General features: G+C 62.0%; 52 protein-coding genes (1 of these 52 only partly in view). 26 read left to right on the top strand and 26 right to left on the bottom strand.

Annotation, left to right across the window (positions count from 1 at the left end):
• The 3 genes from DWV00_RS12235 to DWV00_RS12225 form a co-directional block, all read right to left on the bottom strand.
• Positions 1-341 carry the 5' portion of an STAS domain-containing protein gene (locus DWV00_RS12235; RefSeq protein WP_115533817.1) on the bottom strand. Its footprint begins 34 nt before the window's first position, so only the first 341 of its 375 coding nucleotides appear in the window; the start codon lies at positions 339-341; its stop codon lies beyond the left edge, outside the window.
• Between the two features lie 4 nt (positions 342-345).
• A complete protein-coding gene (locus tag DWV00_RS34345) occupies positions 346-1317 on the bottom strand; it encodes a protoglobin domain-containing protein (protein WP_220274683.1) in 972 nt (323 codons plus the stop codon).
• A gap of 314 nt (positions 1318-1631) precedes the next feature.
• Positions 1632-2654 carry a LacI family DNA-binding transcriptional regulator gene (locus DWV00_RS12225; RefSeq protein WP_115533815.1) on the bottom strand — a complete coding sequence of 341 codons (1023 nt, stop codon included), beginning with the start codon at positions 2652-2654 and terminating at the stop codon, positions 1632-1634.
• A gap of 255 nt (positions 2655-2909) precedes the next feature.
• Here DWV00_RS12225 and DWV00_RS12220 point away from each other — a divergent pair, with 255 nt between their 5' ends.
• From DWV00_RS12220 to DWV00_RS12195, 6 genes are all read left to right on the top strand, one after another.
• Entirely contained in the window at positions 2910-4085 is a 1176-nt protein-coding gene (locus tag DWV00_RS12220) for an ABC transporter ATP-binding protein (protein WP_115533910.1), read from the top strand.
• A 71-nt stretch (positions 4086-4156) separates the two neighbouring features.
• Positions 4157-5398 carry an ABC transporter substrate-binding protein gene (locus DWV00_RS12215; protein WP_115533814.1) on the top strand — a complete coding sequence of 414 codons (1242 nt, stop codon included), beginning with the start codon at positions 4157-4159 and terminating at the stop codon, positions 5396-5398.
• A 124-nt stretch (positions 5399-5522) separates the two neighbouring features.
• The gene (locus DWV00_RS12210) at positions 5523-6377 is read left to right on the top strand and encodes a carbohydrate ABC transporter permease (RefSeq protein ID WP_425452758.1); all 855 of its coding nucleotides are present in this window, start codon (positions 5523-5525) and stop codon (positions 6375-6377) included.
• A 10-nt stretch (positions 6378-6387) separates the two neighbouring features.
• Positions 6388-7239 (top strand): carbohydrate ABC transporter permease, encoded by an 852-nt coding sequence (locus tag DWV00_RS12205; RefSeq protein ID WP_115533812.1) that lies wholly within the window; start codon positions 6388-6390, stop codon positions 7237-7239.
• A 76-nt stretch (positions 7240-7315) separates the two neighbouring features.
• The gene (locus DWV00_RS12200) at positions 7316-9280 is read left to right on the top strand and encodes a beta-galactosidase (RefSeq protein WP_115533811.1); all 1965 of its coding nucleotides are present in this window, start codon (positions 7316-7318) and stop codon (positions 9278-9280) included.
• 3 nt (positions 9281-9283) lie between these two features.
• Positions 9284-10603 carry an MFS transporter gene (locus DWV00_RS12195; RefSeq protein WP_245964839.1) on the top strand — a complete coding sequence of 440 codons (1320 nt, stop codon included), beginning with the start codon at positions 9284-9286 and terminating at the stop codon, positions 10601-10603.
• An 84-nt stretch (positions 10604-10687) separates the two neighbouring features.
• On the opposite strand, the gene DWV00_RS12190 is transcribed toward DWV00_RS12195, so the two are convergent.
• Positions 10688-11587, bottom strand: coding sequence for an NmrA family NAD(P)-binding protein (locus DWV00_RS12190; protein WP_115533810.1), 900 nt, complete (start codon positions 11585-11587; stop codon positions 10688-10690).
• Between the two features lie 182 nt (positions 11588-11769).
• On the opposite strand from DWV00_RS12190, the gene DWV00_RS12185 reads away from it, so the two are divergent.
• The 3 genes from DWV00_RS12185 (at position 11770) to ppk2 (ending at position 15042) form a co-directional block, all read left to right on the top strand.
• Positions 11770-12633, top strand: a complete 864-nt coding sequence (locus DWV00_RS12185) for a helix-turn-helix transcriptional regulator (protein ID WP_115533809.1) — start codon at positions 11770-11772, stop codon at positions 12631-12633.
• 562 nt (positions 12634-13195) lie between these two features.
• A complete protein-coding gene (locus DWV00_RS12180; protein ID WP_245964838.1) occupies positions 13196-13954 on the top strand; it encodes a hypothetical protein in 759 nt (252 codons plus the stop codon).
• Positions 13955-14115: 161 nt separating this feature from the next.
• A complete protein-coding gene (ppk2, locus tag DWV00_RS12175) occupies positions 14116-15042 on the top strand; it encodes a polyphosphate kinase 2 (RefSeq protein WP_115533807.1) in 927 nt (308 codons plus the stop codon).
• On the opposite strand, the gene DWV00_RS12170 is transcribed toward ppk2, so the two are convergent.
• The 8 genes from DWV00_RS12170 to DWV00_RS12135 all read right to left on the bottom strand — a co-directional run bounded on the left by DWV00_RS12170 (position 15023) and on the right by DWV00_RS12135 (position 22979).
• Positions 15023-15376: a hypothetical protein gene (locus tag DWV00_RS12170; protein WP_115533806.1), complete on the bottom strand. Its 354-nt coding sequence runs from the start codon at positions 15374-15376 to the stop codon at positions 15023-15025. The genes ppk2 and DWV00_RS12170 overlap by 20 nt on opposite strands.
• Positions 15377-15391: 15 nt before the next feature.
• A complete protein-coding gene (locus tag DWV00_RS12165; protein ID WP_115533805.1) occupies positions 15392-16117 on the bottom strand; it encodes a DUF1266 domain-containing protein in 726 nt (241 codons plus the stop codon).
• A 22-nt stretch (positions 16118-16139) separates the two neighbouring features.
• Positions 16140-17354: a hypothetical protein gene (locus DWV00_RS12160; RefSeq protein WP_115533804.1), complete on the bottom strand. Its 1215-nt coding sequence runs from the start codon at positions 17352-17354 to the stop codon at positions 16140-16142.
• Complete coding sequence (locus DWV00_RS12155) at positions 17351-19711, bottom strand: hypothetical protein (RefSeq protein WP_115533803.1); 2361 nt, start codon at positions 19709-19711, stop codon at positions 17351-17353. Before DWV00_RS12155 ends, DWV00_RS12160 begins: the two co-directional genes overlap by 4 nt.
• Positions 19712-19913: 202 nt before the next feature.
• The gene (locus DWV00_RS12150) at positions 19914-20726 is read right to left on the bottom strand and encodes an ornithine carbamoyltransferase (RefSeq protein ID WP_115533802.1); all 813 of its coding nucleotides are present in this window, start codon (positions 20724-20726) and stop codon (positions 19914-19916) included.
• Between the two features lie 122 nt (positions 20727-20848).
• Entirely contained in the window at positions 20849-21523 is a 675-nt protein-coding gene (locus DWV00_RS12145; protein WP_115533801.1) for an HAD family hydrolase, read from the bottom strand.
• Between the two features lie 333 nt (positions 21524-21856).
• Positions 21857-22414 (bottom strand): hypothetical protein, encoded by a 558-nt coding sequence (locus tag DWV00_RS12140; protein WP_115533800.1) that lies wholly within the window; start codon positions 22412-22414, stop codon positions 21857-21859.
• Positions 22415-22511: 97 nt separating this feature from the next.
• On the bottom strand, positions 22512-22979 hold the full coding sequence (locus DWV00_RS12135) for a YaiI/YqxD family protein (RefSeq protein ID WP_115533799.1): 468 nt from the start codon (positions 22977-22979) through the stop codon (positions 22512-22514).
• Between the two features lie 177 nt (positions 22980-23156).
• On the opposite strand from DWV00_RS12135, the gene bla reads away from it, so the two are divergent.
• Both bla and DWV00_RS12125 read left to right on the top strand, forming a co-directional pair.
• Complete coding sequence (gene bla, locus DWV00_RS12130) at positions 23157-24029, top strand: class A beta-lactamase (protein WP_115533798.1); 873 nt, start codon at positions 23157-23159, stop codon at positions 24027-24029.
• Complete coding sequence (locus DWV00_RS12125) at positions 24026-25216, top strand: acyltransferase family protein (protein ID WP_245964837.1); 1191 nt, start codon at positions 24026-24028, stop codon at positions 25214-25216. The genes bla and DWV00_RS12125 overlap by 4 nt, the downstream gene beginning before the upstream one ends.
• Before the next feature lie 26 nt (positions 25217-25242).
• Here DWV00_RS12125 and DWV00_RS12120 read toward each other — a convergent pair whose 3' ends face one another.
• Entirely contained in the window at positions 25243-26607 is a 1365-nt protein-coding gene (locus DWV00_RS12120) for a serine hydrolase domain-containing protein (protein ID WP_115533797.1), read from the bottom strand.
• Between the two features lie 168 nt (positions 26608-26775).
• Here DWV00_RS12120 and DWV00_RS12115 point away from each other — a divergent pair, with 168 nt between their 5' ends.
• A complete protein-coding gene (locus DWV00_RS12115; protein WP_115533796.1) occupies positions 26776-27324 on the top strand; it encodes a putative glycolipid-binding domain-containing protein in 549 nt (182 codons plus the stop codon).
• A gap of 74 nt (positions 27325-27398) precedes the next feature.
• Here the strand turns inward: DWV00_RS12115 and DWV00_RS12110 are convergent, their stop codons facing one another.
• Positions 27399-27872, bottom strand: coding sequence for a VOC family protein (locus DWV00_RS12110; RefSeq protein WP_115533795.1), 474 nt, complete (start codon positions 27870-27872; stop codon positions 27399-27401).
• A 303-nt stretch (positions 27873-28175) separates the two neighbouring features.
• On the opposite strand from DWV00_RS12110, the gene DWV00_RS12105 reads away from it, so the two are divergent.
• Positions 28176-28835 carry a hypothetical protein gene (locus DWV00_RS12105; protein ID WP_115533794.1) on the top strand — a complete coding sequence of 220 codons (660 nt, stop codon included), beginning with the start codon at positions 28176-28178 and terminating at the stop codon, positions 28833-28835.
• Between the two features lie 14 nt (positions 28836-28849).
• On the opposite strand, the gene DWV00_RS12100 is transcribed toward DWV00_RS12105, so the two are convergent.
• Positions 28850-29101, bottom strand: a complete 252-nt coding sequence (locus DWV00_RS12100; protein WP_115533793.1) for a hypothetical protein — start codon at positions 29099-29101, stop codon at positions 28850-28852.
• A 113-nt stretch (positions 29102-29214) separates the two neighbouring features.
• On the opposite strand from DWV00_RS12100, the gene DWV00_RS12095 reads away from it, so the two are divergent.
• On the top strand, positions 29215-30249 hold the full coding sequence (locus DWV00_RS12095) for a histone deacetylase family protein (protein ID WP_115533792.1): 1035 nt from the start codon (positions 29215-29217) through the stop codon (positions 30247-30249).
• 108 nt (positions 30250-30357) lie between these two features.
• Complete coding sequence (locus DWV00_RS12090; protein ID WP_115533791.1) at positions 30358-31659, top strand: aspartate aminotransferase family protein; 1302 nt, start codon at positions 30358-30360, stop codon at positions 31657-31659.
• A 48-nt stretch (positions 31660-31707) separates the two neighbouring features.
• Here the strand turns inward: DWV00_RS12090 and DWV00_RS12085 are convergent, their stop codons facing one another.
• The 5 genes from DWV00_RS12085 to DWV00_RS12065 form a co-directional block, all read right to left on the bottom strand.
• Positions 31708-32559, bottom strand: coding sequence for a carbohydrate ABC transporter permease (locus tag DWV00_RS12085; protein ID WP_115533790.1), 852 nt, complete (start codon positions 32557-32559; stop codon positions 31708-31710).
• 17 nt (positions 32560-32576) lie between these two features.
• On the bottom strand, positions 32577-33545 hold the full coding sequence (locus DWV00_RS12080) for a carbohydrate ABC transporter permease (RefSeq protein ID WP_245964836.1): 969 nt from the start codon (positions 33543-33545) through the stop codon (positions 32577-32579).
• Between the two features lie 74 nt (positions 33546-33619).
• Positions 33620-34873 carry an ABC transporter substrate-binding protein gene (locus DWV00_RS12075; RefSeq protein WP_115533788.1) on the bottom strand — a complete coding sequence of 418 codons (1254 nt, stop codon included), beginning with the start codon at positions 34871-34873 and terminating at the stop codon, positions 33620-33622.
• A gap of 63 nt (positions 34874-34936) precedes the next feature.
• On the bottom strand, positions 34937-36946 hold the full coding sequence (locus DWV00_RS12070; RefSeq protein ID WP_115533907.1) for a beta-galactosidase: 2010 nt from the start codon (positions 36944-36946) through the stop codon (positions 34937-34939).
• A gap of 52 nt (positions 36947-36998) precedes the next feature.
• Positions 36999-38162, bottom strand: coding sequence for an ABC transporter ATP-binding protein (locus tag DWV00_RS12065; protein WP_115533787.1), 1164 nt, complete (start codon positions 38160-38162; stop codon positions 36999-37001).
• Positions 38163-38353: 191 nt separating this feature from the next.
• Between DWV00_RS12065 and DWV00_RS12060 the strand changes: the two genes are divergently transcribed.
• Complete coding sequence (locus DWV00_RS12060) at positions 38354-39397, top strand: LacI family DNA-binding transcriptional regulator (RefSeq protein ID WP_115533786.1); 1044 nt, start codon at positions 38354-38356, stop codon at positions 39395-39397.
• Positions 39398-39413: 16 nt separating this feature from the next.
• Here DWV00_RS12060 and DWV00_RS34000 read toward each other — a convergent pair whose 3' ends face one another.
• On the bottom strand, positions 39414-39830 hold the full coding sequence (locus tag DWV00_RS34000) for a hypothetical protein (protein WP_181885438.1): 417 nt from the start codon (positions 39828-39830) through the stop codon (positions 39414-39416).
• Between DWV00_RS34000 and DWV00_RS12055 the strand changes: the two genes are divergently transcribed.
• Positions 39809-41254, top strand: a complete 1446-nt coding sequence (locus tag DWV00_RS12055; RefSeq protein ID WP_115533785.1) for a sensor histidine kinase — start codon at positions 39809-39811, stop codon at positions 41252-41254. The genes DWV00_RS34000 and DWV00_RS12055 overlap by 22 nt on opposite strands.
• Positions 41255-41263: 9 nt before the next feature.
• Here DWV00_RS12055 and DWV00_RS12050 read toward each other — a convergent pair whose 3' ends face one another.
• Positions 41264-41758, bottom strand: a complete 495-nt coding sequence (locus tag DWV00_RS12050) for an acyl-CoA thioesterase (protein ID WP_115533784.1) — start codon at positions 41756-41758, stop codon at positions 41264-41266.
• Positions 41759-42058: 300 nt separating this feature from the next.
• On the opposite strand from DWV00_RS12050, the gene DWV00_RS12045 reads away from it, so the two are divergent.
• Positions 42059-42991 carry a response regulator gene (locus DWV00_RS12045; protein ID WP_245964835.1) on the top strand — a complete coding sequence of 311 codons (933 nt, stop codon included), beginning with the start codon at positions 42059-42061 and terminating at the stop codon, positions 42989-42991.
• A gap of 155 nt (positions 42992-43146) precedes the next feature.
• Here DWV00_RS12045 and DWV00_RS12040 read toward each other — a convergent pair whose 3' ends face one another.
• A complete protein-coding gene (locus tag DWV00_RS12040; RefSeq protein ID WP_115533782.1) occupies positions 43147-43890 on the bottom strand; it encodes an LOG family protein in 744 nt (247 codons plus the stop codon).
• A gap of 1 nt (position 43891) precedes the next feature.
• Between DWV00_RS12040 and polA the strand changes: the two genes are divergently transcribed.
• Both polA and DWV00_RS12030 read left to right on the top strand, forming a co-directional pair.
• The gene (gene polA, locus DWV00_RS12035; protein ID WP_115533781.1) at positions 43892-46669 is read left to right on the top strand and encodes a DNA polymerase I; all 2778 of its coding nucleotides are present in this window, start codon (positions 43892-43894) and stop codon (positions 46667-46669) included.
• Between the two features lie 169 nt (positions 46670-46838).
• Positions 46839-48185: an NAD(P)/FAD-dependent oxidoreductase gene (locus tag DWV00_RS12030; RefSeq protein WP_115533780.1), complete on the top strand. Its 1347-nt coding sequence runs from the start codon at positions 46839-46841 to the stop codon at positions 48183-48185.
• Positions 48186-48284: 99 nt separating this feature from the next.
• Here the strand turns inward: DWV00_RS12030 and DWV00_RS12025 are convergent, their stop codons facing one another.
• The gene (locus DWV00_RS12025) at positions 48285-49157 is read right to left on the bottom strand and encodes a sulfurtransferase (protein WP_115533779.1); all 873 of its coding nucleotides are present in this window, start codon (positions 49155-49157) and stop codon (positions 48285-48287) included.
• A 180-nt stretch (positions 49158-49337) separates the two neighbouring features.
• Entirely contained in the window at positions 49338-50444 is a 1107-nt protein-coding gene (locus DWV00_RS12020; protein WP_115533778.1) for an aromatic ring-hydroxylating oxygenase subunit alpha, read from the bottom strand.
• 280 nt (positions 50445-50724) lie between these two features.
• Here DWV00_RS12020 and DWV00_RS12015 point away from each other — a divergent pair, with 280 nt between their 5' ends.
• The 4 genes from DWV00_RS12015 to folE2 all read left to right on the top strand — a co-directional run bounded on the left by DWV00_RS12015 (position 50725) and on the right by folE2 (position 54858).
• Complete coding sequence (locus tag DWV00_RS12015) at positions 50725-51027, top strand: exodeoxyribonuclease VII small subunit (RefSeq protein ID WP_115533777.1); 303 nt, start codon at positions 50725-50727, stop codon at positions 51025-51027.
• Positions 51024-51908, top strand: coding sequence for a polyprenyl synthetase family protein (locus tag DWV00_RS12010; protein ID WP_115533776.1), 885 nt, complete (start codon positions 51024-51026; stop codon positions 51906-51908). Before DWV00_RS12015 ends, DWV00_RS12010 begins: the two co-directional genes overlap by 4 nt.
• An 83-nt stretch (positions 51909-51991) precedes the next feature.
• Positions 51992-53890, top strand: coding sequence for a 1-deoxy-D-xylulose-5-phosphate synthase (gene dxs / locus DWV00_RS12005; protein ID WP_115533775.1), 1899 nt, complete (start codon positions 51992-51994; stop codon positions 53888-53890).
• Between the two features lie 149 nt (positions 53891-54039).
• Complete coding sequence (gene folE2 / locus DWV00_RS12000; protein ID WP_115533774.1) at positions 54040-54858, top strand: GTP cyclohydrolase FolE2; 819 nt, start codon at positions 54040-54042, stop codon at positions 54856-54858.
• Between the two features lie 33 nt (positions 54859-54891).
• Here folE2 and tsaD read toward each other — a convergent pair whose 3' ends face one another.
• Positions 54892-55917 carry a tRNA (adenosine(37)-N6)-threonylcarbamoyltransferase complex transferase subunit TsaD gene (gene tsaD, locus DWV00_RS11995; RefSeq protein ID WP_115533773.1) on the bottom strand — a complete coding sequence of 342 codons (1026 nt, stop codon included), beginning with the start codon at positions 55915-55917 and terminating at the stop codon, positions 54892-54894.
• Positions 55918-56031: 114 nt separating this feature from the next.
• On the opposite strand from tsaD, the gene DWV00_RS11990 reads away from it, so the two are divergent.
• The gene (locus tag DWV00_RS11990; protein ID WP_115533906.1) at positions 56032-57252 is read left to right on the top strand and encodes a BaiN/RdsA family NAD(P)/FAD-dependent oxidoreductase; all 1221 of its coding nucleotides are present in this window, start codon (positions 56032-56034) and stop codon (positions 57250-57252) included.
• A 68-nt stretch (positions 57253-57320) separates the two neighbouring features.
• Positions 57321-57533 carry a 30S ribosomal protein S21 gene (rpsU, locus tag DWV00_RS11985; RefSeq protein WP_115533772.1) on the top strand — a complete coding sequence of 71 codons (213 nt, stop codon included), beginning with the start codon at positions 57321-57323 and terminating at the stop codon, positions 57531-57533.
• Positions 57534-57671: the final 138 nt, after the last annotated feature.

The raw sequence follows: 57671 nt of genomic DNA, 5'->3' as shown, positions 1-57671 counted from the left end.
TTGCGCAGGTAATCCATGCCTTCTTCGAGATCGAGCGCGGTCGCCACGCCGTCGAGCGTCAGACCGAGCTGCACCATGGCGAAGGCCACTTCGGGCTGAATGCCGACGACGACGGTCGTTGCCCCTCGCAGCTTGGCGACATAGGCGATGCCGCGCAGCGTCCGCGTGGCGAAGGAATCGAGCACGTCGAGCGCCGTGACGTCGATGACGACGCCCTTGGTCCTGTATCGTCCAACCTTGTCGGCGAAGTCCTCGCGTAGTTGTACGAGGTCTTGATCCGAGAGGGCCGATTGGATCGATGCGATGAGCACATCGCTTAGCTTGAGGATGGGAACGGCCACGGTCTCAATTCACTCCGTTGATGCGAGCTTCGTTCGGCTCGCCTTGCACGACGCGATAGCCGAGATTGCGCTCGGCCAGTTCGATGCCGCCTTGCAGATCGCTCACGGTATCGAGGCCGCCGAGTTCGATGCCGAGCGAAACGAGCGACTGCGCAACCGGCGCCGTAATCCCGGTCACGATGACCTTCGCGCCCATCAGGCGTGCGGCGGTGACCGTCTGCAGGATGTGGTTGGCGACGCGGGAGTCGATCGTCGCGACGCCCGTGATGTCCATCACGACCATTCTTGCCCGATTCGCTCGTATCGCTTCCAGCAGGCTTTCGGTGATGAGGCGCGCGCGGTAGGTATCGATGACGCCGATGATCGGCAACAGAAGCAGACGGTCGCGCAATTGCAGCACGGGTGTCGACAGTTCCCTGATCGATTCCTGCTGTTGCCGAATGACGCGCTCGCGCTCGAAGACGAGCACTTCGACGATCAGCCCGAGATCGAAGAACGCGACCTTCTTCAACGACATGAATGCGTCGAAGGCATCGGTCGGCGAACGATCGGCGTGCCGCATGACCTGCGTGCCGATGTGCTTGAGCAGATTGAGGAACGCGCCTAGGAAGATGCGCATGTCGAGTCCCGCGGCGGCATAGAGCAAGCCCAGCTCGATGCGCTGCTCGACGTAGTGCGTGCCGTAGTCGCCCGAGACTAGGCCGCGCAGGTGTTCGATCTTGAGGTGTCGCGCCTTTTCGGCAAGCGCACGATTTTCGACGAGCGCGCGCGCTTCGTCCAGGCTTGCCAGATGATCGAAGAAGGCATTCGCGTAATCGTCGATCCGATGCAGCACCACGTCTCTGATCGTCGCGATTCGCGTCAAGTCGGCCGGCGTTAGGCCGACAATTTGCTTACGGCGCTCGATTGCCCCGCCGTTGAGTCCCATCTGATGCATCAACGCCAGCGATTCGCGTTGCTCAAACTGCTCTGCCATGCGCGCCTCCTCGGTTGCTGTCCGGTCGACTGGACCCGACACCGGACATCGGATTCGGGAATACGACACGGCAGTCCGGCGCTGGTCAGCGTGTCGGCAGGTCACCGCGGCACCGCATCGCGGCGGCACCGTGTGCATCGCAAGTTCGTCTCGTCTTATTGCGGCAATGACTGTGGCATCTGACTATGTTCTAGCGCATCGAGCCTATTGAAGACCGATAATAGAACGGCATTTGTCTAAAGTATAAGACGCGCTCGGCGAACTGGCAAAGCCATGCGGGCAATCGAAACGTCGTGCGCGGGCTGCATGCGAGTTCAGCGCTGCCGTGAAGGCGCGGGTGCCGTCGATTCGCGCACGACGAGCTCCGGCGCGCGCACGACATAGACATCTTGCGCCGGCGTGCCGCCTTCCACCATCTCCAGCGCGAGCGCGACCGAGCGCGCGGCGATGTCCGCGGTCGGAAGCCGCACCGTTGTCAATGCCGGGCGGAATTGATGGGCAAGAGCGATATCGGTCAAACCCATCACCGACAAATCGTCGGGCACACGCTTGCCCAGGTCGGCGGCCGCTTGCATGGCGCCAATTGCCATCAAGTCGTTCGTCGCGAAGATCGACGTCATTGCAGGCTTGGCCCGCAGCAGGCCCGCCGCGGCCTCATATCCGCTTTCGATCGAATCGTGTGCTCGGACGATGAAGAGCGATTTCTCCGAATGGCCGTGGGCGGCGAGCGCCGCGGCGAAGCCGTCGAGGCGGATCGTTTGCGGTCCACCCGAACCGCCACCGAAAATCACGCCGAACTTGCGGTGGCCGAGGCCCGACAGATGCGCCGCCGCGAGCGCACCCGCTGCCGCGAAGTCGGTCGTCACGCAGGGCAGGGCGCGCGACGCCTGCACGTGTTCCCACATGCACAGCACGACTGCGACGCCCTTGCTCGCGATGCCCGCCAATTCGCCTTCGCCGAGGTCGGTATTCATCACGATGACACCCGATGCCAGCGAACCGGCAATTTGTTCGAGGTAAGCGCGCGTGATGGCGGGATCGTCGTCGGTATTGCAGACGAGCAGGAAATACCCGCGCTTGCGCGCTTCGCGCTCGGCCGCGAGCACGAACTCGGGATAGAACGGGTTCGCGATGTTCGAGAGCAGCAGTGCAAGCGTCGACGTGCGCCCCCGCGCGAGCGCGCGCGCCGTCAAGTTCGGCCGATAGCCGAGTTCGCGAATGGCCGCCATCACCCGTTCGACGGTTTCCGGCTTCACCTTCTGCGGATTGCGCAGCACGTTCGATACGGTCGCGCCCGTGACATTCGCGCGGCGCGCGACTTCGGCAAGTGTCACCACAAACGATTTCCCCTCCGACTTCCAAAGCGCGCCGACGCGGCAAGCGCATAGAACTGATGTTGATATTGTTCAAATGCTGGGATGGCTTCCCAGAAGTTGCACAACCCCGATCGGGCGCGCTAAGTTTCATCCCATCACGACATTGCATAAGACCGGAGACGACATGGTACGAGCATATCCCCTGTTTTGGCGACAGAAATTTAAGCGCTTAAATTCCGAGATGCATCGCACGATCCATGTGCAAGGGAGGGCATGATGGTGGCCATTTCGCTACGTCATGTTTCGAAGCAATACGGTCAGCACGCGCCCGTCCTGCGGGACGTGAACCTCGACATCGCCGAGCACGAGTTCTGTGTTTTCCTCGGGCCATCGGGTTGCGGCAAGTCGACCTTGCTGCGCATGATCGCCGGCCTCGAGGATTTGACCACGGGCGAACTCGATATAGGCGGCCAGCGAATGAACGAAACGCCGCCGGCGGAGCGCGGTGTCGCAATGGTGTTTCAGAGCTACGCGCTGTTTCCGCACATGTCGGTATTCGAGAACATGGGCTTCGGATTGCGCATCGCGGGCGTGCCGAAGGACGAAATACGCCGTCGCGTGACCGAGGCGGCGCGCGTGCTGCAACTCGATGCGCTGCTCGAGCGCAAGCCGCGACAGCTATCGGGCGGACAGCGTCAGCGTGTCGCGATCGGGCGCGCGATTGTGCGCGAACCGAAAGTGTTTCTGTTCGACGAGCCGCTCTCGAACCTCGATGCGGCGTTGCGCGGACAAACCCGCATCGAGATCGCTCGGCTGCACAGCCGCTTCCGTGAAGCCAGTTCGGTCTACGTGACGCACGACCAAGTCGAGGCGATGACGTTGGCCGACAAGATCGTGCTGCTGCGTTCAGGCGACGACGTCGCAAGCATGGGCAGCATTGCACAGGTCGGTGCTCCGCTCGATCTTTACCATCGGCCCGCGAGTTTGTTCGTCGCCGGGTTCATCGGCTCGCCGCGGATGAATTTTCTGCCGGCGACGATCGAATCGATCCGTGACGGCTCGATCGGATTGCGATTGACCGACAGCGGCGAGCAACTCGTCCTGCCCGGACGCTCGTTGAAACAACGTCTTCCGGCGATCGGCGAGCACGTCACGCTCGGGATTCGCCCCGAGCATCTTTCGGCCACTGCCGAAGGTGACCCAGGGAAAGCCGCATCCTCGATCGTGCGGACGGTGCAGCTCGTCGAGCAACTGGGCGAAGCCGCCTACGTTCACCTTGAACAGCCGGGCGGCGCGCCGCTTTTGGCCAAGGCACAGGGCACTTCGCCGCTGCGCCCAGGCGATCGACAGGCATTCCGTTTATCCGACGATGCGTGGCACTTGTTCGACGAGCGAGGCAACGCCGTTGCATTCGATCGAGATCGAGAAGCGGAAATATTCGTGGCGGCGTAAGCGGTCGATCGACAACCCACGCAGTAGACAGTCGGCATGCCGACAACCAAGACCAACGAAAGGAGACAGAGATGAAACTACCCGTTCGCATGCTCGCGCTGACTTGCATGACTTGTGCGACATTTGCCGCGGCGTCGCCGGCGCTGGCCGGAACGCTGAACATCACGGTATCCGCGCGCGGCAATCAGCGCGCCACGTGGCAAAACGCATTCGACGAATTCAAGAAAGCCAATCCGGACGTCGACCTAAAAATCAGCTACGTCGGGGAAGAGGCCTACAAGGTGCAGATGTCAGGCTGGCTCGCGACCGATCCACCTGACATCCTGAGCTGGCACAACGGCGAGCGCATGGCGTATTTCGCGAAGCGCGGCTTGCTCGCGGATTTGACTAGCGATTGGCAAAAGAACGGCTGGAATCAGACGTTTGCTTCGGTGAAAACGTCGTCCACCTATGCGGGCAAGCAATACAGTTTGCCGCTCGGCACCGACGCCTATGGCTTCTTCTATCGTAAGGATCTGTTTCAGAAGGTGGGGATCGCGTCGGAGCCGACGAGCTGGACGCAATTTCTCGACGACTGCAAGAAGCTGAAAGCGGCCGGCATCGCGCCGATCGCGGTTCCCGCACGCGATGCGTGGACGTTGGCGGCATGGTTCGACTATTTCGACTTGCGCATCAACGGCTATCAATTTCATCAGCAGTTGATGGCCGGTGACATCGCCTATACGGATCCGCGCGTGAAGCGCGTGTACGAAGCGTGGAAGACGCTGATCGACGATAAATACTTCGTCGACAACGCACTGTCCTACGACGTCGATTCGATCAGCCCGCTGCTCGTGAACGGGCAGGCCGCGATGATGTTGATGGGCACGTTCTTTTCGGCGGGGCTGCCGTCGGCCACGCGCAACGAAATGGGCTACTTCCGCTTCCCGATCATCGACGCTTCGATCCCGGTTGCCGAGGACGGCCCCGTCAACGTGTTGATCATGCCGGCCAAGGCCAAGAACAAGGCCGACGCGCGGCGCTTGCTCGCCTTCATGGGCACGCCGGAGATCAACGGCGAATTGGCGAAGGGCTGGGGCACGCTGCCTTCGAACAATAAGGCGGCCGAGCCGCAAGACCCGATCTCGAAGGTCGGCTTCCATACGCTTTCGAGCACGACCGGCGGGATCGCGCAGTTCTACGACCGCGACATGACCAAGGAAATGGCCGACGAGGGCATGAAGGCGATGCAGCAGTTCTACTCCGATCCGACGCAGCTCGATTCGATCCTGCAACACCTCGAAGCCACGCGTAAACGCATCTACAAGAAGTAAGCGCGTCTGATGGGCGGGGGGCTTGGCCGCTCCCCGCCGAACTATGCCGGAGTGCCAATCCATGTCGATTTCCGTTACCCAGCGATCGTTGCGGCGTGCCTCGCGGCCGGCGGCAAAGAGGCCGATGCCGCTCGGTCAACGGCGCACGCGGGCCGCGTTGCTGTTTCTGCTGCCGGGCCTTGCGCTGTTCTCTGTCTTCGTCATTTATCCGATCGTCAGCAGCATTTGGCTCAGCTTCCATCATTGGGACGGAATGACGGCAAAGACGTTTGCCGGTCTAGCCAACTATCGTGAATTGTTCGCTTCCGATACTTTTTACGTCGCGCTGAAGAACAACCTGATCTGGCTCGTGCTGTTCTTGCTCGCGCCGCCGGCCGGCCTCGCGCTCGCGTTGTATCTGAATCAGAACGTGTTCGGCATTCGGCTCGTGAAGTCGTTATTTTTTGCGCCGTTCGTACTGCCCGGTGTTGTCGTGGGGCTCGTTTTCTCGTGGTTTTACGATCCGACGTTCGGCTTGCTGAAACTCATCGTCGGCCATGGCATTCCGGTACTCGGCGATCCTCACTATGTAACGTACGGGATCATCTTCGCTGCGCTGTGGCCGCAAATTCCGTTTTGCATGATCCTGTACTTGACCGGGCTCACGGGCATCAACCCCGAGATCATCGAGGCGGCGCGCATGGAAGGCGCGCGCGGCACGAAGCTGCTCTGGCACGTGATCCTCCCGCAACTGCGCCCGGCCACCTTCATGGCCGTCGTGCTGACCGTCATCGGCGCGCTTCGCAGCTTCGATCTCATTTCGGTGATGAGCGGAGGCGGCCCGTTCGACAGCTCGACCGTGCTCGCCTATTTCATGTACGACCAAGCGATCAAGTACTACCGCGAGGGGTATTCGGCTGCGATCGCCGTGGTGCTGTTCGCGATCATGCTCGTCTACATCGCCTGGCAACTGCGCCGCCTCGTGCGCAGCGAATCATAAGGAGTGCGAAATGTATCCGATGCCCGTTCAGCGGTGGCGGCCCGTGCCGAGAGCCCTCTACCGCCTGTCTTTGCCGATCGCGCTTTTTCTTTGGCTCGTGCCGCTGCTGGCCGTGCTCGTCACGTCGGTGCGCTCGAGCGACGAGCTTGCGGCGGGAGATTATTGGGGATGGCCCAAGCACTTCGCGCTCATCGAGAACTACGGCACGGCGCTCACGCAAACGCCGATGCTCCATTATTTTTGGAACAGTTGCCTGATCACGTTGCCGGCGGTGGCGATTTCGATTTTTCTCGCGTCGATGGCAGGACATGCGCTGGCGAACTACCGGTTTCGCGGCAACGCGGTGCTGCTCGGCTTATTCGTCGCCGGCAACTTCGTGCCGATTCAGATTCTGATGATTCCCGTGCGCGAACTGATGGCGAGTCTGAATCTCTATAACACTGTCTGGGCGCTGGTCGTGTTTCATGCGGCGTTTCAAACCGGCTTCTGCACGCTGTTCCTGCGTAACTTCATCCGCGAGCTGCCTTATGAGCTTATCGAGGCGGCGCGTATCGAAGGCGCGAGCGAATGGAAAATCTACCTGCGCGTGGTGCTGCCGCTCGTCAGGCCTGCATTGGCCGCGCTGGCCATTCTCGTCTTCACGTTCGTTTGGAACGACTACTTCTGGGCATTGTGTCTCACGCAAGGCGACGATGCGGCACCGATCACGGTTGGCGTGGCGGCACTGAGAGGGCAGTGGACGACGGCTTGGAATCTCGTTGCCGCCGGCTCGGTGTTGGCGGCGCTGCCGTCCGTGGCGATGTTCTTCGCCATGCAAAAGCATTTCGTCGCCGGGCTGACGTTCGGGGCAACGAAGGGCTGACCTCGAACCCGAGCGCATACGCAAACCTACAACCTTGAATCGCGCAATGTCATTTACTGAATCGAGACAATCTTCAATGCAGCTTGGCGTTTGTTATTACCCGGAGCATTGGCCCGAAAGCCAGTGGGAGAGCGATGCCCGGCGCATGGCTGAAATGGGCATCAAGCGCGTGCGCATTGCCGAATTCGCCTGGTCGCGCATCGAGCCCGAGCCGGGCCGCTACGATTGGGCTTGGCTCGACCGTGCAATCTCGACGTTGGGCCGTCACGAGCTCGAAGTCGTCCTCGGTACGCCGACGGCCTCCCCGCCGAAATGGCTCGTCGACGCGCACCCCGACATCCTCCCCGTCGCGAGAGACGGCAGTGTGATGCAGTTCGGCTCCCGCCGTCACTACGATATTTCGAGCCCGGTCTATAGAGAGCACTGTGTGCGCATCGTCGACGAGATGACACGACGATACGGGACGCATCCGGCGGTCGTGGCATGGCAGACCGACAACGAATTCGGCTGTCACAACACGTTGCCGAGCTACACGCAGGCCGCGCTGCTTCGCTTCCGGCGGTGGCTTGCCCGGCGTTATGAAACGATCGGCGTGCTCAATGCGGCGTGGGGCAATGTATTTTGGAGCATGGAGTACCGCAGTTTCGACGAGATCGAACTGCCGTATCGAACGCCGACCGACGCCAATCCGTCGCATGTCCTCGACTATCGGCGCTTTCAATCCGACGAGGTCGCGAGCTTCCATGCGTTGCAGGCCGATTCGATTCGACGGCACTCGCCGGAGCGCGACGTGCTGCACAACTTCATGGGCTTTTACGCGGCGTTCGATCATTACGCGTTCGCTCGGCATGGTCTCGACGTGGCGGCTTGGGACAGCTATCCCGTGCCGCGCACCGAAGTGCTGCCGCTGCCGGAAGCGGAAAAGCATCGCTGGGCCCGCACCGGGCATCCCGACGTGTCGGCGTTTAGCCACGATCTCTATCGCGGAGTCGGAAACGGGCGCATGTGGGTGATGGAACAGCAAGCGGGGCCGGTGAATTGGGCGCCGTGGAATCCTGTGCCGCTGCCGGGCATGGTTCGGCTCTGGACGTGGGAGGCGTTTGCGCACGGCGCCGAACTCGTTTCGTTTTTCCGTTGGCGCCAATGCCCCTATGCCCAGGAGCAAATGCATTCGGGCCTCAATACGCCCGACGACGAACTCTCGCCGGGCGGCGGCGAAGTCGTGCTGGTGGGCCGAGAGTTGCGGGCACTCGGGGCGTCCGCGAGTGCTGTGAGAAGCGAGCCCGCGTCAGTCGCGCTGTTGTTCGACTACGAGGCGGATTGGGTCATCGAAACGCAGCGGCATGGCGCGGATTTCGACTATCAGCACGTCGTATTCGAGTGGTACAGCAGTTTGCGTGAGCTTGGGCTCGAGGTCGACATCGTTAGCTCGCGAGGCGATGTCAGTGCCTATCGTCTCGTTTTGGCGCCGACCCTGCCGATCTTGCCGGATAGCCTGATCGAGCAGATCGAGCGCGGTGCGAATCATTGGGTGTTCGGCCCGCGCACCGGTTCGAAGTCGGAAACGCTTGCGATCGTGCCGCAGTTGCCGCCGGGCAAGCTCAAGACAGTGCTGCCGGCTCGTGTCGTCGAAGTCGAATCGCTGCGCCCGTCCATCCGGCCCACGCTGCGGATCGGCGAGGTCGAAGGTGCCGCACTGCGCTGGCGCGAACACGTGCAGCCGGGTGTCGAGACCGAGGTGACGGCCCGATTCGACGACGGCCTGCCGGCGCTGCTGCAGCGGGGGCGTGTGACGTACATGACGGCTTGCTTCGATCGTGCGCTGTTGCGGGCCGCGATTGCGAAGTGCGTTCGCGATGCCGGTATCGACTGCGCGCCGTTGCCCGAAGGCCTTCGGCTGAGCCGGCGCGGCGCGTTGCGATTCGCCATCAACTACGGCGATCGTTCGCAGAGCGTGCCGGCGCCGGCCGGCGCGCGATTCGTGCTGGGCGGTTCGGTGGTGGGGCCCATCGACGTCGCCGCGTGGATCGAGGAAGGCTGAACGGTGAATCCGCGCTTCGTCGGCCTCCTGAGAACGCCGCATTTCGTGCCGCTTGCGGTGACGACACTGATGTTGGGCGTCGCGCTGTCGTTCACGATGCCGTACCTGTCGTTGTTCGGGGTCGAGGAAGCGTCGATGTCGCCGTGGCGGCTCGGCGTCTTCATGACGGTCATCTCGGCGAGCGGCGTGTTCGCGAGTGCGGCCGTGGGGCGCTGGTCGGATCGGACGGGGCGTCCCAGGGCGTTTCTCGTCGCTTCGCTCGTTGTGGCCGTGCTGGGCTACGCGAGCTTGAGCTTTGTGCGGGGCTACGTCGAACTCTTGCTGGTCGGCGTGGCGTTGCTGGGCCCGGGCGGCGCATCGTTGTCGCAGATATTTACGTTCGGCCGCGCGGCGTTGCCCGCCGAAGACACCGCGCAGGCCGAATTCGCGTCGGCGACGCTGCGCACGCTGCTGTCCGCGGCTTGGGTGTTCGGTCCCGCCGTGGGGGCGTTGGTCTTGGCTCAAGCGGGGTTCAAGGGGCTGTTTGCATTTGCGGCCGTGAGCTTTGCCGCCAGCGCGGTGATTGCGCTGCTGATCTCGGATGCGAAAAAGGGTAGCCGCCATTCGACCTTGGCCGGGGGTGACTGCGAAACGTCGACGAAAGGCGGTGCCGATTCCGTGTCCGCTTCCGCTTCGGTGGTCGACCCGATGTCGATGACGGCGGCCCACAACGGCGCATCGAATACGGGCGCGACGCCGCAAGAAAGGCGTGCAATCCCGCGCATCTTGCTCGCGCTGACGTTGATCGGGCTCGCGGCCAACGCGACGATGATCCTGCTGCCGCTCTATCTCGTCCACGCGTTGCACGGCACCCGCTTGACCGTATCGGCAGCGCTCGGCGCCGGTGCGTTGCTCGAAATACCGATGATGCTTTGGCTCGGGGCGAAGTCGTCGCGGTTGCGTAAGCAGAATTGGCTGACCGCGTCGGCGGCGGTGCACGTGGTGTATTTCGTCGCGCTGGCGATGATCGAGCAGCCGTGGGCCGTCGTTCCGCTTCAAGTGCTTCCGGCCACGGTCATTGCGATTACGTCGTGCCTTGGCATGACTTACATCCAGGATCTTATGCCTGGGGAGACCGGCGCCGCAACTGCGCTCTTCTTCAACGCTTGGCGTATGGGGTCGATTCTCTCCGGTGTCTTGTCGGGCGTGATCGTGGGCGCATTCGGGTACCGCGTGGCGTTCTTGCTCTGTGCCGCGCTTGCCGCTTGCGCATTCGCGTTGCTTTCGTTCGACACGATGCGGATGCAACGAAGAGGACTGCGCGCCGCGGTGCGGCGCGCATAGATCCGCTTAACGTTGGCGGAATCCGTCGAGGAATGGCACCTGACTCGGCGATGGACGGCTCGTGATAAATTTAATCGCTTAAATTCAGACCGCCTGCGCGTGACCGTGTGCTGACAGCAGCGACGCGATGACCTCGGGCAACGTCGTCGTGCCGAAGCGGCGCTCGGTCATGCCGGCCTCTATGTCGATCTTGCCGGCGTTGTGCGCGTCATGGAGTTCGGTAATCAACCGCGCGTGGCTTTCGGTCAGTCCCGCCGCGCGCATCGCCGTGGCCCACTCGCCGCGGGGCAACTCGAATGCCTTCACGTTCTTTCCGGCGACATCGCTCAGGGCGCGAGCGACATCGAGCACAGTGACCCGCCGCGGACCTTCGACGCTGACGATGCGTGGCTGATTCGATCGTTGAGCGGCGTCGAGTAGAAGCTCAGCGGCGATCGAACCGACGTCATGCGCGGAGACCGTCGGAAACACCTTGGATAGCGGCTGATGCAAGCTCGGGAAGGCGCCGTTTTGCAAGGCGACGGGGATCACGCGTGCCCAGTTCTGCATGTGCTCCGCGGATCGAAGCAGCGTTAGGCGTCCTGCTAACGGGGCAAGCCGCGTCTCCAAGTAGTGAAAGAGCAGCGTGATTCCGGTGCCGGCTTCCAATTGGGCACCGTAGTCGGATATCGCCAGCACGTGAGCGGGCGGCGCGGCGCACAATGCGTCGGCCGCGACATCGATCATTTTTCGCATTGCCGATTCGGGATCGGGCACCCCGGTAGGTACCGGACAGAGAACCTGAACGGTATGCGCGCCCTCTATTGCCGCCCTGACCGAACCCGGATCGGTCAAATCGGCCGTCACCGTTTCGCAGCCGATTGCGGCGAGAGGCTCGGCTTGCCGTGTATTTCGTACCACTGCGCGAACGCTCTGCCCGGCTTTGCGTAGAATCGCCGCCGTTACGCCGCCTGCCTTGCCTGATGCTCCGAAAATCACGAACATGAATTGCTCCTCGTTTGAGCGAACGAGGTCATGCTATGCAGCGGCCGGCCGGACGGCGATCAGAAATGGATTGGATGCGCAGAAACGGATGATGCACCGAGCCCTGCGCTGCGCCGGCAAGTCGGCTAAATTAGACTCATTGATCGCAGCGATACGAAGCGAACCGCCAAGGATCGAACGCCATGAATGCTTCAACCGCACGTTCCGCTTTAGTCGACGGTACCCGCACCAGCCTGCTTTCGAGCAGCGGAAGGGGGTGGAACGGGTTCGGCGCCGAACTACTGGGTATTTCCGCGGGCACGCATCGGATTGCCGGCGGGGAACAACACCGCATCGGTGTTCATGTAGGCAAGCCCGTGCGGGCCAACTGCGTCTGCGACGGCAAGCGGCTCGCGCGGATTCAAGCTCATGGCGACGCCGATGTCATACCCGCGGGGATGGACGGCGTATGGGCAGACGATTCCGACTGCACCATTTTGCGGATTTGGATCGACGATGCTTTCGTCAAGACCCTCCATGAACAGTTGGAGCTGAAGCCGTCTCGTGCTCGTTTTTCGATGCATCTGCAATTGCGCGATTCGCGGCTTCAGCATCTGGCCTGGGCGTTGCATGCGGAACTGCAAGCCGAGGAAGCCTCCGATGCACTGTTTGCCGAAAGCCTCTGTACCGCGATGCTCGTTCGATTGCTTGGACGCGTGCCGTCGCTCGAGGCTAGGGCTAAAACATTTGCCCCGAAGGCCGCGGCGCGTTTGACCGACTATATCGAAGGCAGCTTGGACCAGCGGCTGACGCTTTCCGAATTGGCTGCGCTGCTCGATATCAGCGTCCCGCATTTCAAAGTGCTGTTCCGCGAGACGTTCGGGGTGCCGGTGCATCGGTATATCGTGCAGCGGCGCGTCGAGCGTGCAAAATCGCTGCTTTTGACCGGTCGCATCAGTGCCGCGCAAGTCGCGCTCGAGGCCGGTTTCGCTCATCAAAGCCATATGGCGCATTGGATGAACCGGCTTCTCGGTGTCGGTCCGAGCGAGTTGATGAAAGCGAAATAAGAAAGGATTTTGTAATATAATTAATCAAATTATTGAAACGGGGACGTATGCCCGGCATTACGCAAACGTTTTACGTCGGTAAGCCGGGCGGTCATAGTGGAAGTTGAAATAATTTGTCAATGTCGGTGTGTTGCAGGTGCGCGGTATAGCGCGATCTGGCTTGATATTGCGGCGCGGCCTGCGTTATGCTGCGGAGCCGATCGTGCCGGGGTTTGGGGTCGGCTGCTGCAACACGATTGACGACAAACGATAAACGAGAAAATCTCTCTCCATGACTCAGCACGATTATATGAAACGGGCCGCCTATATCGCCGCATTCACGGCGATATTTCAACTTTCGGCATGCGGGGGCGGAGGTGGGGGAAGCAGTGCTTCGAGCACACCCGCGCCTACTCTCAGCGCTGCTCAGCAAAACTATGAAAATGTCGTGCTATCCGGCAATGGTGGAGCGCATTACGTCTTGGGGGCGCTGTCGTTTACGACGAATAACTCTGGCGGATTCACTATCAATGCCGGCAGCTATTTTTACACTCAAGATGCCAGCCTCAGTGCGAGTCCGGCCGTGGCGGGAACGCAGCGGCTGACGACGGGCACTTCGATGCTTTCGGCTTCGTTGGCCGTGCCGACTGTGAGCCCGCAACGCTACGTCGTCAACGGAGCGATCGTGGCCGGCACGATCCCGGCGACGGTGCAGATCAGCTACAGCGGCGCGAACGTCGTGGAGACCTACCTCGCTAGCGATGGCCAAACTCCTGTGGAGACCTTCCAAGGGACGAGCTATACGAGCGTGCCGCTGGCGGGTGCGATCGCGAATTCGCCAGCCGAGTTGCTGACGGACACCGCGTTGAGCGTGATCACGAATACGATCAACGGACAGTCGCTGTACAACAAACAGTCGACATGGCAACCGAACGCCGCATACATCAAGGAGACTCGGAACTACGTCGGGGACACGGCATTTACCGGCGATTGCACAGCGCCTGCCACGACCGGAACGAGTGTAACGCCCTGCAATTCGACGGCCTCGACGCTGGAAGGCTTCTTTCCATTTGCGATGGACAACAAGACGTATAACCTGACCGATGGCCAGATCGTTACGCTCGCCGGCGCACGGGCTTGGGTTTCGAACGCGGCGCTCAGCACCGCGACGACCGAATACCGCGTTTTCTATCAGATGAACGGGCACATCAATTCAGGCGCCCTCGTTCGCAATGGGACGCCGATTGCCATCTTGCCGGCTGGCGGAACGACGCCGCAGAACTTCCAGATCTTCTTGAACGGCGCCGCGGCCCAATCGATCAAGGCGGCGGTTACGTTCTGATGCACCGCATACAGCCCTGAGGCTAGCCGAAACGCTAACCGAAACGAAGGATGCTCCGCGGCAGTAATATGGCTGACACTGCCCGTCGGCGATAATTGCCTTATATGCGACCGCAGAATTGCCGCGGTCCGCGGAGCACCTTCATCTTCAGGGAGTTTGCGATGGATAAGCAGGATCCGACGGCCGAAGCCGAGTTCTTCGCGGAACGGCAACGCCGCTTCGAGGAAGATCTCGTCGACGCGTACGACGAAGAGCTCGAAATGGAAGTGGACGATCGCATCCTCGATGGCGCCGACGCCTTCACGCCGGAAGCGCGCGAGCTGCGCCGGCAGTACTTTCGCGAGCTGTTTCGCCTGCAAGGCGAACTCGTGAAACTGCAGGACTGGATCGTGCAGACGGGCCATCGGCTCGTCGTCATCTTCGAAGGCCGCGATGCCGCGGGCAAGGGCGGCGCGATCAAGCGGATTACGCAACGGCTCAATCCGCGCGTCTGCCGTGTCGCCGCGCTGCCGGCACCGAGTAACCGCGAACGCACGCAATGGTATTTTCAGCGCTACGTCGCCCATCTTCCGGCCGGCGGCGAAATGGTGCTGTTCGATCGCAGCTGGTACAACCGGGCGGGCGTCGAGCACGTCATGGGCTTTTGTTCCGATGCCGAGTACGAGGAATTCTTCCGCTCGGTGCCCGAATTCGAAAAGATGCTCGTGAGAAGCGGCGTCCAGATCCTCAAGTACTGGTTCTCGATTACGGACGAAGAGCAGGAGATTCGCTTCCAAGCGCGCATCCACGATCCCCTCAAGCAGTGGAAGCTGAGCCCCATGGATCTCGAGAGCCGCCGCCGCTGGGAAACCTATACAGCAGCCAAGGAAGTGATGCTGCAGCGCTCGCACCACGAAGATGCACCGTGGTGGGTGGTGCAAGCGGTCGATAAGAAACGGGCACGGCTGAATTGCATCCACCACCTGCTGAGCCAGGTGCCGTACGGCGAAGTCGAACATCAGGCCATTACGTTGCCGGAGCGCGTGCACAACGAAGACTATATTCGTCAGCCCGTGCCGGCGGATATGATCATCCCCGAGATCTACTGAAGCGACCTTGGGGCGGTTCTTTGTCGGCGGACCGAATCCCCAAATGCCCGCTCGCATTCGTGACATTGAGATCGCGGACCACGCCGCCCCTACCGATGAGCGCAAAGAGCCCACGTAGGGGGTCTGCATTGCTGATCGTATGTCCCATGCCATCGAATTGGCCTGTGAATGCATACGCCTGGGTGTCCAAGTAGCCGCTGTAGCCGATGGCGGCGAGATTGCCCTGCGCGTCGATGTCTTTTCCCAATGCGTAGTTCTTTGCATAGATCGACGTATTGTCGCCTTCGATACTATTCAAGTCGTTCAGCGAGTTGAGCAGTTGATCGAAATGCACGTCAAACCTCGTCCTTCAGGGCGGGGAGGATGTCAAAGCATATTTGCTCTTTTTGCCGGCCTTTTTGGCGGCGGCCTCGGCTATCGTCGTGGCTGGAGCGGGACTGAACGCCGCAGGTCCGGGCCAAGGCAAGCGTCGCCAACCGTTTCGTCCCGATCCGAGCCAAGCGGAAAGCGCTGCTTCATCGAACGTCTTGCCGAAGGGATCGGCGCGGAATGCCCCGACCCATTGGCGGCGTCCCTCGAGGAAAGCCCGCCCGAAGTCCTCCCAACTCGCGAAGCAATCCTGGGCACGTTGCGCGTTGAGCAGCAGCACGCGCCATGCAGCCTGCGGTTCCACCCATTCCATCATCATCGCCGCCCGTACGAGGAAGGCCGTGCGCGCGCAGGCAAAAGCGAGCGCGGCGCGCGGATCGTCAGTGGGCAGCAAGTCGTGCAAGTCGGCGCGGAACCAGTGCGATTCGAGCGTACTCGCGAGGTGCGCGCGAGCTTCGTCTCCGCTCGCATCGGTGGGCAGGCCCATTTGATGGAGTAGTTGAGGGCGAAATTGGGCGCGCTTCGTATCCGACAGCCGCCAATCGGCGATGGCATAAAAAGTCCGGAGCCTGACGGCGCTCGCGAACGGGTGCGCTAAAGCAAGCGCCCAATGCTTGCGCTGCGGCAGCGACGGGGGCCGCGATTTCTTATAGACGCGATAAACCCACCGCAGAAAAAACACCGCCAAAAGGATCTTGAACCACATGTGCCGAATGTTCCTCTACGAATTACGTGGCGGATGGCGACGCGTTTGTCGTATCGAGTTCCGAGGCATCGAAGCCCGGCCATTCGACATCGTCGGTCACGAACGTGGCTTTGCTTTCGTTTTCACGCTGGGCGTCGCGCGTCCGTACGGCGTAGCGGACGGCCGATGCGCGCGGCGTGCGTTCCCGAAACGATTGCGGTTGACGCGCGGCCATCAGCCATTCGAGCATGGGGGGCGGTGCGGTGACACGCTCGAACAACCTCGGATAGCGGACGACCAGGCGAGCCTGTGTGGCTTCGTCTTCGACGTTTTCGATCCGGGTCCATCCCGCCTCGGTGCGGACGACGCCGATCGCGATGCAATCGGCCGGCATGACATCGTTCGTGCCGATGGCGTTCAAGCAAGCGACGACTTCGTCGACGTAGCGATCGACGGGCGGACGGTTCTGTTTTCCTTTGACTTGCTCGACCTCGAACGAGCCGTCCGGGCGCGCGAGCATGCTGATCGTGACGTGGGGTTGCTCGTTGATATCGCGGAAGCTGATTAGGCGCACGCGCAGTTGTTCGATGGCTTCCGCGTAGCGTTGCCCGTAGCCGCCTGTGAGTGTCCGCGGATCGGTGAATTGCCCGAGGCAGTGCCGCATCGCGTAGCTTTCATAGGCCATCTCCGTACGAAGTAGCGCACTGTCGTGCAGGAACTCGACGAAACGCCCGCTCGACGTCGTCAACAGCGTACGCAATGCATCGGGCCGGCTCTCGCGCCATCCGCGCTCGATACGCGCGGCTATCCGGGCGTGCTCTTTTTCCCAAAGCGTGAGCGCTTGCGGGCAATTGATACGATGCAGCTTGCCGACGAGCGAAGTGCCTGCGCGCGACTCGAGAAACTCGACGAGCCGCGCTTCGAGCGCCAGCAACTGCGGGTCGGTCGGATCGACCCAAACCACGGGTGCCGGCGCCGTCTTTTCTTCCTTTGTCTCGCCTTTACGCTCGAAGCGAGCAACGACCCATGCCGGCAACGGTTCCGGAGCAAGAGCCTTTTGCGCATCCTCCAGCGATTCGATCGGCCAAGCCGGAATGAAATTCGCGACGACATGGCGAAAGAAATGATTGAGCAGCCAAGCGCGGATTTCTTCGTTGTCGCCGCGTGCGCGGCTGCGCGAATCGATGCGTGCTTTCAGGTCGGCGGCATTCAGCGCGTTACGTGGCGCGTAGCCGAGTTTCGGAGCAGGAGCGTTCACTGCCAGAACCTCCACCAAGGTTTGCGGGCGGTTGCGCTTTGCGCTTGCTGTGCCGCCCGCTCTCGACACGATGCGATTTGTTCCTCGTAGTACGTCGGATCGAAGCGTTCATGTTCGGGGCGCTGCTCGTTCATTCCGAGCACGCGCTCGTACATCGCTTGGGCTTCGTCGAAACGGCCCAAGCGGTCGAACATCGTGCCGGCGTTCGCGACGACGGTCACGTCGCCGGTCGCGGTCACTTGTCCTTTGAGCCCTTCCCAAAGCGCTGTGGCTTCGGTGGGGCGCATGTTCGCTAGATTCGCCGCCACAACCATTCGAGCGTACAGGGCGTCGTCGGGTAGCTTCGACTCGTCGACTTCCGCGGTTTTGCGCTGCCATTGCACGAGCCTCTCGAGCCAAATCAGGATTTCGTCGTCACGATCGAGTTGCCAAAGTGCTTTGACGATTTGGCTGATGTAGATGTTCGGCGATTCATTGCCGAAGCCGCGCTTCATCGAGAAATGCCAAAGGTGCTCGCCGGTTTCTATCACGGCGTCATAGTCTTTCATGCCCTGGTGTGCCTCGATCATCCAGGCATAGTGCTCGCAGAAGGGGCTGGCATCGAGACCGCGTCGATGTAACTCGATGGCTTCCGGAAAGCGCTTTGCTTCGGTGTAGCAGATCGCTAGGCCCCAGCAGAGCAGCGAATACAGATGGGCGCTGCCGTCGTATGGATGGCCCTCGCCTGTTTCGAGGAAGTGCTCGGCATGGGCGACGCCCTGCTCGTAGAAGGCCGTCTTGAGTCGTTCTAGGCCAGCGATTGCTTCGCTACGCGACTCGAACGGGACATCGGCAACCAGCGCATCTTGCTCGGTTTGGAGTGTGAACGCGTGAAAGTAGCACCCTCTGCCGTTGGTCGGCTGAGGTGCGGGGAGCTTGAGTGCCTCTAGGAGGCCGACTGCTTTGCAGCGTGCGGTGAGTAATGTGTAGAGTGAACGGTTGTCGTTGATGCCGCCGCGCTCGATGGCATCGGCGAGGCGTGCCGCTTCGGTTTCGGAGTCGATCAGATTGACGCGCGCATCGTGCTCGACACTTAAGCGAGCAATCCAGGGATGTCCAGGGGCTCGCTGCTCGGCGAGGGCGCACGCCGCGGTGTAGATCGCTTCTCGAAGCTCTGTGCCCCGCAATTCATCGAGCTTGGCGAAAAGCTCGCCATGCACGGGCGAGCGCGCCTGCAGCTTCCATTGATTGGCACGGCCGAGTGCGATCAAGCGGTTCAAGACCGCGTCTTGGCGGCAGGCAAGCATGACGCAAAGTGCCCACCATGCGGAGGTGTCGCTGCTTTCGGCGAGCCGGTCGTGAATAATGCGCGCCGTGCCCTGCCACAGCTGAGATTCACGCTCGTAGAGGTCGAAGAACGCACGTTGGCCCGCGTCGTCGATTCGCCCCGCTTCGATCAGCCATGGCAGTTCGTACTCGATGAAATCGTCGCCGCCGTCTTCGGATAGGGCGTGGTGGGCGAGGTCGGATGCGGCTAGCGCGGCGCTTGCGCCTTCCCGAGCGTAGACGGCTCTTGCCGCGAGTCGAGCCACTCGAACTCCCATTTCTCGCCGCTTAGGACGCGTGAGATCCGCGGTGAGTCGTGTGATGGCACGTTCGATGTCGGGGAGACGGTCGGGCGCGATCGCGATCAAAAAGTTGCTGAGTTGCAGCCAGCTATTGGTGTCGATGGTCTGGTCGGCGGCTGCGTTTTGCAGGGCGTCGAAGGAAGCATTCGCCGCGGCGATGGCGTCTGCGTTCGCTTCAAGCCGCTTGTATGCCAGTGCCCGCCGCCTTTGGCGCTCCGCTTCGTCCCAGGCGCGAAATGCCGCGCGCTCGCGGACGGCGCAATGCAGGGCATGCCGCAATTCGATGACATCGACGGCATGGGCGGGAAGCACGCGCTCGATGGTCTCGAAGGTGTGTAGTCGGAGATACTCGTTTGCGCGGAGGGTGGGTTCTTTATCGATGACCTCCCGCATTTCGGCAATCCCGCGCTGGATGGCTTCGTCTTCTCGCAGGTTGTACGCGATTTGCAGGCGGTATTGCGCCAAACGCATTCGAATGTCGGGGCGGGCGTCCGGTTCGGCGACGGCCAGCAGGCTCGCGCCGTCGCTGTCGAGTACCGCGCGCGCCGCGGCCGGCGCGCCGGCGTTCATCCACAGTGCTTGGAGGCGGCCGATCGCTTGCAGCGAATGAGCGCGCATCGGCTGCGCGTGAAGCTGAGATAACAATTCTTTAGGATCGCTGTAATCCAGGTGCGGCCCTAGTTCTGCTTCCAGGCTATCTAGAAGTTGGTCCAATTGCTGGCCTGTGACGACATCGGCATTGGGCGTCATCCAGCTTCCCCTCGGCGATTATTTTTTGGAGATGGGTAGCTTAGCAGTGAATTGTTTCGTTACGACAACACGGGGCGGAAGAACGTGTTAGAGACCGTGTTCCTGGATCAACGTAGTTTATTTCGACGAGGACGATTTTTCGAGAGGTAGGTCTGGCTCGATCCGTGGAGTGCCAGTTGGCGCGCGGCGGCACGCATAAGGTTTAGGATCGTGTGTCTTGCCGGCAATTAGCCATGTGCAGGAGAACGGCAATCTGAACTGGGACGAGCAGTTTTTTCTGTTCGTAACCGGTAAAGCCGTCATAGCCGCAGGGGTCGAACGAGAGCTCGCGTCCAATGATGAATGGCGGCGTCGGAAGCAACTTTGGATTGCCCATTGCCGCAAGATGTTGTTCGGTCAGGCTCCAATCCGCCGCATCGATTTCTTTCGACCAACCATCGGTAATCACGACGTCGGCGGTCGAGTCCGGCTTGTCCGTAAACACAACGTGGGGCAGATCGCGATGGAATCGCGAATCGCAGACATGGACGAGTTGAAGCTTTAGCACTGCAGCCAACTCATGCCAGGATCGAAACACGTTGGTCGTTGGGCCCCACAGGCATATTCTCGCTCGCTCGATAGGCATCAGCACCGAGTCGATATAGTACGCGTCGGTTAGTACCTCGCAAGGATGCCCGTCGCTCGACATGGCATTGATGACCGGCCTGCGCGACGCTATCGCGAACTCCGCTAGCCTCGCGTGATTCGATTCCCGAATGACGTAGAAATCGTAGAGCGGATCGAGGTAGCCGGCGATATCGCATGCGCGCTCGCTAGTCTTGAGGAGGTTCGGGAGTTCGATGTACTCGAGGTTCAGCGCTCGGAAGGCTTGGAGGAAGGTGCTGCGCGTGCGAATTCCGTTACCTTCGAATGACCACGCAACGTTTCCGGACAAACGAGCCGCGGGCTTGCCGGCCAGTGTCCAGATCGAGCGGATATCGGCTGCCGATAGGTCAGTCAGGCTAATAAGCTTCATGAAGATTGGATTTCGCGCTGCTTGACGCCCCTGGTGGCATCGGCATTGGGCGTCATTCAGCTTTCACCGCGATTGTCTTTGAGAGACGAGTAGCTTAACAGTGATACTTCGCGGCCAATCGCTCAGGCGGCAAGCGCCCCAATACCGAACCACGCGGAAGCGTAATCTACTGCCTGCTCGAGGCTCCCGAGACTCATGAGACTCAGCCCGATGACCTCACCCGACGGCGGTTTCAAATCCGGCACCGTCACGACCTGTATTCCAGCGCGATGCGCGGCGAGCACGCCGTTTTCACTATCCTCAAACGCCAGGCAGTCGCTCGCTGTTTTTCCCAGGCGAGCGGCAGCAAGCGCATACACGGCCGGATCCGGCTTGCCACGGGCGACTTCATTGCCGCCAGCGATCGCATCGAAGAAATCGAGCACACCGACCCGTGAAAGCCGAGCTTCAATCTCTTCTGCGCTCGACGACGAAGCCACGGCGCACGGCACCCCAGCGTTGACCAAGGCGGTCAATAGGTCGTGCGCTCCAGGCTTCAGCGGATATACCGGCGGATTTTCCGGCGACTGTAGCCGCTGCCGGACGCGTATCAGCGCTTCCTGAAAAACGGACTCTTCACCGAGCATCTTGGCCAGCATCGCATGGCATTCGGGGAGCGATCTTCCTACGATCTCGACATAGTCGACAGGACGGATATGAACCCCGAGTTCGCGTGCGACGTCTATCCACGTGTTCATGATCGTGCGTTCCGAATCGATCAGTAACCCGTCCATGTCGAAGATTGCCGCAGAAAACATACGCCCGAATCCTTAGCGAGTATTGGGGGAGAGTCGACGCACTATAACCGCTGGCGGCCGAACTCGACATGAACGTTTCCGACATAGACGTGGTCCAGTCCCGCCAAAGAACGCCCGGAGACCGTGGTTCGTCGCCGGGCGGGACTCGCCTGGGTACGCTCGCCTACTTCGGAAACTAGGTCCGCATTGCGGCACCCATTGTCAGTGCGGCGGCGTCGGTCGTCGGAGCGTGCGCCCCGAAGTGTTGTTGCAAATAGCGCGCGGTAGGGAATGGGCCGCCAGCTGGGAGCTCAAGCTTCCTTTCGTGCGCGGCGAGCCGCGGGAGGTTCGAGGCTAGCTTGCGGCGGGCACCGCTTGCCGATACAAGGAGACGCCCAAAGCCAGCATTTTCGACAGGCTGCTGTCTTTGATCAGATGTTTGCTATCCACGACCTTCCCGTTTTTGTAGGCGAGCGGGTAGATGTCGCTGATCGTGAATATCCCCGCATTCGTCGTGGTCGTGTGCACCAGGATCAGGCCCCGATCGGTGAAAACCAAGTCCGCTTTGTCGAGTACGACCATGTCGTATCGGACGTGAACGACCGCGCGTATTTGTCCTCGCGGGATGACGTACCGCTTCACGGCTTCGTCGTTTTTATCCTTGAGATAAATCAACCCCTTGTCTGCGCCGCGCTGGGTAACGTAAGGATCGGTGTCCGGGAGCGAGCTTTCCGCTTCGGCTTCGTAATCTTTGGGAAGCGGCCCCGGTTCATAGGAAGCGACGAAGTCGACGCCGTCGACGTCACTGTGCACGCGCTCGGTTTTTGCCGCCCCCGATGCCTGTGCATAAACGGCCGTCGTGTATCCGAAAATAAAAGGCAAAGAGATCAAAAACGGGATGAATCTTTTCATCGAGCCTCCATGTGGCGTGTGGTTCGTGGGTGTCGTTCGTGATAGGGCGTGGTCAAAAACCGCCGAGCCCTAGATGCGCGAAGATCCCGAGCAGCCATCAAGCCCCTGCGCCCGTCGGCTTACCATGCCGAGCGAGGAATCGATCCAGTTGTCCAGCGAAGGTCTTGCTGTCGTTCGGCGTGTACGGCGCCGGGCCGCCGGTCGCGACGCCCGAACCGCGAAGCTGATCCATCACGTCGCGCATCGTTAGACGTTCCTGGATGTTTTCAGCGGAAAACCAGCTTCCGCGCGGATCGAGCACATAGCCGCCCTTGTTCAGCGCACCGGCGGCAAGCGGGATGTCCGCCGTGATCACGAGGTCGCCTTTCTCGACGAGTTCAACGATGCGGTTGTCGGCGGCGTCAAATCCCGCCGGCACTTGCAATGCCTTGATGAAAGGGGACGGCGGCGTACGCAAATACTGATTGGCGACGAGTGTGACGCAGATCTTGGTACGCTGCGCGGCCCGGAAAAGGATGTCCTTGACGACCACCGGACAGGCATCTGCATCGACCAGCACTTGCATTGCGGTACTTCCGAAAGAAGGAGGAAACCGTCATCTTACCGCTCAAGCTCTCGTAGCCCGAGATAGACCGATGAGTCGCATGCCAGCCTTCCTTCGATATGTCGAGATTCACATGGGTCTTTCGAATATCGATGTAGAGTATTTCGCCTCCCTCACTCGGATCAACCGGACATTCTCGTGACCCACTCGATCACGCGTCGAAATCTATTGATTGGACTGCCTTTACTGCTCGGCCTGGCCGCCTCTCCCGCGCTGAACGCCGCCGAATCCCCACTTGCCGACATCGAACGCCGGCATGGCGGCCGCCTCGGCGTGTTCGCTGTCGATACGGGCTCGGGGCGTACGCTGAGCCATCGCGCCGACGAACGCTTCCTGATGTGCAGCACATTCAAGGGGATACTCGCGGCGCAGATACTTGCGCGAACCGATAGCGGCCAAGAGCGACTCGATCGGCTCGTGCACTACACGAAGAACGATCTGATTTTCACGTCGCCCGTGACCAAGGCCAACCTCTCGCGAGGGGCGATGTCGGTCGAGGCGCTCTGCCAAGCGATTCTGGAAGAGAGCGACAATACGGCCGCCATTCTGTTGATGAGAAGCGCCGGCGGCCCCGCGGCGTTGACGCGATTCATTCGCGGGCTTGGGGACACCGTCACGCGTTCGGATCGCTACGAGCCTGACTCGAACCGCTATAGCGGCGTGCTCGACACCACGAGTCCGCGGGCCATTGTCACGGTTGCGCGCAGCCTTTTACTGGGCGATGTCTTGAGCCCCAAGTCGCGCACGCGTCTGGAGCGCGGGATGATCGCCTGCAGACCCGGGCTCAACAGAATTCGCGCCGTGTTGCCCGCGGGCTGGCAGGCGGGCGACCGGCCCGGAACGAGCGTCGAAAGCGAAACGAACGACTACGCGCTCGTGCGCCCACCCGGTCGTGCTCCGCTGCTCGTTGCCGTCTACTGCGATGCCCCGGGCGTCAGCATGGATGACCGCGAGGCCGTCTTGCGCGAAGCGGGCAAGGTATTCGTGCAATGGGCTGCGAGCGTGGCATGAGGTCCGCCGGCATGCGGAACCGGAGAATCGATCTTATTCGTGGCATTTCGATTCTCCTTGTGCTCTGTCACCACTTCAATATCGCCTACCGTCTGAACGACACATCGCTCTCGCGCGCATTCGGATGGGAGGCCGTGCGTGCAGTCGTACGGAACGGTAACTACGGGGTCACGATGTTCTTCGTCGTTTCGGGTTATCTGATCACGACGAATGCAAAGCGCCGCTGGTCCGGACTCGGCAACGTCGATGCCCGTGCGTTCTACAGCTTGCGTATTGCCCGCATCTTCCCGTGCTTGCTACTGCTGCTGGCGGCTGTCAACGCGCTTGCGATGGCGCGGATCGCGATCTTTCAAAATCACTTGCCGGCCGGCGCGCCCGATTCCTTGTGGCTCGTCGATCTAGCATCTCTGACCTTTTGGATGAACGTGCTCATCGGCAAGCACGGATGGACTAACTATTCGTTGGGCGTGTTGTGGTCGCTTTCGGTCGAGGAGGTGTTTTACTTATCGTTCCCTCTGCTGTGCCTCGTCCTTCGCCGGGAAGCCGGGCTCCTGGCTTTTTGGTTCGTGCTCATCGTCATCGGCCCCATCTACCGTTTCTCCCATCAAGGCGATGAAGGCGGTTATCTATACGCCTACTTTGCCTGCTTCGATGCGATCGCAATCGGCTGCTGCACCGCGCTGGTTGCCGGGCGGATTGCGTGGCGCGGCCGCGCGCGGACCGCATTGCCGTTGCTCGCCGCAGCAGCGATGACGTTCGTCTATCTGTATTGGCCGATCCGGGACGGCAAGGTGCTGGGCGTCACGGCGATGGCGCTAGGTACGGCGGTTCTGCTGGTGGCCGCGCATGATCGCCCCGACGGGCTATCCATTCGAGGCGCTCGCGTGGCGGCGGTGTTCGAGTGGTTCGGGAGACTGAGCTATGAACTCTACCTTTTTCACCTCATCGTGCTCGGCCTGCTGCGGACGATCTTTGCTCCATCGAACGTGACGGGCGACGCGAAGCTGGTGCTGCTGACCGGTTATTTGCTCGCTTCCGCTTGGCTAGGTGCGTCCATCGCGCGGTTCTACGCGGAGCCGTTGAATCGCTACGTTCGGCAGCGGCTGGTTCCGCGATGTTTTTCCTCAGAAGACGGACGCGAGGAACGCCATCAGCGGAATCTGGCTGGGTCGAATACGGTCGAATAGCTTCGAATCGGAGCCGCCGATGGAACTTACGAAAGCGCTCCGATCACCTCTTTAACGAGTAAATCCGCCGCGGCGCTATCAAAGTGCGGCGTCTGCGCATTCCCGAGTCTCACGATCACCAGTTGCTTCGACGGCACGACGATCACGTACTGCCCGAGATTCCCAAGCGCGTAGAAAGTATCGGCTGGCGCATCGGCCATCAGCGGCATCCCGACCCGATCGCCGTGACTCACGCGGTCCCGGCGATTGACCCACCATCCGGCGCCATAATCCGTATCGAGCGTCGGCGTAGTCGACCATCGCACCCAGCCTTCCGGCAAAATTCGCTGCCCATTCGGCGCGATGCCGTCGTTCAGATAGAGTTCGCCGAACCGAACCCAATCCCGTGTCGACGCCAGCATGTAATGCGCGCCGATCGGCGTCCCTGTCTCGTCCATTTCCACGGTCACGTGCCGCATGCCGAGCGGTGCAAACAACTCGTCGCGGGCGAAGCGCTGGACTGCCGAAGCATTGCCGCCCGCCGCGTCGCGCACCATGCGCGCGGCCAAGTGAACGCTTGCGCTGCTATACGCCCAGCGCCGGCCCGGCAGCGCGATCACCCGAGCCCGCCGCGCGGCGGCGGCCATGTCGTTCGTGCTCACATACATGATCCGGTTGGACGGATCGAATCCGCTGCCGGTCTCGTCGATGTCGAGCCCGCTCGTCATCCGCATGAAGTCTTCGAGCGGGATCGGCCGAGCGGATCCGTTCTCGAGCGGCACCGGCGCACCCACCCGCAGCTTGCCCTCACGAACCAATATGCCGACGAGCGCGTTCGTCACCGACTTGCTGATCGAGAAACCGAGTATCGGCGTGTCGGGCCCGTAGCCCGGCGCATAGCGTTCGGCTATGAGCTTGCCTCGATAGAGCACGGCAACGGCCTTCGTGCGACGAGGCCCAGACGGATCGTTTTCCGCGAATGCGTCGTCGATCGCATGCTTCATGGCGGAAGAACGATCGACTTCAATCGGCAGGGGCACGTCCGTTACCGGCAGGAGCGGCGGCCCTGCTTGGGCCGGTGCGGGAATCGCGCCGCTGACGAGCGTGCAACCCCAAGCCCCTCGATAGACCGCTCGACTCGTGAACAATCCCGCGAGACTCGCGGTAACCGTCTGCCGAGTGCGGTCGACGTCGTAGTGAATCAGCGGCGCGATCCAGTGCAAGCCGGGCCGCGACGCTTCGGTTTCGGCGAAGATCGTCGCCGGCGGTTGGCCGCTGATGAACGTTTCCGAACAGATGTCATGTGCCGTGGTGCCCGTGGCGACACGCGCCGCGTAATCGGGGCGCACCGCCGTGCAGCCGGCGAACGAGAGTGCGAGGATAGCGGGAAGCAGCAGGCGCGGACGATTCATTATGGATTCACGACATATGGACGATCGAATGACGGCTTCCTAGCGCTCGGTCACAGCGCAAGCTTCCATGGTAACTGCCATCGAATTCACTTCACGCGCCGCGTGCCCCAACTTGCTATCCTTGATGCAAGTTGCATGACTCCGCATTCGATCTCAGGAGGATGAACGATGGCAACCGCTGCGCAATGGATTCCCGAGTCGGGCGTCGGGGCCGAGCACCTCGTTTTGATGCGGGACGGGCAGTCTTTCGTCGCGGAAGCCGTAGTTGTCGGCCATCGCTTCGATACGCCCTACGGCGTACATTACCGGATCGAGATCGCACCGGATTGGACTGTCCGCCGCGTAGCCGTCGCCTTGACCGACGGCCGCAAATTGAATGTGTTCGCGAACGGCACCGGAACATGGCTCGACGAGCACCATCAACGGATTCCCGAACTCGATGGCTGCATCGACGTCGATCTTTCGGCGACGCCTTTCACCAACACCTTGCCGATCCGGCGGCTCGGCCTAGCAAAAGGTCAGCGGCAACTGATCCGCGTCGCCTATCTCGCCATCCCGGCGCTGACGATCGAGCCGGTCGATCAAGCTTACACATGCATCGAACCGAACCGACGATATCTTTACGAAGGCCTGTTTCGTCAGTTTCAGGCCGAGCTATCGGTCGATCCTGATGGTCTGGTCGAGGACTATCCGTCGCTGTTTCGGCGGGTGGTCTAAACAGATGAGCGTTGGCCGGCGGCGTGCAAGCATAACCGACGCTCCATGACACAAGCGATCGACAAGACGAAGCGTCAGCTATTCGTACCGGCATAGGCGGCTTTCAACTTCGCCACATCGAACTTCGTCATCTGCATCATGGCTTCGGCCACGCGCGCGGCTTTTACCGGATCGGGATCGGCCATCATCGGGATGAGATCGCTTGGAACGATCTGCCACGAGACGCCGAACCGGTCTCTGAGCCAGCCGCAGTTGTCGTAAGTACCCCCGCCCTCGACGAGCTTGCTCCAGTAATGGTCCAGCTCCGCCTGATCGCCGCAGCTGACCATCAGCGATATCGCGTGGTTGAACGACTCGCTGCGTGGATGGCTCATGGCGATGAAGGATTGCCCGAACAGCACGAACTGGACGACCTTCGTCGCGCCGGCGCTGGGCACCGGCGTGACCCGAACCACCCGCGACTCCGGGAAGATGCCCGCATAGAACGCAGCGGCCTCTTCGGCCTCCTCGGCGTACCAAAGAAACGGCGTGATCTTCTGAATCGACATGGCAAACTCCCTCAGTGTCAGTTAATCGAAAGGAAAACGACGAGCCTCCACTGCGACGACGAACGATGGCCATCAAAATCGACACGGTGCAAAGCGATCGGACAAAGCCTTTCGAAACGGCCGTTTAACCGGCCAAACCGCGGATCATCGTTGCAGTTGCGCTTCGATCGCGGCCTTGTCCAGGTTGGACGGCTATCTTGCTTGCGTACCTTCCCGCACATTCGTTTGTGCAGATGCTGCAATTTTTCCTAAGATATGGAAACCCCGGAGATCCGTGGGCGACGACTGACGGTTCCACAAGCCATGAACAACGATCCTCGGCCGCAGCAATTTCTTTTGCACTATCGTTCGCGATTGCTTAATCGCATTTCTTTGCGGGCTGGCGGTTTGACGATCGCGGCACTCGCGCTCGGCGCCTGTGCTCCGCTTGCGTCCCAGCAACAGACCGCGACACCGAGTTTGCCCCAGGCAGGCTCGCAGGCCCTGACCCAAACCCACTGCGCCGGCGCGATCCTACCGCCGTACGGTCTCACGCCGATCAGCGATCCGGCGTTGGTCGCCAAAGCGCAGCAGCCGCCGACGAAGGGCGGCCTATGCATGGGCGAGGCGTTCCAGACGACGCAACCGCTTACCGTCTACCGGGTTTGGGATTCGAGCAAACCCCTGGGGCAGTACGGAAGTTGGTGGAGCTTCAATCCTCCGGCGGGCCCGCGGGACGCCTACCGAGTGCAGAACGAAATCTGCCCGAGTTGGAGCAAGCTCGATCGCGTAACGCAATGCCGCCTGAAGGTGGGCTCCGAGATCGTCATCGGCCCCGGACAAAGTGCGCAGTGCGGCGCGCAAGACAACAACGCCAGCTACCCGACGTCGGCTGCGATCCAGGTGTACGTCCCGAACGACACGTCGAGCCCGAGCAAGGAGTTCGTGTCCGACTGCATTGCCGCAACCGCATGGCCCGAATGAGCACGCTCGCCGCCTCAGTCCTTGCCCCAGCGCCAGCGAGGCGGTTCTCCCTTGAACCAGCAAATCAGCACGAGGATGAAGTTCAGCAACACCGCCACGATAAAAAACATGACCAGATGTTGAGCGCGTAAAAAAACATAAGCATCCAAGGCGAGCAAAGCGGCATAGACGATCATGACGACCCACCCCTGCCAGCGTATGGGCAGGCCCCAGCCCCAGCCGTATCGTTTCGCGGGAAACCAGTACTCGTCCGTCTGCGACACCATGCGCGTCTCCCCTGGCCGTAACGACGGCCGCCCCTGAGCAGCATCGTACGCCTCCTCCGGAATCGGAATGTTGGCGTAAACTGGCGGCTTACCTTCAACTCGGTAAGCCAACCATGCTCACGGTCTATAGCAGTGATCATCGCTTGCACCATGGAGTCGAACTGAAGGACGGCGCAATCTCGGCGTCGTTCGAAAAGCCCGAGCGCGCGGAAACGGTGTTAGCGCGGGTAAAGACAGTAGGATTGGGCGACATTATCGCTCCGCGCTCCTACGAGCATTCGGACTACGTCGGCGCGCACAGCGAGCGCTATGTCGAATTCCTGGCGAACGCGTGGAGCGAATGGACGGCCACGGGCCGAACCTCCCAGGCGTTGCCGCTCGTATGGCCGATACGCGGATTGCCGAGCACCGAAGTGCCGCAATTCATCGACGGCAAGCTGGGTTTCTTCTCGATGGACGCCGGCTCGCCCATCAACGAGGGCACATGGGAGGCCGTCTGCTCGAGTGCCAACTCGGCGCTGACCGGTGTCGACCGCTTGTCGAGCGGCATGCGCGGCGTGTTTGCGCTGTGCCGCCCGCCGGGACATCACGCCGGCCGCGAATATACGGGCGGCTATTGCTACTTGAACAATGCCGCGATCGCCGCGCAGCGTTGCATCCAGCAAGGTGCCAAGCGCGTAGCAGTGCTCGACATCGATTTCCACCACGGGAACGGCACTCAGGACATCTTCTATGACCGTTCCGATGTGTTGTTCGTATCGATCCACGGCGATCCGGCAGTCTGCTACCCGTATTTCTCGGGGCATGCCGACGAGCGAGGCATGGGTCAGGGCGAGGGATTCAATCTGAATCTGCCGCTTCCGAAGGGCACGGCCATGGCGGAATTCGAGGCTGCCTTGTTCGATGCGAGTGCGACGATCGCGCGATACAAGGCCGACGCGCTGATCGTTTCGCTCGGCGTCGATACGTTCGAAGGCGATCCGATCAGTCATTTCCGGTTGCGCTCGCCCGACTATCTGCGCATCGGAGAAATGATCGAAGGGCTTGGCGTGCCGACGCTGTTCGTGATGGAAGGCGGCTACATGGTCGACGAAATCGGCCTCAACGCGGTCAACGTCCTGCTGGGCTTCGAAGGCAGGACACGCTAGTCGCAGGCTTTTGCCGCAGCCGCGCATGGCGTGCGCGAATTCAATCGTCAAAGGTGTTTGTCTAGATCGAAATCGAAACGCATTCCCGCTATTTCGCCAGGAGGCACGATGTCCCGCAACGACGACGCAACGTTTTGGCAGAACGCTAGGCAGCACCTGGTTCGCTACGGCGGGAAGTTCGAGCCGATGATCATCGAGCGGGCCCAGGGCAGTTTCGTGTACGACGCGGATGGCCGGGCGATTCTCGATTTCACCTCGGGGCAGATGAGCGCGGTGCTGGGGCACAGCCACCCGGACATCGTGTCGGTCATCAATGAATACGCGGGCAAACTCGATCATCTTTTCAGCGGGATGCTGTCGCGGCCGGTCGTGGATTTGGCGAAGCGATTGGCCGACGTCACGCCGGGCGCCCTTGAACGAGCGCTGCTGCTGAGCACGGGTGCGGAATCGAACGAGGCAGCCATTCGCATGGCGAAGCTCGTGACGGGCAAGTATGAAATCGTCGGCTTCGCGCAGTCCTGGCACGGTATGACTGGGGCGGCGGCATCGGCAACCTATAGCGCGGGACGCAAGGGCGTCGGTCCCGCCGCAGTCGGTTCGTTTGCGATACCGGCGCCGTTTCCTTATCGGCCGCGTTTCGAGCGCGATGGTCAATACGATTTCCTGGCAGAGCTTGATTACGCGTTCGACCTCATCGATCGTCAGTCGAGCGGGAACCTTGCTGCATTCATCGCCGAACCGATTCTCAGCTCGGGCGGCATCATCGAATTGCCGCTGGGCTATATGGCCGCGCTCAAGCGCAAGTGCGAGGAGCGCGGCATGTTGCTGATCCTCGACGAAGCGCAAACCGGAGTAGGGCGCACGGGAACGATGTTCGCCTGTCAGCGAGACGGCGTGACACCGGACATTCTCACGTTGTCGAAGACGCTGGGCGCGGGCTTACCGCTCGCGGCGATCGTGACCACTGCCGAGATCGAAGAACGAGCCCATGAGTTGCATTACTTGTTCTATACGACGCACGTGTCGGATCCGCTGCCTGCCGCCGTGGGCTTGCGTGTGCTCGACGTTGTCGAGCGGGACGGGCTCGTCGAACGCGCGAACGTCATGGGCGATCGGTTGAGGCGAGGCTTGTTGGGTCTGATGGAGCGCTTCGACTGCATCGGCGACGTGCGTGGACGCGGGCTGCTGCTAGGGATGGAGGTGGTCAAGGACCGCCGCACGAAGGAGCCCGCGGACGGGCTCGGCGCGAAGATCACGCGCGAGTGCATGAACCTCGGTCTCAGCATGAACATCGTGCAGTTGCCAGGGATGGGCGGTGTTTTCCGGATCGCGCCGCCCTTGACCGTCAGCGAGGAAGAAATTGACCTTGGCCTGGATCTGCTGGGGCAGGCGATAGAGCGCTCGCTCTGACTGAGGCCGTCTTCGAAAGCCCGCGTTTGGAATCAAACGCGGGAGATTTCACCCCTTCGTCGCCCCGAACGTCAACCCGGCGACGAAATGCTTCTGCATCGCGAAGAACATCGCGACCGACGGCAGCGCCGCGAGTATCGATCCCGCCGAAACGAGATTCCAGGCTGTCGTCCACTGTCCCTTGAGTGCCGCGACGCCGACGGTGATCGGCGCGGCGTCGTCGCCTTGCGTGAGACACAGCGCCCAGAAGTAGTCGTTCCAGACGAACGTGAATACGAGGATGGCCAGGGCGGCCAATGCCGGCCGAATCAACGGCAAGACGATCTTGAAGAACACCGTCCATTCGTTGGCCCCTTCAATCCGCGCGGCCTCGATCAGCTCGAACGGCAGCTGCTTGATGAAGTTCCGTAAAAACAGCGCGCAGAACCCCGTCTGGAACGAGAGGTGAAAGAGGATAAGACCTTCGACGGTGTTGTAGAGACCGAGCTTGAGCGACAAGTCCCGGACGGGAATCATCAACACTTGAATCGGCACGAAGTTGCCGGCGACGAACGCCGCGAACAACGTCGAGTTTCCGGGGAAACGGTAAACCGCGAGCGCGAAGCCGGCCATTGCCGCTAGCGCAATCGCTCCGGCCACCGCCGGCAGCGTGATCTGCACGCTGTTCCAGAAGTAGTGGAGCATGGGCGACGTCGTCAGCGCATCGCGGTAGTTGTCGATGAGCGCGAAATGCTTCGGCCACCCCCAATAGTTGCCTTCGCTGAGTTCTTCCGACGATCGCACCGAAGTCACGAGAACCGCGATCATAGGCAGCAGCCAAATCAGCAGCGCTATCGGCAGCGACAGTTTGTAGGCACGCCGCGCGGTAGGCGTCCATTTCTCGACCGGCATGGGAAACATGATGAGGACTCCTTTCCTTATTGCTCGTTCCTGAGCAACCGGCGCAACTGATAGACGATATAGATCAGCATGATCGCGAACAGCACGACGGCGATGGCCGCCGAGTAGCCGAGCCGGTAATACTTGATCGCCTGGTCGTACATGTAATACGCGAGCACGGTCGAGCTTTCGAACGGGCCGCCGCCCGTCATGACCGAAATCAAATCGAAGCTGCGCAGCGCGCCGATCACGGTGACGACGACGGCCATGAACGTCGTCGGACGCAGCTGCGGCAGGATCACGTGCCAGAGCAAGGACCAGCCCTTGGCCCCCTCCATGCGCGCGGCTTCGATTTGCTCGCTGCTGAGCGTCGTCAGCCCGGTCAAATAAAGAATCATGCAATACGCGGTTTGCGGCCAGAGCGCGGCGAAGATGATGCCGGGCGTCGCATAGCGGGGATCGCCGAGTACGGGGATGCCATGCCCGACGATCAGCGCGAGCAGGCCGAACGTCGGATCGTAGAACCAAGAGAAGATCAGGCCCACCACCACGCCGGACAGCACGAACGGTGCGAAGAACAGCGACTTGACGATGCGGATGCCGGCCACAGCTTGATTGAGGTACAGCGCGATCGCCAATCCCATCGGCGGCGCCAGCAAGAACATGACGAGCCAGATGACGTTGTTCTTGAGTGCGGTGTAGAACGTCTGCGAATGAAAGAGTTCGATGTAGTTCGCGAGGCCAACGAACGTCGCATCGGACATCCCATCCCAGCTATAAAAGCTGAGGCGGATCGTCGACAGCACCGGCCAGATCACATAGATCGCGACCATGACGCACGCGGGCGCGAGAAACAGAAACGCGGCGCGGCGCTGGCGGCGCGCGGTCGGCGATACGCGGCGGCGCGGCCGTCCGCTCGGGCGCGCCGAGGGGGCGGCCGGCGGCGTGCCGTTGCCGGGGCCTGTGGCGCCGGTGCCGGCGGCCCGGTGGGTGATGAACTGAGACACTTCAACCTCCTGAACGTACACCACTGCCGCGCGCGGCATCGATCGATCGCCGATGCCGCGCGCCGTCCCTTCGGTTACTTCTTATAGATCCGCTGCCGCACCTGCTCGAGGTGCGCGAGGATCGAGTCGAGCTGCGTCGGATCGGACACGAACTGCTGCATGCCCTTCATCCCTTCGTCGGCCATTTCCTTCGTCATGTCGCGATCGTAGAACTGCGCGATACCGCCCTTCGTATTCGACAGAATCTGGAAGCCGATCTTCGAAATGGGATCGTCGGGCTCCGCCGATTGGCTGTTCGCCGAGAGCGAGCCGAGGCCCACCGCCAGTTGCGCGCCGACCTTCGGCGTTTCCGTGAAGGCGAGGAACGCGCGTGCGTCGGCCTTGTTCTTCGCCTTGGCCGGAATATTGAGCGTTTCGACGGGGCCGTCTTCAGCCGTCGGCACGTTCGAATCGATGATCGGGAATTGGAAGTAGCCCATCTCCGATTTCACCGTCGGCGAGAATCCGCCCGTGATGAAGGTGCCCATCAGCATCATCGCGGCCTTGCCTTGGAACAGGAACGGCTGCGCGGAATCGAGATCGTACGAGAGCGAGTTCGGGATGAAGTAGCCTGCGTCGAGCAGCTGTTTCCACGTCGTGTAGACCTTCTTCACGCGCGGGTCGGTGTAGGCCACGTCGCCGGCCATCAGCTTTTGGTGGAAGGCGTTGCCGTTCAAGCGCAGGTCGAGATAGTCGAACCAGCCGGCCAGCGTCCACGCGTCGCGTCCCGCCACGGCGATCGGCGCAATGCCGGCGGCCTTGAGCTTCTTGCAGTCGTCGAGGAAGTCGTTCCACGTCTTCGGCTCGCTCGCAATGCCGACCTTCTGGAAGATGTCCTTGCGGTAGAACATGCCCCACGAGTAGTAGACGGTGGGCGCGGCGTATTGCTTGCCCTCATACGACGATGCCTCTTTCGTCGACGCATAGGTCTTGTCCCAGCCGTTCTTCGCCCAGTCGCTCGTCAAATCTTCGAACAAACCGCGCTTCGCGTAGTACGCCATGCGTTCGCCGTCGTGCCAGTTCACGATGTCGGGCGGGGCCGTCGTGAGCCATGCCGGCAATTGCACTTTGTACGCTTCCTCGTCGATGAACGCGACCTTGACGTCGGTGCCGGGATGCGCCTGCTTGAACTCGTCGACCACTTGCGTCCATACGGCGCGCTGGCTGGCGCCCTTGAACGCGATGTTGATCTCGAGCGTGCCGGCTTGCGCGGTCGTGGCGAGGGTGCCCATCGCGAGGGCCGACGCCAGCGCGACGGCGCCTAGCATGGTGCGGGGTTTGTTCGTCATGCCTGTCTCCTATGTATTACGTCGTTGTCGGTGCTGCATCGGATTCGTTACGTTGTGCCGCCTTCAAGGCGTCTTCTTGCTGCTCGTTCGATAGGCGGCGACGCCTTGCGGTTCGACGTCGTGCGAGCCGATGACGAACGCATCGCCCGGTATATCGGCCGGCAATGAATGCGCTCGCGATCCATAGTTGAAGACCCAGGTCAGGCCGCCGCGGCGGCTCGTGCGAACGGTGTCGCCGAGCGGCGCCGGCGCGAGACCCGCTTCGGCGGCGATGCGGGCGAACAGGGCCTGCGTGGACGCTTCGTCGAACAAGCTCGAGAGGTAATGCACGGCGCCGTATTTCACATAGGCGGGATGGCCGTCGGCGAACACGGCACGGATCTGCATCGATTCATGGCTGCCGCTGCCCGTGCCGACGTCGAGCAAGTCGCGCCAATGCCGCGCATAGCCTTGAGGGACGCTGCCGCTGAACGTGACGCGCGGGTTCACGTTCGGCCGCATCGATTCGACTCGCCAGACGCGCATGGGCATCAGCGAAGCCAAGGGGCCGGGCGGGAGATTCGCCGGGATTTGCAGATCGGCCGTCTTCGATCCCGTACGAGGCCCGACGACGATGTGCGCCCGCGTGTTCGAGAGCTTTCGGACGAGATCGTCCGAAACGATGGGCAACGGCGGTACGACGATGAGCTTATAGCCGTCGAGCGAGGCGTGCGGCGGGACGATGTCGACGTCGAACCCGAGCGCGCGCAGCGCCGAATAGTATTCGACGGCAAAACGCGGATAGTGGAAATCGACGCCTTGCGGCTGCACTTCGAACAGCCACTTGGCTTCGTAGTCGAACACGAGCGCCACGGGCGTGTCGACTCGACCGTCCACGTCGGCATCGGCGCCTGCGTCGGCCAATGCGCGAAGCTCCTGCGCGACGCGCTCCGCCTCGCTGCCGCCGATGTCGAGCCGATTGTCGGGCGTGTTCAAGCCCGCGTGCATTTGCTCCTGCGCGAACGGCGCCTGCCGCCACCGGAAATACGATACGCAGCCGGCTCCGTGCGCGAACGCTTCCCAGCTCCAGAGCCGCACCATGCCGGGCAGGGGCGCGGGATTCCATTTCGCCCAATTCACCGGGCCGGGCTGCTGTTCCATGACCCAGAACGGCAGCTTCGACATGCCGCGATACAGGTCGTGATTGAATGATGCGAAGTCGGGGTGGCCCGTGCGCAGATACTTCGCTTTGACTTCCGGTTCATACCACTGCTCCTCGAGTGCGCCGAGCGGATAGCTGTCCCAGGAGGCGACGTCGAGATCGTCGGCCACTTTGTAGTGGTCGAATTCGGTGAACAACTGCATGAAGTTGTGCGCGATCGGGCGGCCCGGCGAGTGCTTGCGGATGATGTCGGTTTGCATGCGGTTGTAGCGCGCGACTTCATCCGAGGCAAAGCGCCGATAGTCGAGACGATGCGACGGATGTGCTTCGGTCACGGTTCCGATCGGTGCATCGATCTCGTGAAAGCCGCGGTACTCCATGCTCCAGAACACCGTGCCCCATGCGCGATTCAATGCGTCGATGTTGCCGTAGCGCTCCTTCAACCATTCGCGAAAGCGCGTGAGCGCGGCCGCCGAGTAGCTGACCACGGTTTGATGACAGCCGTATTCGTTGTCGGTCTGCCAATAAGCGACGGCGGGATGCCGGCCGTAGCGCGATGCGACGGCTTCGCAAATGGCCTTCGATGCCTCGAAGTAGGACGGCGACGAGAAATCGTAATGGCGGCGCGATCCGAACGCGCGCGTTCTTCCGTCCGCGCCGACGGGCAGGATGTCGGGATGGCGATCGATGAGCCACTTGGGCGGTGTGGCCGTCGGCGTGCACATGACTACTTCGAGCCCTTCGGCTCCCAGGGTATCGATGGCGCGATCGAGCCAGCCCCAGTCGAATTCGCCCGGCGACGGTTCGATCCGGCTCCAAGCGAATTCGGCGATACGGACTTGTTTGATGCCGAGCGCGCGCATTCGCGCGGCGTCTTCCTTCCACATGGCCTCCGGCCAGTGCTCGGGGTAATAGCAGACTCCTAGGCGCATTCCCATGATCCTCTTGTCGTTGTCGTTCACGCGTGCATGTCTTGCTTGCGTGTCACGCGTGTTCTTCGATGGTGTCGATCGGTGCGACGGCGAAGCCGTCCTCGGCAAACAGATGGCAGGCGGAAACCGGTGCGCGAAAGCGTGCTCGGTCGCCTTGCGCAAGCCGCGCATCGCCCGGGGCCTTGGCGACGAGCACCGCGCCGCCGGGGTGATCGAGGTGGACGTAGCTGTGTTCGCCGAGTTCTTCGACGAGCGTGATCGCGCGTGTCAGCGTGACCGCATCGCCGCGGCTCGCATCCGACACGTCGTTGTGCGTCGGCTCGAGATGCTCGGGGCGCACGCCGAACGTCACGGGCGCGCCGACGCTCAGCCGTCCGCCTTGCAACGGCAGCCGCACCGACTCGCCGCTGTGCTCGAGCGTGACGGTGACGCCGTTCGATTCGATCGAAGCGACCTTCGCCGGTAGGAAATTCATGCGCGGCGAGCCGATGAAGCCCGCGACGAACTTGCTCTTCGGCCGGTGATAGAGATCGAGCGGCGCGCCGATTTGCGCGATGCTGCCGAATCGTTCGGTGTCCTTGCCGGCGTGCAGCAGCACGATCTTGTCGGCGAGCGTCATCGCTTCGATTTGATCGTGCGTGACGTAGACGACGCTCGCGTCGGCGAACTGCCGATGCAGGCGCGCGATTTCGACGCGCGTTTGCCCGCGCAACGTGGCATCGAGGTTCGAGAGCGGTTCGTCGAAAAGGAAGACACCGGGCTCTCTCACGATTGCCCGGCCGATCGCGACGCGTTGCCGCTGGCCGCCGGAGAGGGCTTTCGGATGCCGATCGAGCAGCGCTTCGAGCTGGAGGATGCGGGCCGCGTCGCGCACTTTGCGATCGATCTCCGCCTTGGGCGTCTTCGCGAGCTTCAGGCCGAAGGCCATGTTCTCGTAGACGGTCATGTGCGGAAACAGCGCGTAGCTCTGGAACACCATCGCGACGCCGCGCTGCGCGGCCGGCACGTCGTTGACCAGCTTGCCGCCGATCGAGACGTCGCCGTCGGTCACGTCTTCGAGGCCGGCGATCATCCTCAGCAAGGTCGACTTGCCGCAGCCCGATGGGCCCAGGAAGACGCAAAACTCGTTTTTGCCGATCTCGAGATCGACGTCGCGGATCACCTGAGGTCCGTCGCCATAAGCCTTCTGCACACCGCGTAACGAAATGCTCGCCATCGTGCCGTCTCCATGTTCTAATCAGCGCCGAGTGATGATTAAGCGCTTAATCAGCGCGCCCTAAAAAATCGATCGCGATGCGATCGGCGCTGCGTCTCCAATATTCGCTCTGATTTGCAGCCAATGGTGCCGTGCTCGCTGAGATCACGCAAATGTTGAATAACCATCCCATTTATTGAGAACGAAGAGCCATGCCGACCTTGAACGAAGTGGCTGTCCGAGCGGGGGTGACGCCGGCGACGGTCTCGAACGTCCTGCGCAACAAGGGGCGCGTGGGGGAGGCGACGCGGCAGCGCGTACTCGAGGCGATCGCCGAACTGGGCTATCGGCCGCATTTGCCGGCCCGCGCGCTGGCCGAGGGGCGAGCGCCGACGATCGCGTTGATGGTGTCGAGCATCGCGAATCCGTTCTATCCCGAGTTCGCGCTTGCCGTCGAGAACGCGTTGCAGCGCAAAGGGCGGTTCCTCATTATCTGCAACACGGCCGGTGATCCGCAGACGGGGCGGGCCTACCTCGATCAGATCGCGGGGACGCTATCGGAAGGCGTGCTGGTGATGAACGCGAACCTCGACTTCGAGGACTTGCGGATGACTGAATTGCGTGGCGCTCCCGTCGTCCTGTGCATGTGGGAGCGGCCGGCCGATCCGCCGGGGCTGCCGTGCGTGGCGGTGGATTTTCGGTTGGCGGGGGAGTTGGCGGCGCAACATCTGCTTTCACTCGGGCATCGGCGAATCGGCGCGATCGTCGGCAGCAAGGTGTACGGGATTCATGCGGCGCGTTACGACGGGTTCATCGACGCAATGCGGGCGGCGGGGCTCGACGGCGCTGCCTCGCCCGTGCTGTACACCCCCGATACGACGCAGGGCGGCTATGCCGCCGCACGCGAACTGCTGAAGGCGCACCCGGACCTCACGGCGCTGTTCACGACGAACGACTTGCCGGCGCTCGGTGCGATGCAGGCCGCCGCCGATCTGGGGCTCGACGTGCCGAATCGCTTGTCGGTGATCGGGATCACCGATATTCAGCTCGCGCGCGAGTCGCGGCCCGCGTTGACGACGGTGGCGGTGCCGACCGTGGAAGCGGCCGAGCTGGCGGTGGAGTTGTTGCTGGAGTTGATCGAGACATCGGGTACCACAAGGACGGCGAATGCAGGCGCGCGGGTTTCGAGGGTATGCGTGACGTCCTCGCCTTACCTCGTCGCGCGCGCGTCGACGGGGCCGGCGCACGACGCGTAGCGAAACAGATCGGGCGCTAAACCGAGTGACGCTGCGGATTGCCGCTTGCGCTGGCCATTCCCTTACTCTTCCTTACTATTTCGATCTCCGATACCCGCAATGCGGTGCCGACGAAACCATGAATGACGGTTAATCGGCCGGTTACGTATTTCTTGCCGCGCGGCCCGTTGAACAAGCGGCGGTCAGCGTTCGTACGTGGTGAGTCGCGCGGCCTAATCGGATGATGACCTAAGATCACAGTTTCGGCCTGATACAATGCGGCTGCAACGGCCAATATGCATAAGGCATAGGCGGCACAAAATATCGATTCGATCACATCTGCGCGCGGAAAGCGGTGTTCGCTTCTCCTTAGAGCGACGGTTCTAAAAAGACGACGTACGCTTAATAAAACTGAAAACACGAGCAGGAACCATGTACTCGTTATTGCCAGCATTCGTCTCGGCGTTGTTCCTCGGATTTGGCGCGTATGTGTTGATCACGGAGGGCTTGACGCGCGTGTCGGTTCCTTTCGCGGCAATGTGCGCAACGACGTTCGTCTGGCAGGGAACCTGGGCTTTTCTGTTTCAGACCACGAGCCCGAGCGTTGCAAACGTGCTTGTTAAGATCGGCTATTTATTCATCCTGTTTTTACCGACAACCCTCTATCATTTTTCGGTGGAGGTCGTTTCCCGTCGGCGCGAACGGCGAGCTGTCCTGGTGTCCTACGTCCTGTGCGTGGCATTGGCCGTCCTGCTCGTGTCCGGGAATACGTTCGTCGACGGCTTCTATTCGTATTTCTTCGGCTATTACCCTAGGGCGGGCCGGCTTCATCCGATCCACGTTATTCAGACGATTGTGGTGGTGAGTCGTAGCGCCTGGCTGCTGTTTAGCACTCGACGCAAAATGAATGCCGTGGGAGTGCGCAAACTGCTTGGACTCTGTTCGATCGGCGTCATCGTGTATTCCCTTGCCGCTGTCGACTATGCCGCCAACTACGGCTACGCGTTCTATCCGCCGGGATTCATTTTCATCACGATCAGCCTGGGTATGCTCGCCGTCGCTATCGTCCGGCATGGGTTGATGGGGCCATATATCGTTCTTGCGACGATGGCGCATGAGGTGGCAACCCCGTTGGCAACGATCGGCATGCACGCTGACGAGTTGCGCATGGCGCTTCCCGACCTGATGCGCGGATACCGTTTAGCGGTGCAGCATCGATTATGCGAGGACACGCTGGTTCTCTCCGGCGAACCGGACCGGCTGCCGGGCCTCGCATCCGCGATTCTTCGTCAAGTCGGCAGTACGAGCTCGGTCGTGGAAATGTCGCTGGCTTCGCTCACGTTGCATCGGCTCGACAAACGAGGTTTCGCGGCGCACTCGATCGGCGCCTGTGTTGAAGCGGCGATCGATCGCTTCCCGTTCCGGCCGGGTGAACGCAGTCTTGTTTCAGTCACCCCGATCGATCCTGCGATCGAGTTCTCGGGCTCTGACTCGCTGCTCATCTTCGTGCTGTTCAACCTGTTGAAAAACGCGCTTCAGGCCATCGACGCAGCCGGCAAGGGGCAGATACAGATTGGGGCTCGCCGAAGCGAGGGTTTCTGCGTGCTGCACTTCAGCGACAGCGGGCCTGGGATTTCCGCCGACGTGCTGCCGCGGATCTTCGAACCGTTTTATTCCACGAAAGCACATGGCCGAGGCTCGGGAGTGGGCCTGAGCTTCTGCCGCCGCGTTTGCGATGCGCTCGGCGGCGGCATTTCATGCGAGTCGGAACTCGGCATCCATACGACATTCACGTTACAACTGCCTGAACCCGGATCGGCGGCAGATCGCGCCCGGCACGACCTGCCGCCTCGGTCAAGACGCTATCGCGTCGGGTAAGCTACACCGTCACGCGGCGAGTGCGGGTGCGATCAATTCATATTCCATGAATCGCGCTCTGACGTTGTCCGGGAGCCGCCGAATGCGCTTGTCGGTATCGGCAAAGACGACCTGCTGATACCCCATCGAAACCGGGCGGCCGTCCACGTAAAAGCGAAACACCAGATACGTCGAGCACTGTTTGACCTCGAGCGTATTGAGAAAGCAGTCGACCCGCTGAAACGGGAAGGTTTCCTGAACGTACTCTTGGTGAGCGCGCTTGGTGGCGAATGCGCCATTTAGGCCCAGCAGATTATCGATGCTTTGGTGGAACCAGCGTTCCCGGCATACCCCTTGCCATTCGAAATAGCGGGAGAAATAAGTGTTCATGAACGCGTTCGAATCCTTGAGATAGATGTCGATGACATGGTGGAAGGTTTTCTGCGCGGCGACTGCCGTTGGGTCGGGCGTCAGCAAAGCGGTACCGCAAGAAAGGAGATGAGGAATAGCATCTCGAGTTGACATGGAAAACTCCTTCGGAGTAATCGCTACGAGCGGTAGCGGCGCATTCGCCCCATTTGGGGGAATGCGCGATTCTTACCTTTAATATCTCAGTTGCGCTCGGGCCGTCGAAATTGAAGATCAATATTTCCCTCGTGTTTGCGTGAAATAGGCGAGAGATGACCGCGGGGTTGCTTGTTCTCCGGGCGACACGAGATAATCGGGCAATTGGCAGATGCAGCGCAGCGCTCGTATCGCATAACACGCGTAGGTGCAAATCGCTTTTTTCCTGAGGTCGGCATGAGTTCCTTTGTTAGGCAACCGATGCTTCATCCCGTATCCGTCGTTTTTCTCGATGACAATGCGGATTTCCTGGATGGATTGCGGGGAATATTTCGGGATCGGGCGCTAAATCGATTTTTTACGAGACCCCAGGCGGCGCTGGAGTTCCTGTCGGCGAGGGATCGCGGCGTGCCGCGTATCCGGATTGCGGGGGCGGGCTTTTCCCAGATCGAAGCGGGCAGCAACGCCTTGGGCCGCGACGCGTTGAGCGATGGTGCGCGATTCGAAGAAGTTGCCGCGGTTGTCGTGGACTACGAGATGCCGGAGATCGACGGCATCCGATTTCTTTCGTCGATTGAGGACGTCGCTTGCGCCAAGATCTTGTTGACCGGTGCGGCAGGTTATCGGGAGGCGGTGGACGCTTTCAATGCGGGCTTGATCGATCTCTATCTGACAAAGGGCGACACCGACATGACGGGAAAACTCGCGACTGCGCTGGCGCAAGCGAAGAAAGCGCATTGCCGGCGGCGAGGGCACATCGGCGTTCACGGAATCGGTACGGCCTACAGTGATCCGAGAGTGGTTCAGGTACTCGATCGACTCGCCGCTCGTGAAAATCTCGTCGAGTATTACTGGCGCCCCGACCAGAATGCCGTCCTCATGTTCGACGCCGCGGGGAACCCAAGTGTTTTCACAGCGTGGGATGCCGACGAATGGGAATTTCAGCGCGACACCGTGACGGACGCGGGCGGCCCGGAATGGTTGCGCCGGAGTTTGGAGGACCGCTCGATCATGCCTCTATTTTGGCCGCATCAGGCCTATCGGCCGGACGCGGCCTACGTCACCACCGCTAAACCCATTCCCATTGCCCAATGGGAGGGCGCCTTTTACAGCCTGACTCCGCTGGATGCATCCGAGGTCGACGCCGAACTCGTTTCTTTCGCAAAATGGCGGCAAGCGAGCGGCGAACGCTGAGCGATCCGTGACGAGCGCCGCATCGGCCTCGTTGACGGCACGAAGCGGGCCCGAAAATCCGGCCCGCTGACACTCACCCATCCAGTCGATTCGGCCGAATGCCCTGCCAGGCCGCTTTCGTATTCGACCGCCTAGACCTAAACAGAGATCTCGCCCTAGAGATAGAACATCCGGTCTTCGTCCGACTTCGCCGCATGCGGCTCGACCTCGCCGCGATCCTCGTAGAACGCAAGCACCGCTTCCAATACCTTGTCGGGATCGTCAATCACCTGCATGAGGTTCATGTCTTCGGGATTGATGAGCCCCATCGGCAAGAGGGCCGTCTCGAACCAATGCAGCAGCCCCTTCCAGAACTCGGAGCCGACGAGGATGATCGGCACGTGGCGCGACTTCTTCGTTTGGATCAGCGTCAGCACTTCGGCCAGTTCGTCGAGCGTGCCGAAGCCGCCCGGCATCACGATGACCGCGTCGGAGTTCTTGACGAACGTGACCTTGCGCGTGAAGAAGTGGCGGAAACGCAGCGAAATGTCTTGCCACTGGTTCCCCGACTGCTCGTGCGGCAACTCGATGTTCAGCCCCACCGAGGGAGCCTTGCCGGCATGGGCGCCCTTGTTCGCGGCCTCCATGATGCCGGGCCCGCCGCCCGAAATGACGGCGAAGCCGGCGTCCGACAGCTTGCGGGCGATTTGCGTGGCGAGCTTGTAGTGCGGCGAGCTCGGTTTCAAGCGGGCCGAGCCATAGATGCTGACGGCAGGGCGGATCTCCGAGAGGTACTCGGTCGCCTCGATGAACTCTGCCATAATCGTGAACATCTGCCACGACGCGCGGGCCTTCTTGGCCGTCGCACGTTCTTGATCTGCGAGCGATCGCAGACTCGGAATCACTTTTCTCTTGTTCATAATGCCTGCAGAACGGAACCTGAAAGGTAAGACCCTCGTTTTGGTCGACGGATCAAGCTATCTGTATCGGGCCTACCACGCGATGCCTGACTTGCGCGGCCCGGACGGCGAACCGACGGGCGCCATCTACGGACTCATCAACATGCTTCGGCGCATGCGCAAGGAAGTCACCGCAGAGTATAGCGCGTGCGTGTTCGATGCAAAGGGCAAGACGTTCCGCGACGACTGGTACCCCGAGTACAAGGCCCATCGTCCGTCGATGCCGGAAGACCTCGCCAAGCAGGTCGAGCCGATCCATTTCGCCGTGCGTGCGCTGGGTTGGCCGCTCTTGATGGTCGACGGCGTCGAAGCCGACGACGTCATCGGCACACTCGCCGCCGCCGCCGAGCGCGAAGGCATGAACGTCCTCGTGTCGACGGGCGACAAGGACTTGGCGCAGCTCGTCAGTGATCACGTCACGCTCGTCAACACGATGACGAACGAAACGCTCGACCGGGAAGGCGTGATCGCCAAGTTCGGCGTGCCGCCCGAGCGCATCGTCGATTACCTTTCGCTGATCGGCGATACCGTCGACAACGTGCCCGGCGTCGAAAAGTGCGGCCCGAAGACGGCGGTCAAGTGGCTCACGCAATACGAAACGCTCGACGGTGTCGTCGAGCATGCTGGCGAGATCAAGGGTGTCGTGGGCGAGAACCTGCGCCGCGCGCTCGATTTCCTGCCGATGGCGAGGAAGCTCGTGACGGTCGAGCGCGCATGCGATCTGACCGAGCACGTCGTGTCGATCGAGGAAACGCTGCCGGCCCGGTCCGAATCGCCGCTCGAGCTGCGCGATCTGTTCATGCGGCATGGCTTCAAGACATGGCTGCGCGAGGTCGAAGCGCTGATCGAAGGCGCGCAGGAAGCCCAATCCGAAGCCGGCGAAACGCAGCCGTCGGGCGTGCTCGCGGCCGAGCCCGCGCCCACGATTGCTCCCGAGCGCCGCTACGAGACGGTCCAAACTTGGGAGCAGTTCGACGCGTGGCTCGCGAAGATCGACGCGGCTCCGTTGACGTCGTTCGATACCGAAACGACTTCGCTCGATCCGATGCAGGCGAAGATCGTCGGTTTCTCGCTCGCGGTCGAGGCGGGCTGCGCGGCCTACGTTCCGGTTGCGCACCGAGGGCCCGACGCGCCCGAGCAATTGCCGCGCGACGAGGTCTTGGCCAAGCTCAAGCCTTGGCTCGAAAGCGAAGACAAGAAGAAGGTCGGCCAGCACCTGAAGTACGACGAGCAGGTGCTCGCCAATCATGGCATCGCGCTGAACGGCGTCGAGCATGACACGCTGCTCCAGTCGTACGTGCTCGAGTCGCATCGTCCGCACGACATGGACAGCCTTGCGTCGCGCCATCTCGGCGTCAAGACGATCAAGTACGAAGACGTGGCGGGCAAAGGCGCGCAGCAGATCGGCTTCGACGAAGTCCCGCTCGATAAAGCCAGCGAGTATGCGGCCGAGGATGCGGACGTCACGTTGCAACTGCATCAGACGCTGTTCCCGCAGATCGCGCCCGAAGCGGGCTTGCTGCATGTCTATCGCGACATCGAATTGCCGACGGCGCGCGTGCTGCGCAAGATGGAACGCAACGGCGTGCTGATCGACACCGAACGGCTGCGCCGGCAAAGCAGCGAGATCGCGACGCGGCTCATCGAATTGGAGACCGAGGCTTACACGCTTGCGGAAGGGGAATTCAATCTCGGTTCGCCCAAGCAGATCGGGCAGATCTTCTTCGAGCGGCTGCAGTTGCCCGTCATCAAGAAAACGCCGAGCGGCGCGCCCTCGACCGACGAAGAAGTGCTGCAAAAGCTCGCCGAAGACTATCCGCTGCCGAAAGTGCTGCTCGAGCATCGCGGCTTGTCCAAGCTGAAGTCGACCTATACCGACAAGCTGCCGCGCATGGTCAATCCCGAGACCGGCCGCGTGCATACGAACTATGCGCAGGCCGTCGCCGTGACGGGGCGGCTCGCGTCGAACGATCCGAATCTGCAGAACATTCCCGTGCGCACGGCCGAAGGCCGCCGCATCCGCGAGGCGTTCATCGCGCCGGAAGGCAGCAAGATCGTCTCGGCCGACTACTCGCAGATCGAATTGCGGATCATGGCGCACATCTCCGGCGACGAATCGCTATTGCGCGCCTTCGCCCATGGCGAAGACATCCATCGCGCGACGGCGGCCGAGGTGTTCAGCGTGACGCCGCTCGAAGTCACGAGCGACCAGCGGCGCATCGCGAAGGTCATCAACTTCGGTTTGATCTACGGGATGAGTTCGTTCGGGCTGGCTTCGAACCTCGGCATCACGCGCGACGCGGCCAAGCTTTATATCGACCGCTACTTCACGCGCTATCCGGGCGTGGCCGAGTACATGAACGACACGCGTTCCACCGCGAAGATCAAGGGCTATGTCGAAACGGTCTTCGGGCGGCGGCTTTGGCTGCCCGAGATCAACGGCGGCAACGGTCCGCGCCGGCAAGCGGCGGAACGCGCGGCGATCAACGCGCCGATGCAGGGCACGGCCGCCGATCTCATCAAGATGTCGATGATCGCGGTGCAGGGGTGGCTCGAGCGCGAGCACGCCAAGAGCCGCATGGTCATGCAGGTGCATGACGAACTGGTGCTCGAAGTGCCCGACGACGAACTCGCCGTCGTGCGTGAAAAACTGCCGCAATTGATGTGCGGCGTGGCCGCGCTGAAGGTGCCGCTCGTGGCGGAGACGGGTGTCGGCGCGAATTGGGAGGAGGCGCACTGATGCGCTGATTCCGCGCGTCCGATGCGCATGCTCGCGCCCGTATGGCTTCAATAAGCCGTGGCGGCTCCCGCGAGCGCGCTCCTTCGCGGACAATGACCGAGCTTGCGCTCGCGCCGCCATCACGAGCGCGCGACCGAACCGAATTATCAACGGCATAGGGAGTATCGGCATGCATCGATTCATCGTCGTGGGAGGAGGAGCGGGCGGGCTCGAGTTGGCCACGCGCCTGGGCGATCGCTATGGCGCGCGCAAGCACGGCGCACCGCGCGCACTCGTCACGCTCGTCGACCGCTATCCGACGCATATCTGGAAGCCCTTGCTGCACGAGGTGGCGGCCGGCAGTCTCGATCCGTTCACGCAGGAGCTCGAGTATCCGGCTCAGGCGCGTTGGCACGGGTTCGAGTTTCAACAAGGCGAGTTGGCCGGCCTGGATCGGGCGGCCAAGCGCATTACGATCGCGCCGGTCATCGACTTCGACGGCGCCGAGATCTTGCCGCGGCGCGAACTCGAATACGACACGCTCGTCATCGCGATCGGCAGCACGACGCACTTCTTCGGCGTGAACGGCGCCGCCGAGCATTCGATGGCGCTCGATACCGTCTCGCAGGCGGACCGCTTCCGCAAGCGGCTCATCGCGGCCTGCATGCGGGCCGAGCATCAGCCGCATGAGGCGGTCGAGTCGGCGTTGGGTCCGTCGGCGGAAGCCGAGCCGCGCATCCAAGTGGCGATCGTCGGCGGCGGTGCGACGGGCGTCGAACTCTCGGCCGAACTGCGCAACACGGCGCAGGTGCTGTCGGCCTACGGCCTGCACAAGCTCGACCCGCAACACGATGTCGGTATCGTCCTGATCGAAGCGGGGCCGCGCATTTTGCCGGCGCTGCAGGAGCGCGTGTCGAGTTCGACGGCCGACCTGCTGCGCAAGCTCGGCGTGAAGCTGATGATCGGCGAGACGGTGGCCGAAGTTGCGCCCGGCATTGTGCGGACAGCGAGCGGCAAGGTCGTGCGCGCCGATCTGACGGTATGGGCGGCAGGCATCAAGGCGCCGCCCGTGCTGAGCCAGCTCGATGGGCTCACCGTCAATCGCATGGGCCAGATCATCGTGCGGCGAACGCTGCAAACAGAGGCCGACGACAACATCTTCGCGCTCGGCGATTGCGCGGCCTGCCCGTGGCCCGGAAATGAGCGCGGCGTCCCGCCGCGCGCGCAGGCCGCCCATCAGCAAGCGAGCTTTCTGCTGAAGGCGCTGGCACGGCGGCTCGAGAGCAAGCCGCTGCCCGAGTTCACTTATCGCGATTTCGGTTCGCTCGTGTCGCTTGGCCACTTCAGCGCAGTGGGCAATCTGATGGGCGGCGTCATCGGCGGAAGCATGCTCATCGAAGGGCTGTTCGCTCGCTTCATGTACATGTCGCTGTATCGGCTGCATGTCGCGGCGCTGCATGGATATCCGCGGATGATGCTCGATACGGTGGCGCATTGGCTGCGGCGAACGACGCTGCCGCGGGTGAAGCTGCATTAGCGGTGGGATGTGCGGTTCGTCTCGTAGCGTTGGTGCCGAGGCTGGCGGAGTCTCCAGCCTCCGGTCTTCACGAGCTAGCTGCTTGGAAACAGCCAATCTTTACGGATTCGGCCCGGTAGCCACCGGCCGCGACGGGTCGGCGCACCACTCGCTCCACGAACCGGCATAAAGCACAGCCCCGTGCAACCCAGCCACTTCCATCGCCAGCGCGTTATGGCAGGCCGTCACGCCCGACCCGCATTGCAGCACGACGTGCTCGGGTTGCTTCTGCCCGATGACCGCGCCGAACTCGTCGCGCAGCGTATGGGCCGATTTGAAGCGCCCATCGGCCGTGAGGTTGTCCTTGAAGAAGCGATTCAGCGCGCCGGGAATGTGGCCGGCCACCGGATCGATCGTTTCGTTCTCGCCGCGATAGCGATCGGCGGACCGCGCATCGACGACAACCTGATCGCCGGTCTTCAAGTTGGCCAGCAAATGGGCGGCATCGACGGTCGCCGCAAGCGGAGCACCGGCTTTGAAGTCCCCTTGCGCCGCCGCGGCGGGCGCTGCCGTATCGAGCTTCTGTCCGCCGGCTTGCCACGCTTGCAGCCCGCCGTCGAGCACGGCCACCGAATCGTGTCCGAGCCAGCGCAACAGCCACCAAAGCCGCGCGGCATAGGCGCCGCCTTGCGCATCGTAGGCAGCGACCTGCTGGCCCTGCTTCAAACCGTGCTTGGCGAGCGTCGCGACGAGCGCGTCGCGCCCGGGCAGCGGGTGACGCCCGTTCTTGCCCGTTTTCGCGCCCGAAAGATCGCGGTCGAGGTTGAGATAGCGGGCGCCGGGAATATGGCCTGCCGCATAGGCCTTCTCTCCCGCGTCGGGGTTGCCGAGATCGAAGCTGCAATCGAAGACGAGCACGCTGCCCGGCGCGTTGGACAAGCGCTCGGCGAGATTGTCGGCCGAGATCAGCGTGGTGTAATGCGTGTGCGGCATGATGGACTCCTCGTTGGCGAGCGAACTCGCGCGTGGATGGCGCGTGGATGACGATAATTGCAGTCTAAACAAAAAGACGGGCAAGAGGCATTTTCGCCATCTTGCCCGTCTTACGGCCGGTTGCGGGTTGCACGCGCCGGCCGTCAGACCGGCCGCCCGGTGCTTCAGCCCTTCAGATCGTCAAATTGGCCCGAGTTCGCGCCGCAGGAACTCGTGGAAATGCTGCATTCCGTCTTCCATCGGGCTTTGGTACGGCCCGACCTGCGATTCGCCGCGCTGGAGCAGCGCGAGGCGGCCGGCGTCCATCCGTTCGGCGATCTCGTCGTCCTCGCGCGCGGTTTCCATATAGGCGGCGCGCTCGGCTTCGATGAATTCGCGTTCGAACAGTGCGATTTCCTCGGGGTAATAGAACTCGACGATGTTCGTCGTTTTCCGCGGGCCGCGCGGAATCAGCCAGGAGACCACCAGCACGTGCGGATACCACTCGATCATGAGCCCCGGGTAGTAGACCATCCAAATGGCGCCGTACTCGGGCGGCTTGCCGCCGCGCATGCGCAGCACTTCATCGTGCCACTTGCGATAGATCGGGCTGCCGGCTTTGGCCAAGCCGTTATGCACGCCGACGGTCTGCACGCTGTACCATTCGCCGAATTCCCAGGTGAGATCGTCGCAATTGACGAAGCTGCCGAGGCCCGGATGGAACGGGACGACATGGTAATCCTCGAGGTAGACCTCGATGAACGACTTCCAGTTGTAATTGCACTCGTGCACTTCGACGCGATCGAACATATAGTCCGAGAAGTCGAAATGCTGCTGCGTGCCGAGCTTGGCGAGATCTTTCGCGATATCGCGGCCCTGCGCCTCGAACAGCAGGCCGTGCCAGTTCTGCAGCGGCGTGGCGCCGAGGTTCAGGCACGGGTTGTCGGCGAAATGCGGCGCGCCCAGCAACTCTCCGTCGAGGTTGTAGGTCCAACGATGGAGGGGGCAGACGATGTTCTCCGCCTGGCCGCGGCCATTCAGCATGATCGCCTGGCGATGGCGGCAGACGTTCGAGAGCAGCTCCACCTGCGAACGCGGGTTGCGGACGAGCACGCGCCCTTCGTTCTCGCTAGGCAGAGCGAAATAATTTCCCGCCTCGGGCACCATCAAATCATGCCCGACGTAGCGAGGACCCTTCTTGAAAAGTGTTTCGATTTCTCGCGCGAGGAGCGCTTCGTCGAAGTAAGCCGTGACCGGCAGTTGGCTCGAAATGGCCTTGAGCTGCAATGCAGCGCTCAGATTGGACATTCCCACTCCCGATGAAAACGTGAAAGCAGCGAACAACCCAACCATCGAAGATTCGATTTAGGGAACCGGCGATTATACCCTTTCCCCTGCGGTTGGGGCGCTTAAGTCCATGATTTGGGTCAAAAAACGCGAGCAAGAAGCGATCCTTCATACCTGGACGAAGGCGCGAGTGTTGTTTTTTTGCCCTCGGTTTGACCGGGCTAGAGGGGCGGCTGATGGGTCGGGTTCCGCGCTTTTGCCGTAGAATGTCCGACTTGTTTTTAATTTCACCCCGATCCCGATGGCGAAGACAGCAGCTGAAGGCGCGGCCGCGCCCGTGCCCGGCGGCGAACAAGGGGACGCGGCGCTGCCCCAGAACTATGAAGCAGCGGTGGCCGAGCTGGAAGAGCTGGTTTCCCGAATGGAGAGCGGCGCCCTGAGCCTCGAGGAATCGCTGGCCGCGTATCGTCGCGGCGCGGCCCTCGTGGCGTTTTGTCAGCAGCAGCTGGAAAAGGTGGAGCAGCAGGTGCGCGTCCTCGACGGCGAGACGCTCAAGCCGCTGGCTACCGGTACGGCCCCCGCGGACAGCGGAGACGATCTATGACTTTTGAAGAATGGACGCGCGCGGTGCTCGCGCGCGTCGAAACGGCCCTCGAGCGCTATTTGCCCGCAACGGCCATCGAGCCGGCGCGCCTGCATGAAGCCATGCGCTATGCGGTGCTGGGCGGCGGCAAGCGCGTGCGTCCGTTGCTCGTGCATGCCGCGGGCGAGTTGACGGGGGCGCGGCCCGAGGCCCTCGAGGCGGCATCCGCCGCGCTCGAAATGATTCACGTGTACTCGCTCGTGCACGACGACATGCCGTGCATGGACGACGACGATCTGCGCCGCGGCAAGCCGACGGTGCACGTTCAGTACGACGAAGCGACGGCGCTGCTGGTCGGCGATGCCTTGCAATCGCAGGCATTCATCGTGCTGACCGACGAGACGGCGCTCGACACGCGCGCGCAAGCCTCGCTCGTGCGCGAACTGGCGGTCGCGAGCGGTTCGATCGGCATGGCCGGCGGCCAGGCGATCGATTTGGCGAGCGTGGGGCTGGCGCTGACTCGGCCGCAGCTCGAGACGATGCATCGAATGAAGACGGGCGCCTTGCTGCGCGCCTCGGTCCGCATGGGCGCACTGGCGGGGACAGTGCCCGATGCCGAGGTTCTGCGCGCGCTCGACGTCTATGCCGCCGCCGTGGGGCTGGCATTCCAGGTGGTCGACGACATTCTCGACGTCACGACCGATTCCGCGACGCTCGGCAAGACCGCGGGCAAGGACGCGATGGCCGGCAAGCCGACCTACGTGTCGATTATCGGGCTGGATGCCTCGCGAGCCCTGGCGGCGCAATTGCGCCGCGATGCGCACGATGCGCTCGCGCCCTTCGGCGAGCGTGCCCGGCGTCTGGCCGAGCTTGCCGACCTGGTGGTGAACCGGGTGAGTTGAACGCGAAGCCCGCTACCGCGCGATAGGCCTCGAGAAGCGCGAGAAAAAAGTGGGCGCGTAACTTTTCCTACAATGGAACGACGATGTACGACTTGTTGAAAACCATCGACGACCCGGCGGATTTGCGCCGCCTAGACCGCCGTCAATTGAATCCGCTTGCCGACGAGTTGCGCGCATTCGTGCTCGACAGCGTGTCGCAGACGGGCGGGCATCTGTCGTCGAATCTCGGCACCGTCGAGCTGACGATCGCCTTGCACTACGTATTCGATACGCCGCACGATCGGATCGTTTGGGATGTCGGCCACCAAACCTATCCTCACAAGATTCTGACCGGGCGCCGCGACCGCATGCCGTCGCTGCGTCAACGCGGCGGTATCTCGGGCTTCCCGCGCCGCTCCGAGTCGCAGTACGACACGTTCGGCACGGCTCACTCCAGCACGTCGATCTCGGCCGCGCTGGGCATGGCGATCGCGAGCAAGCTCGAAGGCATCGACCGTTTCTCCATCGCCGTGATCGGCGACGGTGCGATGACGGCCGGCATGGCCTTCGAGGCGATGAACAATGCGGGCGTGTGCGACGACGTGCCCCTGCTCGTCATCCTCAACGACAACGACATGTCGATTTCGCCGCCCGTGGGCGCGCTCAATCGCCATCTGGCCCGGTTGATGTCGGGGCGGTTCTACGCGGCCGCCCGCGCGGGCGTCGAGCGCGTGCTGCGCGTCGCGCCGCCGATGCTCGAACTGGCTCGCAAGCTCGAAGAGCACGCGAAGGGCATGGTCGTGCCGGCTACGTTGTTCGAGGAATTCGGCTTCAATTACATCGGACCGATCGACGGTCACGATCTCGATTCGCTGATTCCGACGCTGCAAAACATCCGCGAATTGCGCGGCCCGCAATTCCTGCACGTCGTCACGAAAAAGGGCCAAGGCTACAAGCTCGCCGAAGCCGATCCGGTGCTTTATCACGGCCCCGGCAAGTTCAACCCGGCCGAGGGTATCAAGCCGAGCACGACGCCTTCGAAGAAGACGTACACGCAGGTATTCGGCGAGTGGCTGTGCGATGCGGCCGAATTCGATTCGAGCGTCGTCGGCATCACGCCGGCCATGCGCGAAGGCTCCGGCATGGTCGAGTTCGAGAAGCGCTTCCCGGATCGCTACTACGACGTTGGCATCGCCGAGCAGCACGCGGTGACGTTCGCGGGCGGCATCGCGGCCGAAGGGATGAAGCCCGTCGTCGCGATCTATTCGACGTTCCTGCAGCGTGCGTACGATCAATTGATTCACGATGTGGCATTGCAGAACCTGCCCGTCGTCTTCGCGATCGACCGCTCGGGCCTCGTCGGTGCGGACGGTGCAACGCATGCCGGCGCGTACGATATCGCCTTCCTGCGCTGCATCCCGAACATGACGGTGATGGTGCCGGCCGATGAAAACGAGTGCCGTCAAATGCTGTATACGGCACTGCAGCAGCCGAATCCGACGTCCGTGCGTTATCCGCGCGGCGCGGGCACGGGCGTGGCCACGGTCAAGCAGATGACGGCGCTGCCGGTGGGCAAAGGCGAGGTTCGCCGTGAATCGACGGCCCCCAAGGGCAGCCGCATTGCGATCCTGGCGTTCGGCACGATGGTCGCGCCGACGCTGGCCGCGGCCGAGGGGCTCGACGCCACGGTGGCCAACATGCGGTTCGTGAAGCCGATCGATGCCGATCTCGTGCGCGAGCTTGCGCAAACGCACGATTTCCTCGTCACGGTCGAGGAAGGCTGCGTCATGGGTGGCGCGGGCTCTGCTTGCGTCGAATCCCTGCTTGCCAATGGGGTTGTTCGTCCCGTACTACAATTGGGCCTCCCTGACACCTTCATCGATCATGGCGATCCGGCCAAGCTGTTGGCGGAATGCGGCCTTGACGGCGCGGGCATCGAAAAGTCGATTCGCACGCGCTTTCTCGAGCCGGCGGCCAAGCTCGCGGCGCAGCGCGTCGCCTGATCCCGGGCTGGCCGCTCAGGCGGCCGCCCATGATTGGATGCTTAGATGCATGCATGGGCCTTCGGGCCCATTTTTCGTTTATTGGCGCGCCTCTCGCGCCGGCTTTTGCTTGCCGGCCTCTCAGCTGCGCCCACTAGGACATAACAACGATGAACCAAATGAACCCCGCCTTCGTGATGCCTGACGTGCAAAGCACGGTCGACACGCGGCAGATTCCGATTCAGCGCGTTGGGGTCAAGGGCGTGCGTCATCCGTTGACGGTGCGCAACGCGAGCGGCGAAGTGCAGCCGACGGTGGGGACGTGGAGCCTCGACGTGCACTTGCCCGCTCATCAGAAAGGCACGCACATGTCGCGCTTCGTCGCGCTGCTCGAGGGGAACAAGGCGCCGCTCGAGCCGGCCACGTTTCGCAAGCTGCTGGCCGAGATGCTCGACAAGCTCGAAGCGACGGGCGGCCGCATCGAAGTGACGTTCCCGTACTTCGTGCCCAAGGTCGCGCCGGTTTCGGGCGTATCGAGCTTGCTCGATTACGAGGTGACGTTGAAGGGGCAATCGCGCAACGGCGAGGTTCGCACGTTCATGCGTGTCCTGGTGCCCGTGACGAGCCTGTGCCCGTGTTCGAAGGAGATCTCCCAATACGGTGCGCACAATCAGCGCTCGCATGTGACGATCGAGGTCGAGTTGCTTGCCGATCTGCCGGTGGAAGACTTGATCCGCATGGCCGAGGAAGAGGCATCGTGCGAATTGTGGGGCTTGCTCAAGCGTCCCGACGAGAAGTTCGTGACGGAGCGTGCCTACGAGAATCCGAAGTTCGTCGAAGATCTCGTGCGCGATGTGGCGCAGCGTCTCAACGAAGACGAGCGCATCGTGTCATACGTGCTCGAAGCGGAGAACTTCGAATCGATTCACAACCACAGCGCCTATGCCGTTATCGAGCACGATAAGCGCACTGCGGCTGCAGCCGCTTGATAGCCTGCGAGATTAGACCGTCCGTCGCTCCGCTTATCGCGCGAGCGACGACAAATCCCAGCGCGGCTTGACCGTGAACGCGTAATCCTTGTTGGCCTGCTCGGGCCAGCGCTGGAGCCGCAATGCGCCGGCCAGCGCGATCATCGCGCCGTTGTCGGTGCACAGCGAAAGATCAGGGTAATGTACGTCGAAGCCGCGCTTGTTTGCGGCGGCGGACAGCGCTTCCCTCAGTTGCCGATTCGCGCCTACGCCGCCGGCCACCACGAGACGCTTCAACCGTGTCTTCTTCAGCGCGGCCAGCGATTTCGCGACGAGCACTTCCACGGCCGCATCGACGAACCCGCGCGCCAAATCGGCTTTCTCTTGCTCGCAGACGTTGGCCCCGAGTTGCTTCGTGTGCGTTAGGACAGCCGTTTTCAGCCCGCTGAAGCTGAAATCGAGATTGCCCGAGTGCAGCATCGGCCGCGGCAGCGTAAAGGTGCCCGGCGTGCCGAATTCGGCGAGCCGAGAAACCTCGGGCCCGCCCGGATAGCCGAGGCCCAGCAGCTTGGCCGTCTTGTCGAACGCTTCGCCAGCTGCATCGTCGAGCGTTTCTCCGAGCGTCTCGTACTCGCCGACATCGGCGACGCGCATGAGCTGCGTATGGCCACCCGATACGAGCAGCGCGACGAACGGAAACGGCGGCGGCTCATCGACGAGCAACGGCGAGAGCAGATGGCCCTCGAGATGATGGATGCCGACGGTCGGCTTGTCCCACGCCATCGCCAGTGCATTCGCGATGCTGGCGCCGACGAGCAATGCCCCCGCCAGCCCCGGGCCCTGCGTGAACGCAATCGCATCGATGTCTTCGCGCGACGCGTTCGAACGCGCGAGGACATCTTCGAGCAACGGCAGGGCTCGGCGAATGTGATCGCGCGAGGCGAGTTCGGGAACGACGCCGCCGTATTCGCGGTGCATCGCGATTTGCGAATGCAGCGCATGGGCGAGCAGGCCGCGCTCGGTGTCGTAGAGCGCGAGCCCGGTTTCGTCGCACGAGCTTTCGATGCCGAGAGCGAGCATAGGGGTAGGTGACCGCGGCCGGCGTTTGGCCGATACCGCATGGAATGCGTGGGAAACGTAAAAGTATAGCAGTGCGCCTCAAGCGAAGCCGCCCGCGCAGGTAGAATGCGCGCCATGGAATCTTTTGACATCGCCGTCATCGGCGCGGGCGCCGCCGGCATGATGTGCGCGGCCGTCGCCGGACAGCGCGGGGCGCGCGTCGTCCTGATCGATCATGCGCCGCGCCTAGCCGAGAAAATCCGCATTTCAGGCGGCGGGCGCTGCAACTTCACGAACCTGCAGGCCGGCCCCGCGAACTACATCTCGGCCAATCCCCATTTTTGCCGTTCGGCGCTCGCACGCTATACGCCGCGCGATTTTCTCGCGCTATTGAAGGCCCATCGCGTCACGTGGCACGAGAAGCATCGCGGGCAACTGTTCTGCGATCACTCGAGCGAATCGATCATCGACATGCTGAAGGCCGAGTGCGATGCCGGGCGCATTGCCTGGCGGCGCCCCGTTGCCGTGGAGGGGGTGCGCCGCAGCGAGGCCGGAAGCTTTTCGCTCGACACGAATGCGGGTGAAATCGCCGCACAGGCGCTCGTTATCGCGACCGGCGGGCTCTCGATCCCCAAGATCGGCGCCACGGACTTCGCCTACCGTGTTGCCAAGCAATTTGGACACAAGCTCGTCGATATGCGGCCGGCGCTCGTGCCGTTGACGTTTTCATCCGATGAATGGTCGCCGTTCTCGACGCTGGCCGGCGTGTCGCTCGAAGTCGAGGTGGCGACCGGGCAAAAGCGCGCGCAGGGCTCGTTCGTCGAGGACTTGCTGTTCACGCACCGAGGGCTGTCCGGCCCCGGCGTGCTGCAGATCTCGACTTACTGGCAGAGCGGGGATCCAATCGTGATCGATCTGCTGCCCGGCCGCGATGCCGCCGCTGAGTTGCTCGAAGGCAAATCGAACGGGACCAAGCGGCAAATCGGCAATCTGCTTGCGCAGTGGATGCCCGCTCGCTTGGCCGATGCGTGGCTCGAAGCGCACGACGTTTCGACGGAGGCGCGTCTGGCCGATTTATCAGATAAAACGTTGCGCCGCCTCGGCGAGGCGTTTTCGCGCTGGACGCTGACACCGTCCGGGACCGAGGGGTATCGCAAGGCGGAGGTCACGAAGGGCGGCGTCGATACGAAGGAGCTGTCGTCGACGACGATGATGAGCATGCGCGTGCCTGGGCTGTACTTCATCGGAGAGGCGGTGGACGTCACGGGCTGGCTCGGCGGCTACAATTTTCAATGGGCTTGGGCGGCCGGTGTGGCGGCGGGCGAAGCGGCCTTCGAATTTACACATAGTGCTTGACAACTTTCGTGTAAATGTGAAGAAGGTCTGCTATACTCCCGAACCTTTGGGAATTTTCGTTTGGAAACATGACGATCATCCGCGTTAAAGAGAACGAGCCCTTCGAAGTCGCCATGCGCCGCTTCAAGCGCACGATCGAGAAGAACGGTCTGCTGACCGAGCTTCGCGCGCGCGAGTTCTTCGAAAAGCCGACTGCGGAGCGCAAGCGCAAGAAGGCTGCTGCCGTGAAGCGCCACTTCAAGCGCCTGCGCAGCCAAATGCTCCCCAAAAAATTCTATTGATACCCCGGCGCCGGCCGCGGTCGTTTGCACGGGCGGCTTGCGCGAAACCCGCTTGAGGAAGCATCCCAAGCGGGTTTTTGCGCTCAGCGCCATGCGAGATCGTTGTCCCATTCAGTTCAGTTCAGTAGTTTTGTTCTC

This window comes from Trinickia dinghuensis, assembly GCF_003367175.1.
Lineage (GTDB): Bacteria > Pseudomonadota > Gammaproteobacteria > Burkholderiales > Burkholderiaceae > Trinickia > Trinickia dinghuensis.
This window is presented reverse-complemented; position numbering and strand designations above follow the sequence as displayed.

Coding starts and splice junctions, on each gene's coding strand:
- DWV00_RS34345 (WP_220274683.1), bottom strand. CDS start 1,317: ATGGCAGAGCAGTTTGAGCAACGCGAATCGCTGGCGTTGATGCATCAG.
- DWV00_RS12220 (WP_115533910.1), top strand. CDS start 2,910: ATGGTGGCCATTTCGCTACGTCATGTTTCGAAGCAATACGGTCAGCAC.
- DWV00_RS12215 (WP_115533814.1), top strand. CDS start 4,157: ATGAAACTACCCGTTCGCATGCTCGCGCTGACTTGCATGACTTGTGCG.
- DWV00_RS12210 (WP_425452758.1), top strand. CDS start 5,523: ATGCCGCTCGGTCAACGGCGCACGCGGGCCGCGTTGCTGTTTCTGCTG.
- DWV00_RS12205 (WP_115533812.1), top strand. CDS start 6,388: ATGTATCCGATGCCCGTTCAGCGGTGGCGGCCCGTGCCGAGAGCCCTC.
- DWV00_RS12200 (WP_115533811.1), top strand. CDS start 7,316: ATGCAGCTTGGCGTTTGTTATTACCCGGAGCATTGGCCCGAAAGCCAG.
- DWV00_RS12190 (WP_115533810.1), bottom strand. CDS start 11,587: ATGTTCGTGATTTTCGGAGCATCAGGCAAGGCAGGCGGCGTAACGGCG.
- DWV00_RS12185 (WP_115533809.1), top strand. CDS start 11,770: ATGAATGCTTCAACCGCACGTTCCGCTTTAGTCGACGGTACCCGCACC.
- ppk2 (WP_115533807.1), top strand. CDS start 14,116: ATGGATAAGCAGGATCCGACGGCCGAAGCCGAGTTCTTCGCGGAACGG.
- DWV00_RS12165 (WP_115533805.1), bottom strand. CDS start 16,117: ATGTGGTTCAAGATCCTTTTGGCGGTGTTTTTTCTGCGGTGGGTTTAT.
- DWV00_RS12155 (WP_115533803.1), bottom strand. CDS start 19,711: ATGACGCCCAATGCCGATGTCGTCACAGGCCAGCAATTGGACCAACTT.
- DWV00_RS12150 (WP_115533802.1), bottom strand. CDS start 20,726: ATGAAGCTTATTAGCCTGACTGACCTATCGGCAGCCGATATCCGCTCG.
- DWV00_RS12145 (WP_115533801.1), bottom strand. CDS start 21,523: ATGTTTTCTGCGGCAATCTTCGACATGGACGGGTTACTGATCGATTCG.
- DWV00_RS12140 (WP_115533800.1), bottom strand. CDS start 22,414: ATGAAAAGATTCATCCCGTTTTTGATCTCTTTGCCTTTTATTTTCGGA.
- DWV00_RS12135 (WP_115533799.1), bottom strand. CDS start 22,979: ATGCAAGTGCTGGTCGATGCAGATGCCTGTCCGGTGGTCGTCAAGGAC.
- DWV00_RS12125 (WP_245964837.1), top strand. CDS start 24,026: ATGAGGTCCGCCGGCATGCGGAACCGGAGAATCGATCTTATTCGTGGC.
- DWV00_RS12120 (WP_115533797.1), bottom strand. CDS start 26,607: ATGAATCGTCCGCGCCTGCTGCTTCCCGCTATCCTCGCACTCTCGTTC.
- DWV00_RS12115 (WP_115533796.1), top strand. CDS start 26,776: ATGGCAACCGCTGCGCAATGGATTCCCGAGTCGGGCGTCGGGGCCGAG.
- DWV00_RS12110 (WP_115533795.1), bottom strand. CDS start 27,872: ATGTCGATTCAGAAGATCACGCCGTTTCTTTGGTACGCCGAGGAGGCC.
- DWV00_RS12105 (WP_115533794.1), top strand. CDS start 28,176: ATGAACAACGATCCTCGGCCGCAGCAATTTCTTTTGCACTATCGTTCG.
- DWV00_RS12100 (WP_115533793.1), bottom strand. CDS start 29,101: ATGGTGTCGCAGACGGACGAGTACTGGTTTCCCGCGAAACGATACGGC.
- DWV00_RS12095 (WP_115533792.1), top strand. CDS start 29,215: ATGCTCACGGTCTATAGCAGTGATCATCGCTTGCACCATGGAGTCGAA.
- DWV00_RS12090 (WP_115533791.1), top strand. CDS start 30,358: ATGTCCCGCAACGACGACGCAACGTTTTGGCAGAACGCTAGGCAGCAC.
- DWV00_RS12085 (WP_115533790.1), bottom strand. CDS start 32,559: ATGTTTCCCATGCCGGTCGAGAAATGGACGCCTACCGCGCGGCGTGCC.
- DWV00_RS12075 (WP_115533788.1), bottom strand. CDS start 34,873: ATGACGAACAAACCCCGCACCATGCTAGGCGCCGTCGCGCTGGCGTCG.
- DWV00_RS12070 (WP_115533907.1), bottom strand. CDS start 36,946: ATGCGCCTAGGAGTCTGCTATTACCCCGAGCACTGGCCGGAGGCCATG.
- DWV00_RS12065 (WP_115533787.1), bottom strand. CDS start 38,162: ATGGCGAGCATTTCGTTACGCGGTGTGCAGAAGGCTTATGGCGACGGA.
- DWV00_RS12060 (WP_115533786.1), top strand. CDS start 38,354: ATGCCGACCTTGAACGAAGTGGCTGTCCGAGCGGGGGTGACGCCGGCG.
- DWV00_RS12055 (WP_115533785.1), top strand. CDS start 39,809: ATGTACTCGTTATTGCCAGCATTCGTCTCGGCGTTGTTCCTCGGATTT.
- DWV00_RS34000 (WP_181885438.1), bottom strand. CDS start 39,830: ATGCTGGCAATAACGAGTACATGGTTCCTGCTCGTGTTTTCAGTTTTA.
- DWV00_RS12050 (WP_115533784.1), bottom strand. CDS start 41,758: ATGTCAACTCGAGATGCTATTCCTCATCTCCTTTCTTGCGGTACCGCT.
- DWV00_RS12045 (WP_245964835.1), top strand. CDS start 42,059: ATGCTTCATCCCGTATCCGTCGTTTTTCTCGATGACAATGCGGATTTC.
- DWV00_RS12040 (WP_115533782.1), bottom strand. CDS start 43,890: ATGAACAAGAGAAAAGTGATTCCGAGTCTGCGATCGCTCGCAGATCAA.
- polA (WP_115533781.1), top strand. CDS start 43,892: ATGCCTGCAGAACGGAACCTGAAAGGTAAGACCCTCGTTTTGGTCGAC.
- DWV00_RS12030 (WP_115533780.1), top strand. CDS start 46,839: ATGCATCGATTCATCGTCGTGGGAGGAGGAGCGGGCGGGCTCGAGTTG.
- DWV00_RS12025 (WP_115533779.1), bottom strand. CDS start 49,157: ATGCCGCACACGCATTACACCACGCTGATCTCGGCCGACAATCTCGCC.
- DWV00_RS12020 (WP_115533778.1), bottom strand. CDS start 50,444: ATGTCCAATCTGAGCGCTGCATTGCAGCTCAAGGCCATTTCGAGCCAA.
- DWV00_RS12015 (WP_115533777.1), top strand. CDS start 50,725: ATGGCGAAGACAGCAGCTGAAGGCGCGGCCGCGCCCGTGCCCGGCGGC.
- DWV00_RS12010 (WP_115533776.1), top strand. CDS start 51,024: ATGACTTTTGAAGAATGGACGCGCGCGGTGCTCGCGCGCGTCGAAACG.
- dxs (WP_115533775.1), top strand. CDS start 51,992: ATGTACGACTTGTTGAAAACCATCGACGACCCGGCGGATTTGCGCCGC.
- folE2 (WP_115533774.1), top strand. CDS start 54,040: ATGAACCAAATGAACCCCGCCTTCGTGATGCCTGACGTGCAAAGCACG.
- tsaD (WP_115533773.1), bottom strand. CDS start 55,917: ATGCTCGCTCTCGGCATCGAAAGCTCGTGCGACGAAACCGGGCTCGCG.
- DWV00_RS11990 (WP_115533906.1), top strand. CDS start 56,032: ATGGAATCTTTTGACATCGCCGTCATCGGCGCGGGCGCCGCCGGCATG.
- rpsU (WP_115533772.1), top strand. CDS start 57,321: ATGACGATCATCCGCGTTAAAGAGAACGAGCCCTTCGAAGTCGCCATG.